The following is a 57,671-nucleotide window of genomic DNA, read 5'->3' on the forward strand; positions in this document are numbered from 1 at the left end:
TTTGAGGTTCAGCCGGAGCGGATGCGAGATTAGCCAAAACTGAAAGGTTCATCCGGGCAACTTTTTGTACGTAATTAAAATCGACATAATCCGGCAGATCTCCATAATTCACTCCATTTTCGGTGCGAATATTTTGATGTTGACGGGTGAAATCCTCGTTCATTTCCGTAAAGCGCACTGCGGTATATCCTTGTTGAAGAAAAGATATATGATCGCCTCCGCGCAGGTACCTGTCACGTCGATAGATCAGTTTTACGTCCAGTTGGTCAACATATCGCTCGGCAGTTTCTTTTATATAACGGGCAAGTTCTCGTGATGGACTATCATTTTCTCCACCTAATGAAATTAAGCCTGCTATTTGCTTTTCATTGCCTGCTGCGATAGTTGGAACACCTTCACTAAATACACGTACACTGCGGTTATCTTTCAAATCAGTTTCCATCCCATGCGTATTGCCTACGATGTCATTGTTCAGCATGGCATCAACATTCCAGTTTTCAGCCTTAGCGCGTTTTGCAACATGGGTAGATCCGTATAGCCCCTGCTCCTCGCCTACTACAGCCATAAAAATTATAGTTGCCGGGAACGAGCGTTTAGCCATAACCCTTGCCAGCTCCATGGACACGGCTGTACCTGAGGCATCATCGTTTGCACCCGGTTCATCTCCGTTGGGGTCCATTACATCACTCATTCGCGAGTCGTAATGCCCGGATACAATATAAACCCTGTTATCTTTAGGATCAGTGCCTTTTAAAATGGCCAATACATTCTTCAGTTTTACAGGTGTATTAACACGTTCACTTTTAGGCTGAGTGAAGGTATCAAACTGAACAGTCATCCTGCCATGCGAATCTGACGCATACCTTTCATATTCGGCCTTTATCCAGTTACGTGCAGCTCCAACGCCAGTGGTTTTACTGGTGGTATCGCCCAAAGTATGGCGCGATTTAAAACTCACCAGCTTGCGTATGGTTGCTTCAATGTTTTTAGATGAAACCTCATCTACCATTTGTTTAATTGCAGCATCCTGCTTTATGGTAGTTTGGGCTGATACCTGTAATATTAAAAATACGAATGTCGCTGATAAAAAATATTTCATAATTTATTTCTTGATCTGTTATTCTACTTCTTCTTCCTGCATCACATCACCCACCTGTTTAAAATTGCTTTTTACAAAATGGCACCAGTCGCATTCTTTTTTGCCGCATCCGGTGTTAAAATCATGGGCCAATATTTTCTGATATACGCTTTTTATCTGCCCGGTTACCTCAGTAATATCTTCAGGTGTTATCACAATTTTTTCTTTGTGATATTCACCTTCACTAACCGGCTCAACAAACTCAAATAAAGTGCTTATCACCTCCCAATCGATGGAACGGTCATTATCTATCAGTATCTTATAAAATACAGCTTGACGCCAGTAATCGCCACCATTAGGTTCGTCATTTGTGGGCCTCCGGAATTTATCTTTTGCATACTTTAACTTACCTGTTTTGTAATCAACTACAGTAACCTGTTTACCGTGGAACTCGATCTTATCCAGGTTACCCTTTATCGGTACGCCTTCTACTTCAACATTCTTGATGCTTCTTTCTGTCACCGCGATCTTGTTCCATACACCAACATTTTGATTATAATAAGCCGGAAGTATTTTTTCACCGTAATCTACCCGCAGTTTAAACTCCTCCTTGGTAAATGAATCACGGTTACGGTACATGTACCAGCGGAATTCCTTCATAAAGTCCTCAGCCGATGGAAACTCGTTGTCATTATCCTTCAGCATTTTAAAGATCCTGTTCAAGGCCCAGTGCACCGCCTGTCCAAAAGTAGCCGAAGGACTCTTACCCGAAGGCACCCTGATCAAACATTGAAAATAAAACCGCAACGGGCAATCCAGGTAGTTACTTAAATGAGTTACCGAGAGCGTATAATTTTGCAATAACAGGTTGATATAATTTTTATCCAGCAGCTCAATTTTGGGATGATCTGTTTCGCTGAATTGCGTAGCTATAAATTCGGTCATTACATCTTCATTGACATGCGGATGTTGCAAACGCAGATCGGTATCGGCCAAAATCTCCCCTACAAATTGTGATGCTTCCTGTTCCTTGCCATTATTGTCCTTGTTGGCAAAGGAGATAGATAAACACTGTTTTGCACGGGTAATAGCTACATAAAATAAACGCCGTGATTCTTCCTTTTGGGCGATCTCATCATCCGGGGCCTGGGTTAGAGTATCCGGATAGCTAAAACCATAATTACGCCCCTTGCCATCCCATATTTTTTTGCTTGCACCTATCAAGAAAACATGTTCATATTCTAGCCCCTTTGATCCATGTGCTGTCAGGAAGTTAATGCCATTATCAGAATAGATAACCTGGTTTAAAGGCAATCTTATTTTATATTCTTTCATCACCTTGATGATCTCTATCAGGTCTGGCAATTTAATTTCCGGTTTCTTGCGGCTTTCATTTTTCAAAAAATCGAAGAAGTTGGTGAGCACCTGCATATACCAGCCTTTATTAGGTTGCTGCATAATATATTTCAGGATGCCCATCTTAGCGATTACCTGCTGAAAAAGCTGCTGAAGTGTATTACTTGCCGAATACGATAACAGGTAATCAACATCACCGATCAAAAACTTCATTCCCTGCCCTGCAGGCTGACCGAACAAACCCTGTTGTGCCGGGATCTTTATTTCACTGATATAGCGACGTAGCGAAGTTTTGGGTTCATTGTTTCTGCTGGTTGCAAAGTTCTCTTTGGCAACAGCTACACTTGCTTTAGCGATCTCGATAGGAGGAATATCAAAAAAATCATAGTGCAATATTTCGAACAATACTTCATCCCCGCTATAGGGCGAATCCATTTCCATAGCGAGATAACGCAATATATTGATGATCTTTTCGCCAAAAGGCAAAGTAAAAATATCCAGTTTACGCTTGGTATTTACAGCGATATGCTGAGTATCCAGATACTGTATCAATTCCTCAACCTGGCTGTGGTTACGATAGATTACCGCAATCTCACCGGGTTCAGTACCTTTTGCCAGTAGCTTTTTGATCTGCATGGCAACATCAACCAATTCCTGCGACGGATTTTCGTATTCATTGATAATCGGCGAAACAATCAGGTCATTAAATCGCGGATGTGCTGCCTGCAGATTTTTATCTAATGCTAATTGCGTTGTTAACCTTTCCTGGTTATTGCTGATCAGTGCCTTGGAAATATCCAGTATATGTTGATTTGAACGATAGTTATGCTTTAAAACAACAGTTTTTAATGTGTTCACATAATCATTGGCAAAATCCAGGATGTTCTTCATGTTCGCTCCCTGGAATTTGAAGATCGATTGATCATCATCGCCCACTACAAACACGTTGGGTGTATCCCAATAATTCAATATGAATTTCAGCAACTCGTTTTGCGATCCGCTGGTATCCTGAAACTCATCCACCAAAATATATTGATAGCGTTCCTGGTACCTGCGTAACAGTTCTTCATTTTCTTTAAAAGCCTTCAGTACCCAGGTGATCATGTCATCATAATCATAGCGACTGCGATCCGTCATCTTTTTACTAAAATTCTGAAACTCACTAACTGCCGAAAGCAGCTTTTTCATTTGTTCATGAACTTTATCGATATCCTTTTGCTTAAGATCACCAACCTTTACACCGGTTTTTGCATTCGCTCTCTTATAAATGTATTTCTCCCTGTTGGGAAGATCATCCAAATATTCCTGCACTGCTTTTTGGATAGCTGTTTCATCCCAGTTTTCCTTTTTCATATCCGAAAAAAGACTTTTCAGATTGGGTGCTTCCAGGTATACCTCCCCGGTAAACCGTTTCAATAAATGATCATTCGGAAACTCATCTACCAGCTCACGAAAAAGTATAGCCGATTCCAGGTCGGATAAAGCCTCCAGGCTCAGTTTGCCAAAATACTCCAGGTTCTCTTGTATGATCTCATTGCAAAAAGCATGGAACGTATAAATGTTCACCCGGTAAGCATCCGGACCAATAAACTCAAACAAACGCTTGCGCATAGCCACTGCACCAGCGTCGGTATAAGTAAGGCACAAGATCTCATGCGCGCTGGCATCGGTTTCCAGTAATATCTTACCAATACGCGCTGCAAGTATCTGTGTTTTACCCGTTCCCGGACCAGCAATTACCAAAACCGGCCCATCCATCTGCTCCACGGCGGATAGCTGTTCGGGATTCAGTTTATTGAGCGCTTCCTGGAATTTTTCGTTATATTTATGGGAAGATGAATTTTGCATGTTTAACAAAACTACAAACAAATTCTCAGAGGATACACCCTGAATAATTACAAACAAGATTTCTGTTAAAAAGAAAAATTAAACGTAAATTTGATATATGAATGAAGTGTTTTTCTTGGTAGAAGAGGCGTTGGAGGGCGGCTATACCGCTAAAGCAATAGGTGAGTCTATCTTTACTGAAGCTGAAACTATAGATGAATTAAAAACAAATATCCGCGAGTCTGTACATTGTCATTTTGATGATGATAAGTTGCCTAAAATCATACGTCTGCATTTGGTTAAAGAAGAAATCATCTCTGTATAAATTACTACTAATCAACGCCGTTCCTCTTTGTCGTTTTCCTATTGAAGATAAAATATCACATTTAAAAGAAACAGGATGATGATTTTTATACTTACAAATATGAAGACACCAAGGAACCTATCAGGGAAGGAATTAATAAAAATATTAGGTAAATATGGATATGAATTACCAGACAAAAAGGGAGCCATATAAGATTAACCAAAACATCAGAAAAAAGCACTCACAATATTACTGTGCCCAATCATGATCCTATAAAATTGGGAACATTATCTTCTATAATATCTGATGTAGCCGATAATTTAGGCATCGATAAAGAAGATTTCTTTAAATAAGATTTAATAATCCATTGCTCCATTTGGAAAAATTAATCTAATTCTTCGCCGCCTCTACAATATCCTTCACCTCCAAAATCTGCTTCTCATAACCATATAAAGTTACATTGATCATGGCCTGCCCTACCTCTGCTAAAGTGCAAACTAAGGATGGGAACAATCTGCGAAAGAAAGGATACATCCAGGCAATATATTTATAATAAGGAAGGAGATTTTTAGCTCCTTTACTCGCGAGCATAAACCCTGGTCTGAAATTGAATTCTTGTTTAAATGGCAATTTCGCCAGGTCATTCTCGGTCTTACCTTTTACACGTGCCCACATTTGTTTACCCATTTCTGTACTATCTGTGCTGGCTCCTGATACATAGCAAAAAGTCATTCCAGAATTAAGCCTGCTTAAGGTTTGAGCAACATTCATGGTTAAAGTGTAGGTCAGCTTATAATACTCCGGTTCTTTCATGCCGACAGACGAAACACCCAGGCAAAAATAACAGGCATTATATCCTTTGAGCTGATCCTCGATAGCCGAAATATCAAAAAAATCCTGGTGGATAATTTCTTTCAATTTGGGATGCACAACACCGCTTGGCTTCCTGTTAATTATCAAAACAGCTTCAACATCCGGATGCTGCAAACATTCATGTAATACACCCTCGCCTACCATGCCGGTAGCACCGGTAACAATTGCTCTTATTTTCGTGCTCATGTCGTTTTAATTTAAAATCATTTCGTAATCACACCCGTTCCGTACTGAAAATACATATTTATATTTACAGGCAGTTTCCCTTTAGGATTAATAATCCGGGTGATAACTTTTACCGCCGATCGTTGCATTTCATCACTCATTTGATAACCAGCTATCAAGGCCTTGCTTTTTTCTATACCGGGTAAACCTGCGATCGTATACGGATTAGCAAAAACGCAAAGCACCGAATTTGGATGCGCCGCAATTTCTGATATAAATATCTTTACCCCATTGCTATAATCCAGTTTACTTGCCGGGCGTATACGTGTATCGTTGATACTGACAAATACCTGGTCATACTGGTTTAATTTATCCAAAAGAACAAGCAGATCATCTGCCGGGGTACCTTTACCAATAATAAAGGTATCACTGTTCAAATACCATAAAGATAATTCCTTTTGAAAAAGAGTTGGCTCCGTTACACCAATGCTCACAATAGCTGTTTTTGCTATGGGGCTTAATTGTACTGCCGATGCGTCGCCTTTAACCAGTGTAACTGCAGCATCAGTTAGCTGCTGCACCAATGATTTAGCATTTTCACGGTTCAAATCCCGAACCAGATTTTCGGGAGACGCTTCATGATAATGATTTAAACCAGCCCAATATTTGGCTGCCAATACTTTCTTAACCTTTGCTTCAAACTCAGGTTTGGTTATTTTTCCCTGCCTAACGGCTTTACGTATGGTTGTTATTGCCAGTTCAGAATTTTCTGATAATTCGATAATATCATTACCGGCTAAAAATGCACGCAGATCCGCTTCTCCATCAGGGAAATATTTTACTACTGCTTTCATTTCCATCGCGTCAGATACAACCAGCCCTTTAAAGCCAAGCGAATCTTTTAAGTTGTCGGTAATAATCGGTCGCGACAATGTAGAAGGCAGGTTTTTTGTTGAATCCAACGCCGGAATATCCATGTGAGCGATCATCACCCCGCTTATACCGGCTTTAATAGCTTGTCTGAATGGATATTCTTCCAAACTATCAAGGCGCTGTCTGCTAAATGGCAATAAAGGCAGATCAAAGTGCGAATCGGTATTGGTATCCCCATGCCCCGGGAAATGCTTGGCTGTGGTAAGCAAGCCCGCATCCTGCATACCTTTCATATAAGCTATCCCTTTTGCAGCAACATTATATTTATTATCGCCAAATGAGCGATAGTTGATCACAGGGTTATCCGGATTATTATTCACATCCATGTCCGGCGCAAAATTGATCTGCATGCCCAGGCGCTTAAAATCATAAGCCACAAACTGACCCATTTTATAGATCAGTGAATTATCCTGTATAGCGCCAAGCGTCATTTGATAAGGATAGGAGATAGTTGAATCCAGTCGCATACCAACACCCCATTCGCCATCCATCGCGACAAGCAATGGTACTTTAGAAAGCTTCTGATATTTATTGATCAGGTTTAACTGCCTCACCGGCCCACCCTGGAAAAATACCAGTCCACCAACTTGTTGTTCTTTTATAACATTGCCCACCGAGTCTTCATAAGCCTGCCCGCGATTAGTATGCGCTCTTACAAAAAACAATTGCGCTATCCGTTGTTTACGGTTCATCTTTTTGTAAACCGAATCTGCCCAATGATTTTGTTGCTTTAATGAATTTATATATCCTGGCCTTTGTTGCGCGAAGACATTGGTGCTGCCAATGATCAAAAGGAATATGATGATGCGCTTTAAATGTTTCTCAAATCCGGTCATAGGCTTCAAATTTAATTAATTACGGGTGGGTTACACGGTTTGCATAGTGTAAAAATGTGCACACACTGTTATTTCAGTTTATCACAATTCCAATATTTGCAATTGTTTCAATTCAAATTAATCCCCAATTAAAAAAATTTCAACCAACAACTAAACCTATTTGTTAAGTTTTACTCTAAAAAAGGAAAAACAACAAACTATAAAAAACTTATTCAAATGAAACACATTCTTATTTTAGCTATATGCCTGCTGGTTGCAGGGTCAGTAAGCGCTCAAACTTATTATTATGGCCCACGCCACGTTCGCCGTGGCCCTGTGCAGCGCCAAATGGATGATTTTTACCGTCCCCGTTTTGGTATCGAAGGGAGTGTAAGCATTGCAAATACTATTTCATCTTACAATGGATATTATGGAACAAGCAGTATTATTGGATTTACTGCAGGTATCACAGCCGAAATTCCTCTGGTATACCCTTTATCTTTTGAACCTGAAGTATTATTCTCACAAAAAGGCTACCAGGCAGCAACAACGGACGGTCAGCTTACCCAGCGGAATAACTATATCGATATTCCATTGCTGGCTAAATTCCGCATAGTACGCGGTTTCAATTTTTTGATAGGCCCGCAGATAAATATTCCTATTTCAAGTAGTACTACTTTTGATAATGGCTTTAACAGTTCTTCAGAAACTAATTATAATTACTATGATAATAGCAATAAAAGCTACATAGCCGGTGTATTCGGAGTTAGTATTGATCTGAATCAGTATGTAGATATACATGCCCGTTATGTGATCGATCTATCTTCAAATACCTATGATATAAATTCACCTATCCCTGATTATCGCAACCAGGTTTGGCAATTTGGCATCGGTGTTAAGTTCCAGTAAATTATATTGACCAAATAAAAACTCTCACATTTAAATAAATGTGAGGGTTTTTATTTTATAGGATAGCCGTTACACTTTACCAAATACGGTTTTTCTATCACTTATAAATTTCTCTTTTTCCTGGTAAAGCGCGACTTCTCAAAATTTTTGGTGTACCCTAAATTTTCGCTGTTGATGTGCAGTTTAATTCATTCGCATATTGTTTCAGTATATCAACGGTACCATACTTCGAACAATCATCTACAATAATGATCTCACAGTTTGGATGTGTCTGATCGATATAAGTGAATCCAGTTGCTCCTTAATATAGGCTTCACCATTATAGGTACATAACGTGATGGAGACTAACTCAGCTGCCATTTATTGGAAAGTTTGCATGTCTATCAGGCGCCTGTATAAACCATTTTTAGCGATCAATTCCTGGTGTTTTCCCTGTTCAACAATTTCACCGTTCTCTAGTACAATAATGATATCGGCATTCTGGATAGTACTTAAACGGTGGGCAATAATAAGCGAGGTACGGTTTTTCATGAGGTTGTTTAATGCTTCCTGTACTAATTTTTCCGATTCGGTATCCAGTGCTGAAGTTGCTTCATCCAGCAACATGATCGGTGGGTTGTTTAAAATAGCCCTGGCAATGCAAATACGTTGTCTTTGGCCACCTGAAAGTTTTGTTCCCCTATCGCCGATATTGGTTTGGTAACCTTTTTCGGTCTCTATAATAAAGTTATGGGCATTAGCAATTCGTGCAGCTTCTTCTACCTGCTCAATAGTAACGTTTGTTTTACCGAAGGCGATATTGTTGAATATCGAGTCATTAAACAATATGGTCTCCTGGTTAACAATACCCATCAAAGATCGCAGCGAATTCATAGTTACACTCTGAATATTCTTATCATCTACCATTATTTCACCAGATTGCGGTTCAATAAATCGGGGGATCATATCCATCAATGTCGACTTGCCACCACCTGATGGGCCAACCAGCGCCACTGTTTTACCCTTTGGTACTGTTAAACTAAGGTTCTTTAAAACCACCCGTTCCTGATACGCAAATGATACATTATTAAAATGTAGACCCTCGTTAAATTCTTTAACTTCTACTGCATTAGGCGCGTCCACTATTAATGGCTTTTCGTCGATAAGTGCCAGCACCCGTTCACCTGCCGCTATTCCTGAATGTATATTACTGAATGAATCGGATATGTTTTTCGCAGGACGCATTAATTGTGAAAAGATGGCGATATAGGCTATAAACTGACCGGGATTAAGGTCAGAACGATTATTTAATATAAGGTACCCGCCATACAAAACAATGCATGAGATCATGGTTACAGCCAGTGTTTCAGAAACTGGTGAAGCCGATTGCTGGCGTTTAGCCATGGAACGCAATATTTTTGAATACCTTTTATTCTCGTTGTTAAAACGATTTTTAATAAAATCCGTGGCATTAAATGCCTTTATGATCTTAACCCCTTGCAGTGATTCATCAAGATAACTGATCATGTTACCATAGCTTTGTTGTGCAGAAATAGCCTGGGCTTTCAGGCGCTTTACGATGCGTGAAATTACAAATGCCGATATAGGTACAACAAGTAATGAAAACAATGTAAGCTTTACTGAATATACAAAAAGCAACACCATGAACACGATCAATTGCATGGGTTCTTTAAAGATCACCTGTAAGGTTGCTGTAACTGAAAATTGCACAACCTGTACATCAGAAGCAATTTTGGAAATTATGTCACCCTTACGTTCATTATTAAAATAACCCAGATGCAAGTCCATTACGTTATTAAAGACGGTACTGCGTAGATTCAAAAGGGTATGTACACGCAGGTTTTCCATAATCCGTGCAGACAGATAACGGAACAGGTTGCCTAAAAATATAGTGACAATAATAGTAGCACATACAAATTGCAATGCCCCCCATGCACCATGAGTTTTTATAAAATATTGCATGTAATATTTAAACCAACCGGTCAGGTCTAAAAAAGAAGCTGGCTGTTTTATGTGAGTAATTACTGGTCCGGGACCACCTGTATTTGCAAAAAGCGTGTTCAAAAGCGGCGTCAGCAAGGCAAATACCGTTGAACTGAATACCACATACAGAAGGGTACAAATAATATAGGGTATAGCAAATTTTTCAATCGGCTTGGCAAAAGAAAGTAGTCTGAAGTAGGTTTTCATTATCCGTCAAAAATACTGGTTATTATTCATTTAGTGCACGCTACTTTGGGGAAGATAGTCCTGCGAATACTGTTTTACTTTTCGTACATATTTTAATACAAAATTCCGCCAGGCCCGTATGCTCAGTTCCATATCCTCACTGTAGAATGGTGAGAATATCTCATCAAATCCACCTATCTCCTTCAGTTTAGCAGCATCGATCAATGCATTAGCACCCGACAAATACATGGTGTATAGCCTATCATCCGCATTATCGCTGCAATAGAAATACCCGGTTTTTAGTTTTAACCCATTAAATTTCGGCATACGCGCGGCATCCTGTATTCCATCACCCTCCATATCAATGATACGTCCCATCACACCAAATGTATCAGGCAACGAAAAATATTTCCATTGATGCTCAAAATAACCAGGTGTAAGCTTAACATCAGAATTTAAAAGAATTGAACAGTTGTCCACAATAATTATTTCATAAATAGCTCCGGCATTTTCAATAACTTCTTTGGCAAATGGGAGATATTCTTTGATCAAATTTCTACCATTATAATTAGGAATAACTATTGAAATGCTTTTCTTTAAATCCATCGGGAAACTAAGTGCCTATTTTTTGAATGCCAAATATAAATATATCCTATACTCTTAACAGTTTATTATCAGCAATACGCCTGCCGATAAGGTGTTTTATTTAAATACATTATATTTTTGCTACCTTAACGAAATCTATAAATGTCAGGTTCGAAAGGCAATATTAAGTTTAGTTGTAATGATTTCAGATCAGTTGCCCGCGCTTTAACTATTGTTGAGAATGATCTTGAAGGGGCAGATCTTCTTTTAAAAAACCTTGATTTTACCAAAAATGTACCTATTATAGGTATAACCGGCCCACCGGGTGCTGGTAAAAGTACTTTAGTAAATAGCCTGATCAGTACCCTTGTAAACAAAGGCAACAAAATAGCCGTGCTGGCAATTGACCCAACATCTCCTTTTAATCTCGGCTCATTGCTTGGCGACAGGATCAGGATGGCAACACATTTTAATCACCCTGATGTATTTATCCGTTCACTGGCTACACGTGGCTCACTAGGCGGCCTATCAGCCAAAACTATTGAGATGTCAGACGTATTGCGGGCGGCGGGATTTGATTATGTATTGATTGAAACAGTCGGAGTAGGTCAATCGGAGATTGAAATAGCCGGTCTTGCTGATATTACATTCGTAGTATTGGTGCCAGAAGGAGGTGATGAAATACAAAGTATTAAATCGGGATTGATGGAAATTGCCGATGCCTTCATTGTAAACAAAGCCGACAGGGATGGTGCAGACGTGTTTGCCAATAATTTAAAAAAGATGGTTCAACAAAAAGGCGGACAAATACCTGTCTTTAAAACAATAGCTTCTGAAAACGGTGGAATTACTGAAATAACAGACTTTATTTTATCTGCAATCGGGAAAACAAATAAAAGAAAAGAGTACTTGCTGGCTGAAAAAGCTTATAAAATTATACAGCAAAAACGTATGGTCGATATTAATAAAGTAAAGTTACAGCAGGCCATTACTCAGGCTATGGCCGACCCGCTGTTTAACTTATACAGTTTTGTTGAAAATTACTTTTGATTTCGAACTTCGGAAGGTCAATTTCGAATTTAAATTCTCGTGGATTTCAATTCTGCGAAAACAAATTCGAAATCGAAAATTCGAAATCCGAAATATTAGTTATTCATTATCTCCTCAATATGTTCTGCTTCAAGAGGAATATCAGCCATCAGATCAATATTACCACCTTTAGTTATCAGTATATCATTCTCCAGCCTTATACCAAACCCTTCTTTTGGAATATAAATTCCGGGTTCGCAGGTTAAAATATTTCCTGTCTCAAATGGCTTGTATCTGTTGGCAAAATCATGCACATCTAAACCCAGATGATGTGACGTACCGTGCATAAAGTATTTTTTGTATGCGGGCATTTTTGGATCTTGCTTTTCAACGTCGTGCTTATCAAGTAATTTTAAACCGATCAGTTCACTGGTCATCATTTTACCCACCTCTTCGTGATAATCTGTTAATAAGGCTCCGGCTTGTATCAGTTGTGTTGCTCCCTTCATTACACGCAATACTGCATCATATACTTCGCGCTGACGTTTAGTAAAACGTCCATTCACCGGAATGGAACGAGTCATATCCGCATTGTAATTGGCATATTCGGCACCAAAATCAAAAAGTGCTATGTCGCCATCTTTGCAAACTTGGTTATTGTCTACATAATGCAACACATTTGCATTTGTACCTGAAGCAATAATTGGACTATAAGCATGACCTGTGGCACGTTGACGCAAAAATTCATGGGTTATTTCTGCTTCAATTTCATACTCGGTCACACCGGGCTTCACAAATTTTAGTACACGCACAAAAGCATCCCTTGTAATTGCACAGGCTTTTTGTGTTAATTCAACTTCGATTCCAGATTTTATCGTTCTCAGGTCACGTAAAATAACAGCCGAACGTTCATAATGATGCAGCGGATATTTGCTGCGCAATTGTTCAAACATTCTCAGATCACGATACGGAACTGAATGACTGTAGCGGTCATTTTCATTTGTATTAATATAAATATTATCTGCGTAATTTATAATAGTGTGCAAAATAATATCAAATTCATCCAACCACTGTACATTTTCAATACCCGAAGTTTTTCTGGCCTCCTCTTTTGTATACTTATGACCCTCCCAAACAGCTATGTATTCATTGGTTTGTCTTAAAAAAAGTACTTCTTTGTATAGGGGATTAGGACAATCGGGATATAAGATGAGTATGCTTTGCTCCTGGTCGATTCCTGTAAGATAAAAAAAATCAGCATTTTGCTTAAAGGAAAATGCTTGATCGCCATTTTTAGGGAATTCGTCATTTGAGTGAAAAACAACTACAGAATTGGTTTTTGTTCTTAAAACGAAACTTTTTCTATTATTTATAAACAATTCATTATTTATAGGGAGGTATTTCATTAATATCAGCTTTATTAATTTTTTGAAAACAATTTTTTTATTTTATTTGTATTAACTTAAGTATAAAAATTGGAACAATGTTTGGTAATGAATTCAAACATAATTACTAATTTTGAAAAAAAATCACAATTAAATTGTTTAATCTTAAAACTATGAACTATTCTACATTAAAAAAAACAGTCGCTTTATCATTTGCGTCTTTGATGGCTGTAGGGATGGCTAATGCTCAAACTGATACCAGTAAAGCAGCAAAGCCTACAGACACAGCAAAAATGTCATCTGCGGCAACTACTGCCAAGGTATTTGGTGGTAGAAAACAGTACAACACATTTAGTGTCGGTCTAAATGTAGGTTTAACCGCTCCTTCTGTAGCAACAGGCGGAGTTAACAACTTTAACCATAATCAACCTGAATTAGGATATGGTTTAAGTTTAAGGGATCAATTATCTCATGCTTTTGGTTTGCAGGTAGATGTACGCGGTGGTAATGTTAAAGGCAGCGATGAAGCTAAATTCCAAAATCCGGGTTACACTGTAGATTCTCAAAACGGTGACCATGTTGGAAGCTTTAAAACTTCATTCTGGCAAGCTACTTTAAGTGGTGTTGTCAATGTTGGATCTTTAAGCTTTTTACACCGTACCAATGGTGTTAATTTCTTCTTGCATGGTGGTGCAGGTTTAGCTTGGTACCAGCCTAAAACTTATTCTGACAACAATCAAACGAATCTTCTTATTGATTACAAAGGACAAACAGGTAAAAACCATGACGGCAGTTCCGTTAAAGAATTAGTTATCCCTGTTGGCGCTGGTGTAAAATTCAGATTAGCTGATGCATGGGCTCTGAATCTTGGTTACACTGAGAACTTCATCGATGGATTTAATTTCACAGGTGTACATGCCAACTACCCTGCTTCAAACAAATACTCTTATGGCTATGCTGGTTTAGAATACACTTTCGGTCCAAAAACAAAACCGAATCTGGATTGGGTAAACCCAGTTGCTATGATGTATGACGAACTGTATGATGCAGCTCTTCGTCAGGAAGTTGAAGCTTTAAAAGGCCGTGTAGGAAATGTTGAAAATGCAGTTAATGACCTGAAGAAAGATTCTGACGGTGACGGTGTTGCTGATCAATTCGACAAATGTCCAAATACTCCTGCTGGTACTGTTGTTGATGGCTCTGGTTGCCCAATTGTGTTCCCTAAAATCGATACTTCATTATTCGTTAGGAAACCAGTTGCCGGTGCAGCTACTGCTTACTCTAACATCCAGTTTGAATTTGATAGTTCAGTATTAAGAACTTCATCTTACCCAGTATTGGATGCTACTTCAGCTGATCTACGTTCAAATGCAGGCAAATCTATCGAATTAGATGGTTTCGCTTCATCTGAAGGTACTGCTGCTCACAACATGCGTTTATCTAAAGACCGCGCTAACTCAGTAAAAACTTACTTAGTTAACTCAGGTGTTGATTCAAAACGCGTAAAAGTTAAAGGCTTTGGTGAAACTCATCCAATTGCTGATAACTCAACTGAAGAAGGACGTGTAACAAACCGTCGCGTTGAGTTCAAACAAAAATAATTGATCATTAAATAATAATGATGCAGAAGGCTCTCCGGTTTCGGAGAGCCTTCTTTTTTTTATTAATTTTGTTCATGTATTTTTTCAGGAAGAAAGACCCGAACAGACCGACCAGCTTTAATCTAAAAGTGATGCACGTAATTAATGCCATTGCAATAATTATGTTCCTTGGAGGCATTATCTGGAAATTGATTGATTGGTTTATATTGAAAAAGCACTAAACTATCCCTAACAACATACCACACTAATGAAACAAGTAATCAATACAAACAATGCCCCCGCACCTATTGGACCATACAGCCAGGCTATAGCTGCTGGAAGCTTCGTATTCGTCTCTGGTCAAATACCTTCAAATCCATCTACAGGAGAAATAGTTTCTGGTGATATAAAAGCAGAAACCAAACAAGTAATGGAAAACATTAAAGCTGTATTATCAGAAGCAGGTGTTGGTTTCAGTAATATCGTTAAAACCACGATTTTTTTAACGGATATGCAAACCTTTGCCCAGGTTAACGAAGTGTACGGCACTTATTTTACTGACCAGTTTCCCGCACGTGAGACTGTGCAAGTGTCCGCTTTACCAAAAAGTGTAAATGTTGAGATCTCAGTTATTGCTATAAAATCCTGATCAACATCCATTGAACAAACAGATATTTCAAACTCCTATCGAATATTTAAGAGGTGTTGGCGTTACACGCGCTGATGTACTTAAAAAAGAACTTGAAATATTTACGTTTGAAGATCTGTTAAGGCATTTCCCCTACAAGCACATTGATAGAACTAAACTTTATAAGATCAGGGATATACAGCCTGACTTGCCTTATGTACAAGTTCTTGCCCGTTTAAAGCACAAAGAAATATTAGGCGAAAAACATACAAAACGCCTGGTAGCACAAGTACAGGATGATACTGGAACAATGGAACTGGTATGGTTCCAGGGCATCAGATGGGTTGAAAAGTACCTGGTTACTGATAAGGTATACATTCTATTTGGCAAACCCGGTTCATTCAATGGCAAACCGCAAATGGCCCATCCCGAAATGGAACTGTACTCGCCAGCTGCACTCAAGCAAAAAGGTAATCTGACATTGCAACCGGCTTATAGTTCTACCGAAAAGCTGAAGCAGTTCAGTCTTGACAGTAAAGGTCTCCAAAAACTTACTGCAGCACTTTTAGAGCAGCATAATAAAGAGATTCACGAAAACTTACCGATATATATCCTTCAACAGTTTAAACTGATGGGCCGTGCGGATGCCTATCGTAATATGCATTTCCCTGATGATGCTGTGATGCTGAACGAAGCTATTCATCGTTTAAAATTTGAGGAATTGTTTTTTATTCAGCTCAAACTACTCAAAAACAAGTTGCTGCGCATACAAAAATTCAAAGGCCATGTATTTGAAAGCGTAGGACATTACTTCAATGATTTTTATCACAATAAGCTTCCTTTTGAGCTAACTAATTCCCAAAAAAAAGTATTAAAAGAAATTCGTCAGGATACCCAGCGTGGGGTACAAATGAACCGTTTGCTGCAGGGCGATGTGGGCAGTGGCAAAACCGTAGTTGCTTTAATGAGCATGCTGATAGCTATTGATAATGGCTTTCAGACTTGCATTATGGCACCTACGGAGATACTAGCCAACCAGCATTATCAAACTATTAAAAGTTTGGTAGGCGATGGTTTTATTGAAGTGGCATTGCTAACCGGCTCAACAAAAAAGAAGGACAGGAATGTATTACATGAGAAGCTGGAAAATGGTCAACTAAAAATATTGATAGGCACTCATGCATTGATCGAAGATAAAGTACAATTTCAAAATCTGGGTTTTGTAGTGATTGATGAACAACACCGTTTTGGAGTTGAGCAGCGTGCAAAACTATGGCGAAAAAATACAATACCACCGCATATCCTGGTGATGACTGCAACACCTATCCCCCGCACTTTGGCAATGACGCTCTACGGCGATCTGGATATTTCTGTAATTAACGAATTACCGGCAGGACGTAAACCCATTCAAACACTTCATTTTTATGAAAATCAACGCCTACGAATGTTTGGTTTCATGAAACAGGAGATTGCCAAAGGTCGACAGATATATGTGGTATATCCACTGATACAGGAAAGCGAGAAGCTTGACCTTAAAAACCTACAGGATGGTACCGAGATAATGGCGCGCGAATTCCCATTGCCTGATTATCGCATCAGTATTGTACACGGCAAAATGGCGGCAAAGGATAAGGATTTTGAAATGCAGCGTTTTGTAAAGCACGAAACACAAATAATGGTAGCTACAACTGTTATTGAAGTGGGGGTTAATATACCCAATGCATCCGTAATGATCATTGAAAATGCAGAACGCTTTGGCCTTTCCCAATTACACCAGTTACGAGGGCGTGTGGGGCGCGGAGCCGAACAATCCTACTGCATACTAATGAGTAGTCATAAATTAAGTTATGATGGCAAAATCAGGCTGGATACGATGGTTAAAACCAATAATGGCTTCGAGATATCCGAGATCGATCTGCAACTGCGAGGCCCGGGCAATATTGAAGGCACACAGCAAAGCGGTGTGCTCGACCTGAAAGTCGCTGATCTTGCCACGGATCAGCAATTATTATTACAAGCCCGTAAATGCGTGGAAGAAATCTTTGCCAAAGACCCAGAGCTTGCGCATCCCGAAAATCAAATTTTACAATTGGCTTTCCAGGCAAAAAATGCTGGTTTAAGCTGGGATAAAATTTCCTGATGATTATTATTCCTCCAAAATATTACATTTGTTAAAAAGCTATCTTTTTCAATGAAACTAAAGATTACTCTCCTTTTCGCTCTTATCTTTTCAACCGTTTTACTCAAGGCACAAGATTCATTAATGCTTCGCAAAATATATGATGAAGAACTGGTAAACGGACAATGTTATAGCAACCTTCATTATTTATGCAAGAACATTGGACCGCGTTTAAGTGGATCAGCCAACGCACAGAAGGCGGTTGAATGGGGTAAAAAGCTGATGGAAAGTTATGGTTTTGACCATGTTTATCTACAGGAAGTAATGGTTCCGCATTGGGTAAGGGGTGCAAAGGAAGTAGGGATGATCATTGATGGGAAAAATAAAATATCAGTGCCTATAGCCGCTTTGGGGATGTCAGTCGCTACACCAAAAGAAGGTATTACAGCTAACATAATAGAAGTGCGTAGTTTAAAAGAACTGGATACTTTAGGCGAAAGTGTGATCAAAGGTAAGATCGTATTCTTCAATCGCCCATTTGACCCACGTTTTATCGAAACGCTTCGTTCTTATGGCACAGCCGGCGATCAACGCAATGCAGGCCCGGCCGCAGCAGCCAAATATGGTGCTGTTGGAGTGATCGTACGGTCATTAACTGAAAGCCTTGATAATTATCCGCACACCGGCGCAACCAGGTATGCTCAGGATGGCATAAAAATCCCGGCAGCGGCTATATCTACCAAAGCAGCTGATCAGCTTAGCATTATGTTGAGAAGAAGAAAGCTACCGCTTATAAAATTCTATTTTAAACAGAATTGCAAAATGCTTCCTGACACATTATCCTACAATGTGGTAGGCGAATTAAGAGGCTCTGAAAATCCGAATAAATTCATCACCGTTGGTGGTCACCTGGACTCCTGGGATCTGGCCGAAGGTGCTCATGATGACGGAACGGGTGTAATGGGATCAGTTGAGGCGGTACGTATTCTTAAAGCTTTAGGATATCGTCCTAAAAACACTATACGCGCTGTATTCTTTATGAATGAAGAAAATGGCGACAAAGGCGGTATAAAATATGCTGAGCTGGCTGCTCAAAACAAAGAAGAACATATTGCTGCTATTGAGTCGGACCTGGGAGGATTTACCCCACGTGGTTTTGGTTTTACCGGGCTTTCGGTTGGTCAATTTAAGAACGTTACAGCATGGAAACAACTTTTTGAACCGTACGGTTCCAGTCGTCTGGTTATAGGCGGTGGAGGTAGCGATATAGGCCCGCTTAAGGAAAAAACACCAGGTATTATTCTAATAGGATTTGACCCTGATTCTCAACGTTATTTTGATGTGCACCACTCTGCGAATGATGTATTTGAAAATGTAAATAAACGAGAGTTGGAATTAGGTACTGCCTCCATAGCCTCACTTATTTATCTGATAGATCAGCATGGATTTAACTGATAATCGTTTCATTCACTCGTATTTTTTTAGCGACAACAATATTGTTCATGCAGATATGCGTACAAATTGTAAATTGCGGCCATATTAATTAATACTAAACCCAATAGTGTCAGACGAAGATCATAGTCAGCCCAAAAACGATTCTTTCGCAGCATTGCGATACAAGGATTTCCGCTCCTATATCGGGATGCGGTTTTTCTTCACATTTGCATATCAAATGCAAGCAGTTGTTGTCGGTTTCTACATTTATCAACTAACAAAAAGTGCTTTCGCATTAGGTTTAGTCGGCCTTGCCGAAGCTATACCTGCCATTGGCATCGCCCTGTATGGTGGTTATATTGCTGATAAATCTGAAAAACGGAAGATGCTGCTTACCATATCTTCTCTTGTGTTTTTCGCCTCAATGGTTATGTTTATTGTGACGATGAAAAGTACTGAGCCATATCTCCATAAAGGATGGATAGTACCAATTATTTATTCCATGATATTTTTGAATGGTTTAGCAAGGGCATTTTATGGGCCTGCTACCTTTACCATCTATGCGCATAGTATCCCCAAAGAAGTTTATCCTAACGGCAGTACCTGGAGTAGTTCAAGCTGGCAGATCGCGTCCATATTAGGTCCTGCAGCAGGCGGACTGATCTATGGTTTTTATGGGATTACCGCAGCATTTAGTGTCATTATTGTATTCCTGGTGCTCTCCATTGTTTTGATATACCTGTTGAGACCCTATCCCCCCGTATTTGTCCCAAAAGAAAATATTTGGGATAGCCTTTCAGAAGGGATCAGTTTTGTATTTAAAAACAAGATGATGATCGGTGCGATGAGCCTTGATCTCTTTTCGGTATTTTTTGGTGGTGCTGTAGCATTACTGCCGGTTTTTGCTAACGAAATATTGAAGGTGGGCCCCCAGGGATTGGGTATTATGCGTGCAATGTCTTCACTTGGGGCAGTTTTAACTATGCTGGCCATGGCCAGATTTTCGCCTATGGGAAGGCCATGGCGTAACTTACTTATTGCAGTTACCGGTTTTGGTTGCTCTATTATCTGCTTTGCCTTATCCCGTAATTTTTATCTTTCCCTGATTTTTTTATTCACTGAAGGTGCCTTTGACAGTATCAGTGTAGTTATCCGCAGTACTATAATGCAGCTTTTAACTCCTGATCATATGCGCGGACGGGTTTCAGCAGTAAACTCCATGTTTATTGGTTCATCCAATGAGATCGGGGCTTTTGAATCCGGAACAGCCGCTAAATTATTGGGAATTGTTCCATCGGTTATTTTTGGTGGTACAATGACAATGCTTATCGTGAGCATAACCTATCTTAAAACAAAAAAATTGATCCCGCTTACTTTGCATGAGATCAATACGGCAGATGTAAACGCCGCTTAAAGCGTAGTTACGCTTCGCCAGAACAAATAGGTGAGCGAGCCTAAAAGGGGCACTACAATAATGATCACCACCCACAACATCTTGGCTCCGCCATTGATACTACCATTCCTTAATACATTAATGAGCGAGTAAATGCTTAGCATCGCCCATAATACCAGGAAGATTAAACCAAAGGTGCCGCCAATTGCAGATGTGATCAAATACATGTTTGTAGTTTTTTTTTAATTAATACGTATCGGCAGTGATCTTCTCTCCGATCTGCTGCCGCCACATCGCATAATACAGGCCCTTTTGTAATAAGAGTTCTAAATGTTTGCCAGACTCAACTATATTTCCTTTTTCAAGGACATAAATCGTATCGGCATGCATAATGGTAGATAAACGGTGCGCTATTAAAATTGTTATATGATCTTTTAACACCGAAACGTCTCTTATAGTTTCAGTTATCTCTTCTTCAGTTATCGAATCGAGAGATGAGGTAGCTTCGTCAAAAACCAACAAATCTGGCCGGCGCAGTAATGCCCGTGCAATAGACAAACGTTGTTTTTCGCCACCGGAAACTTTTACGCCACCCTCGCCTATCACAGTATCCAAACCATTTGAGGCCCTGGCAAGCAAAGTCTGGCAAGCAGCGCGTTGCAAAGCCTGCATGCATTCTTCATCTGTAGCATCCGGGCGAACGAATAGTAAATTCTCACGGATAGTTCCTGAAAACAATTGGGTATCCTGTGTTACAAAACCAACTTTCTCACGAAGCTGATCCAAATCTATCTCCTTACTCGGCACATCGTTATATAAAATATCACCCTCTAAAGGCTGATATAATCCAACCAGCAATTTAACCAAAGTAGTTTTACCCGAACCTGATGGCCCTACAAAAGCCACCGTTTCACCAGTACGTGTTTCAAAACTGATATTATTTAAAGCATTACGATTTGCTGTCAAATGTTTGAAACTCACATTGCTGAAAGTGAGCCTTTCTAAATTTTCAATGATGAATGGATTCTCTGGCTTAGGATCAATTGGGGTACTCAATATATTCTTAAAATTTGCAAGTGATACTTCGGCTTCCCGCCATGATTGTATTACAGTACCCAATTCCTGCAAAGGATTGAAAAGGAAAAATGAGTAGAATAAAAACATGAGGTAACTACCCGGAGTCAGTGTTCCCTTAAAAATTAGTACCAGCAGTATTACCACCATTATACTCCTTACAAGATTGACAACCGTACCCTGAACAAAGCTCATGCTACGCACGTATTTCACTTTTGTAAGCTCCAGGTCGAGTATTTTGTAGGTGGTTTTATTTAACCTTTCTATTTCTTGTTTTGCAAGTCCAAGACTTTTTACCAGTTCAATATTTCTTAAAGATTCCGTAGTTGAACCGGCAAGCGCTGTAGTTTGCCCTACGATCCTCTTTTGTATAGTTTTTATTTGCTTACTCAGCGCCATACTAACCAGCATAATAACCGGCATTGCTCCTAAATAAACTAACGTAACCTGGTAGTTTATTTTTATGGATAGAACCATTACAAACACCATACCCACCAGGCTCACAAATAATACGCTGATAAACGAAGTGATAAATTTCTCACAATCTAAACGCACTTTTTGTAATATACCAAGGGTTTCGCCGCTACGCTGGTCCTCGAAAACCTGGTAAGGCAACTCAAGAGAATGCTTTAATCCGTCGGCATACATTTTAGCCCCGGTCTTTTGAACAATGATATTGGTAAAATAATCCTGGAAATTTTTTGCAATACGCGATACCATTGCGGCACCTATTGCCAAACCAACTAATCCAAGTGCTCCATAAAACCTATGATCGAAACTGGATGTACTATGATCAGTAGGAACAACATATTTATCGAATATATTCCTGGTAATCAAAGGATCAACTAAAGAAAATCCAATGTTAAAGGCTGCAAGAACAAGGGCCAATACAACAACCCAACGATGGGCAGATAGATATGATAAGAGTACTTTCATGACTTTGGCAAAAATAAAAAAAGGGAACGGCTTAAGTAGCTCATTCCCTTTAATTTGACATTGCCTTAATATTTAGACAGTCATGATATCTTTTTCCTTAGCTTCTGATAGCTGATCTACCTTCACTATAAACGAATCAGTTAGCTTCTGTATCTCTCCTTCGCCTGTTTTCATTTCGTCTTCAGAAACGCCTTCTGATTTTAGTTTTCTAATCTTTTCATTAGCTTCCTTGCGGATATTGCGAATGGCGACCTTGCCGGTTTCTGCCTCTGCTTTTGCTTTTTTTACCAAATCACGACGACGTTCTTCTGTTAAAGGCGGAACATTGATACGAATGATCACCCCATCGTTTTGCGGATTAACACCCAGGTTGGCTTCCATAATGGCTTTTTCAATACCACTTAATAAGGATTTTTCCCATGGCTGTATCACAATGGTACGGGCATCAGGAGTATTTACGCTGCCTACCTGGTTAAGCGGGGTTGGGCTGCCATAGTAATCAACCATAATATCATCCAGCATGCTTGGGCTTGCCTTGCCGGCACGGATCTTTTGCAATTCGCCATCGCAATGGTCAATTGCTTTTTCCATTAAGCCCCTGGCGTCACTAACTTGTTTTTTAATGAGTTCGCTCATCGTTTCATTTTTTTGTGTACAAAAATAAAAATTTAGCTCAGAAACAGATACAAGAAACAAGAGTCAGGAGTCAAGAGTTATAAAAAATTTCAACTCTTAAAAAAATGATCTTAATTCTTGATTCTTATGTCTTGATTCCTTCTTATTATTTTACCAGGGTTCCTATTTTTTCGCCCTTAGCTATTTTCATAAAATTGCCGGGTTTGTTCATATCAAACACAATGATCGGCAATTTATTTTCCTGGCAAAGTGTAATGGCTGTCATATCCATTACATTTAAGCCCTTGTCATATACTTCCTGGAAACTGATCTCATCATAACGGGTCGCAGTTGGATCTTTCTCCGGATCGGCAGTATAGATACCATCAACTCGCGTACCTTTCAAAACAACGTCGGCCTTAATTTCAATGGCACGCAGTGACGCTGCGGTATCTGTAGTAAAATAAGGATTACCAGTACCGGCACCAAATATCACGATCTTTCCTACTTCCAGGTGGTGCATTGCACGACGACGGATATAAGGCTCACATATCTGTTCCATCTTAATTGCCGACTGCAGGCGGGTTTCAACGCCGATACTTTCCAGTGCATTTTGGAGGGCCATACAGTTGATCACAGTGGCCAGCATACCCATATAATCTGCCTGTGCACGTTCCATTCCTGATTTCTCAGCACTTAATCCTCTGAAAATATTACCGCCCCCCACAACCACAGCGATCTCAATACCCGCGTCATAAACGCCTTTGATATCATGTGCATATTGTAAAACCTGGTTATTATCGATGCCGTATTGCCTCTCGCCCATCAGCGACTCGCCGCTTAGTTTCAATAGAATCCTCTTGTATTTCATACGGTGTAGTTTGCCAAAAGTATTAATTTAAATCCAGTGTTAAAATAGTGTTAGTTTAACCCACCTGTTTTCCGGCCAAAAATGTTTTTTTAACGGTATAAGTATCATCAAACACGATCAGGTCCGCATCATAACCAGCTTCAATTTTTCCTTTATTTAATCTTGCTAATTGCGCAGGATACAAAGATGCCATATTAATTGCTTCGGGCAGGTCAACACCAATATGTTTCACACCGTTTTCTACTGCTTTCAGCATGGTAAGGCATGATCCCGATAAAGTACCATCAGGCATAACATATCTGTCAACCTTAAACTGATGCTGATACGGCCCATGATTAGTTTCAGTAACGGCATCAGTTATAAAAAAAAGTTTGTCACCAAGTTCCCGTTTAGCCAGCCTTGCCATTACAAAATCTACGTGGATGCCATCAGGAACAATACTGGTATAGGGCTTCTCTTCAAAAATAGCAGGAATGTAACCTGGTTCGCGATGATGCATTTGCGGCATAGCATTATATATATGGGTAACTGCTTTGATTGGGTTGTTTAAAAACGATTTACCCTGTTGGTAAGTAGCATTACTATGCCCTGACGACAGGATCACACCATGGTCATTTAGGTAATCGATCACTTCCTTGTCTTGTAACTCTGGCGCAATGGTCATCATCGTGATCACGCCATCTCCCATTTCAATCCACTTCTGTACAAGGTCCAACGATGCTTTTTTGATATATTCTCTGTGATGAGCACCATTACGTACCGGGTTTAAAAACGGGCCTTCCAGATGCAGACCTAAAAAGTTACCCCTGCGATTTTCACGGTAATCCTTTGCTACTTTAATGGTTTGCTCGATTACACTATCCGTGTTAGTCGAAATTGTAGCAAAAAAACCTGTGGTTCCTTGTTTAAGCAGGTCGCCCTCCATTTGTAACAACGTGGCTGATTCTGTATCAATACTGAGCAACTTACCTCCGCTGCCATAGATCTGCAGGTCGATCAAACCAGGTGCAACGAAAGCACCATTCAGATCGATCTTCTCGGCACCTTGTGGGATTGCATTATCTGCTACTATATTTAATATTTTCCCGTTTGAAACTAAAACGGCTTTACCTCTGGTGATCTGGCCATCAGAGATAATCTGGAGGTTGTGAAGTGCTGTTGTCATGGCTACAAATTAATGCATTTATCGTAGAGACGCAATACATTGCGTCTTAAAGATTATGCTTACCCAATATTTGTAGAGACACAATATTTTGTGTCTCTACAAATATTGGGTCTCTACGAAATGTATTCGCAAAAAAAATCCCCACCGATAATTCGGTGGGGATTTAATAATTAAGCTCCTAAAGCTACCCGCTTAAATGCGGTAACGGTTAATCCTTTATCAACCGTGCTCAAAAACTGAGCAACACTTTTTGATGGGTCCTTTACAAACTCCTGGTTCAACAGGGTTGAGTCCTTGTAGAATTTGTTGAGTTTACCAATAGATATCTTTTCAACCATTTCTTCTGGTTTGCCTTCAGCACGGATCTGCTCTTTAGCAATTTCCAACTCACGTTGAACTGTAGTAGCATCAACACCGTCCTTGTCAACAGCAACTGGGTTCATGGCAGCAATTTGCATAGCTACGTCTTTTCCTGCTTCTTCAACACCGGCAACATTAGCGGTCAAAGCAACTAATACGCCTAAACGATAGTTACCGTGAATGTAAGCAACTACTTTTTCGCCTTCAATAACTTCATATTTTGATACGCCGATCTTCTCACCGATCTTACCTGTTTTATCGATAGTAGCTTCACCAATAGTAACGCGGCTATTCTCAACATCAATAGATAATTTATTCAGAGCTTCGATATCAGCAGGATTCTGCTCAACAGCTTCGTTAGCGATCGCGTTAGCAAAAGCAATAAACTCAGCATTCTTAGCTACGAAATCAGTTTCGCAGTTAAGCTCGATAATTACACCACGTTTGCCATCAGCAGATGTACGTGCAATTACAACACCTTCGTTAGACTCACGGTCCTGACGGCTTGCAGCTACCTTAGCGCCTTTTTTTCTTAAAAAATCAATTGCAGCTTCGAAATCACCGTTTGTTTCGGTCAAAGCTTTTTTGCAATCCATCATACCTGCACCTGTTTGCTGGCGCAGTTTATTTACATCAGATGCCGTTATTTGTAATGTAGACATTTTAATATGTTTTAAATGTTGTAGAAGTTGCAAAGGTTGCAGGGGTTATAAAACTTTTACAACCTCTGCAACCCTTACAACCAAAATATTACTCTTCTGTTTTTTCAGCAGCAGGTGCAGCCGGAGCTTCAGTTTCTGCTTCAGCAGTTACTCTTTTTCTTTTGCCACCTTCGGCAGGTGCAGCAGCGGCAGCAGCTTCTGGCTTAGCTGTATCAGCTTTTGCTTTTGCAGCAGCAGCTTCTTTTTCAGCTTCGTCTTCTTTCTCGCGTTTGCGCTCATCCAAGCCTTCTTCTATCGCTTTGATGATGATACCGGTGATCAATGAAATTGATTTGGTAGCGTCATCATTCGCAGGGATAGGGAAATCAATATTTGACGGATCAGAGTTGGTATCTACCATTGCAAAAGTTGGGATATTCAACTTTAATGCTTCTGAAACCGCAATGTGTTCTTTCTTCACGTCGATCAGGAACAATGCAGCCGGTAAACGGTTAAGATCCGCGATACCACCTAACAATGTTTCTAATTTGATACGCTCACGTTGTATCATCAGTCTTTCTTTTTTAGAAAGGTTGCTGTAAGTACCGTCTTTAGTCAATTTATCGATGTTTGACATCTTTTTGATCGACTTACGTACAGTAGCGAAGTTAGTTAACATACCACCTAACCAACGTTCGGTTACGAAAGGCATGTTTACTCCTTTTGCATATTCAGCTACGATATCTTTCGCTTGTTTCTTTGTAGCTACGAATAATACCTTACGGCCTGATTTTACAATTTGTTTTATAGCTGAAGCAGCTTCTTCAACCTTAGTTAAGGTTTTGTTTAGATCGATAATGTGGATACCGTTGCGCTCCATAAAAATGTACTGTGACATTTTTGGGTCCCATTTGCGGGTAAGGTGACCAAAGTGTACACCTGCATCCAGTAAATCCTGATATGTTGTTCTTGCCATTGTTGTTGTCCTCCTTGATGATTAACGTTTACTGAATTGGAATCTCTTGCGTGCTTTCTTGCGTCCTGGTTTTTTACGCTCAACCATACGGTCATCGCGGGTCATTAAACCTTTGGCGCGCAGTGCAGGTTTCTTTTCAGCATCCAGTTCAACAATAGCTTTAGCAATCGCTAAACGAACGGCTTCTGCCTGTCCTTTTACACCACCACCTGCAACATTTACTTTAACATCAAATTTACCTGTTGAGCCAGAAACCTCTGTCGACTGGGTAACGATGTATTGTAATGGTAAGGTAGGGAAGTACTCTTTGTAATCTTTACCGTTTACGGTAATGGCACCATTGCCGTCGCTCAAATAGATGCGGGCAACAGCGGTTTTTCTTCTGCCTGAAGTGTTAGTTGTTGGCATTTCTTTTCTCTTTTTAAATTAACAGTTAAATGGCTTTAGGGTTTTGTGCTGCATGAGGATGCTCGGCGCCTGCATAAACATGCAGGTTACCAAATAAGGCGCGGCCCAAACGATTTTTAGGTAACATACCACGAACGGCTTTTTCAACCACTCTTGTAGGATGCTTTGCCATTAACTCCTTAGGAGAAATGAAACGCTGACCACCTGGATAACCAGTGTAAGAAACATACTGCTTGTCGCTGAATTTGTTTCCGGTCAGTTTTACCTTGTCTGCATTAATAACTATTACATTATCGCCGCAGTCTACGTGTGGGGTGAACCCTGGCTTGTGTTTTCCTCTAATGATCATTGCGATCTTAGAAGACAAGCGCCCCAAAATCTCGCCTTGAGCGTCAACAACAACCCATTCCTTGTTAACGGTCTTTTTATTGGCTGAGACAGTTTTGTAACTTAACGTATTCACTTGCTTTTATTTAAATTTATTAAACGTTTATTATACCCCGCATTTTCGGGACTGCAAAGATACGGTAATTTGTTTAATTGTCAAGGGATTTGTGAGGTTAGTTGATTAAGTTGGATTGGTTGATTAGGCGGTAGGCTTATATGACCACTCAAAGCAAAAGCGTTTCACTTGTTTCATTGTTTCAAACCTGCAACGACTGAAATAGATGAAACATACTTTGTTTATGCTAAATTGTAATAGCAAAAGGGGGAAATTCAGATTTTTATGTAATTTAAGGACATGCATTCGACACCCCAAAATATCCTATCATCTTTCGTAATATTGCTTATTGCTGTATCCCTTTTATCTTTCATTCAGTACGCTAATGTCCATACCGATGGCGTTTATCAATCAAAGCCTCATCAAACTGGCAACGAACATTCTCCTTATGTCTATCATTACTTGCGTTTTTTCCCTAATGGGAAAGTTATTTCAATTGCCAGTCCTGGTAAGCCAGAAGACATAAAAAAATGGTTTGCTGATACCAACAAATATGTCAGCAAGGGCATTTATAAAATTAATGGGAACCAGATAAATTTTCAGTGTATATCTCAGCAAGGAAAGGTAAATTACAGAGGTGAAATTTTGGTGGGCAGCCTGATACTTCACGTACATAGCTATTTTAATACAAATCATAGTACAGACGAGTTTCAGTTTGTACATGATTGATTCTCTTACTGCCTGATGTTATCATTAACAAATAACTATTGCACATCCACACCAATCTGAGTAAATTTGTCTATGGCATTTAGGCCGGCAGATTGAATAATCCCCAAAAATAAAGTTATAGCTTGTTGAACACATGCCTGATACATTTTCCGTTGACGACCTGGTAGATCGGGTTTTGATTTTGGAGAAAATCGAAAAGGCGCAAAAGGAAATTGAAAACGGCGAGGGAATGGATTGGGAAGATTTCAAAAAAGAGATGGACAAGTGGTGATTTTTTATCCTATACTTATATTCTGAAAATTCTGATTCAAACGGTTGAACGCTTCGCCCGCTGTTTCTTTAATTCTTCAAAATATTTTTCTACTTCGTCAATAGTATACCCTTTATCAATTCCTGCTTCATATCTTCTGACACGCCCATCCAATTCAGCGACAAATTCCCTATCCTCTGACCAATCATATGGCTCATTGACAATCTGATCTTCAAGTATTGTATAGATAGCTTTGATCTGCTTATCATCAGCTGCACTGATATAATCGTGTAATCTTTCTCTGATTGCTGCGACAGTCATAATTAAATGCTCAGATCAAATTTAGCCATAAAATTCTTATCATCGTTGATTGATTTTATAATCCCCTTCAGTTTATTAATTTTACCCCATTACTAATGTTCCTCATCACTCAAGCACAATAACCGATATATGATCATCATTAAAAACTACGTCGAATTTGAATCTCATCTAGGTCAAGAACTTGGCGTATCCGACTGGCATACCATCACTCAGCAACAGATAGATAAATTTGCTGATGCAACCATCGATCATCAATGGATACACACCGATACCGAAAAGGCTAAAAATGAAGGCCCTTTTGGGGGAACTATTGCGCATGGCTACTTAACGGTATCGTTGTTGCCGTACTTTTGGCACCAGATAGCTGATGTACAAAACCTGAAGATGCAGATCAATTATGCTATTGACAGCATTAAATTCGGGCAACCCGTACTGGTAGATACTCGGGTAAGATTAAAAGCAAGGCTTGCAGCTATCGTAAACTTAAGAGGGATTACAAAAGCCACTATAGGTGTTGAAATGGAAATTGAAGGACAGAAAAAACCTGCTTATACCGGTGAGGTAGTTTTTCTATATCATTTTAATGGGTAATTCTTGATATTTTGAATCCCTTCCGTCTTCTACGCAACAGAGTTTATTTACATTGCTAATGGCTATTGTGTCTAATATTTTTTAAAAAAAATTCGCCTCCAAAATGTCTAGTTCGAAGTAACTAAAGTTGGATCAAAAACAATTCCTTTTCCGTTTTTATAGGTTTGCTTAACGCGAATTCCCCCATTAGAAAGTTTTATTAAATCGATTAATGTCGTATAGCTTCTAACATGTCTTGCTGTCCAAGTTACTTCAAATGCAAATTCAATAGTATCCCTATTTTCAGGAAAAGGGAACTTGTAAATTTCTTTTGAATAATCAGCAGCAAGCAAATGTTTGTTATGACTCCCTATTGCCGAGATGCTTCGTTCCGTATTTGTAAAATCAATAGGGTTCCAAAAGGTGTAGTGAATGTTGTAAATAGGAACATCACCCCTATTAGAAATATAGAATTGTGAAATAACTAACTTAAATAGTTTACGATTTAAGTCTGAAAATTCCTCAAAATTCGCTTCCGCTGTCAGCAGCGGAATGTTATCTCCACCAGTGATATACTTATTAACGCTATCTTGATATTTACTGTTTTTGTTATAGATAAAGCTAAAATTATATAATGTCGTAAGCATCTTATGATTTTCCGAAGAAATATTCCTAACGCTATCCCTTAGTGACTGGTTTTGTCTAAAGAGGTTGGCAGATATCTTGCGAGATTCCAGGAGCTCTCTTTGGTGTTGAGTGGTCTCCAAACCCGCTTTTTTATTGGTTTCCAAACCCGAATATACTTGTAGATATAATCCAAGAAAAGCTGAAAAGCACACCATTAAAACGACTCCCTTTTCCCATTTGCTTCTTTTTTCATGTGGGTTAATTTTAAACCAAGAAAAGACTGCTGAACCAGTATATAATAGGAAGGAAAGAATTATAAAAGTCCAAGACATAAGGGATAGTTTCAATAAATATAATACTTTTTCGTAGTCTGATGATGCTCAATTTTCGAACTCCCAAGTAAGCTTAAAATGCAGTATAATAAAAAATACCTGTGCGTTTATCAAAATTCCTCCCCAAATCTTTACAATCGCTCAACAACCCCTTCTGTACTTTTGTGTTTTATATTGATCTATGGACACAAAGAATATCCGCCTCAGCGTATTGGACCAATCCCCGGTACGTAAGGGCGTTACTGCTGAACAGGCTGTTAAAGAAACAGCCGAATTAGCTAAATATACTGACCAGCTTGGTTACACCCGTTTCTGGATATCAGAACATCATAATACAGGTTCATTGGCAGGGTCTACGCCCGAAGTACTTTTAGCCTACCTGGGCAGTCAAACCAAAAACATACGCATAGGCTCTGGCGGGGTGATGATGCCTAATCATAGCGCCCTAAAAGTAGCTGAAAACTTCAGGATGCTGGAAGCACTATTCCCTGGCCGGGTTGACCTGGGTATGGGTCGGGCGCCAGGTACAGATAGGCTGACCGCAGCCATGCTTAACCCCTCTAACCAATTCAGGGAGCAGGATTTTATTGAACAACTGTACGACCTGATCAACTATTTTCACGATCGTGGTGATCCGGGCACCCCCTTATCTAAAATTAGGGCTATACCACAGGTACAAACTGTTCCGGATATGTGGTTATTAAGTTCAAGTGGCGAAAGCGGTTTGTTTGCCGCGCATTTTGGAATGGGTTTATCATTTGCACACTTTATCAACCCCATCGGCGGACCAGCGGCAGTTGCCATGTATAGGGAACGTTTCAAACCATCAGAAGACCAGGCTGAACCTGCTGCCAGCGTAGCTATTTTTGTTTATTGTTCTGAAGATGAAGAAAGCATACGTCGCCACCAGGCTTTAATGGATTTCCGCTTTAACCAGTTTGAGCAGGGTAAGGGATTATCGCCTGTAGGCTATGAAGATATCAAAAATGTTACATACACTGTAAATGAGCAGGAACGCATTATGCATAATCGTAAACGGGTAATTACCGGCAATCCGCAGGAAATGAAAGAGAAGCTAACCCGTTTAGCTTACGAATATGCTGTTGATGAGATCATTGCGGTAACTATTACTGAGAGTTTTGAGGACAGGTTGAATTCTTACAAACTACTGGCAGAGCAGTTTGGGTTAGTGATCAGCGATCAGAGATCAGTGATTAGTTAATATACAGGGTTATTTCTTATATTGGTGTATTAAAAAACTGGTCAAGTCTTTAGTCATAAGTCAATTTTATGCTTTTCTGACTCAAGACTCTGGACTAAACGTCAGTTCTTAATTGACACGACACTAGTCTCTATCATCTCTTTTATCAGCTTGATTAATAATAGCCCTTACAAGGTACTTCATTTTTCCTTTTTGCCACGACGCTATTCTGAATCATCACATCAAGCCAAAAGTGACAATCAGGCTATTAAATCTTCAAATTAAAATCTGCACATTTGCACTTCAAAAATTTGCACATTAATACCATGACTATTTCCGTATTGGCCCAGAATTTAAGGGGTTCTGAAATTATAAGAATCGCAGGCGAGATCAATGAACTAAAAAGACAGGGGCAAAACATCGACAACCTGACCATCGGCGATTTTGATGCGAACATCTATCCTATTCCCCAACCTTTAAAAGAAGGTATTGTTGATGCTTATAATGCCAATCAAACCAACTACCCTCCTGCCGACGGTATGCTCAACCTGCGCGAAAGCGTTTCGGACTTTATTAAAGAGCGGTATAATTTAGATTATAATACTAACCAGATATTGATCTCCGGTGGTTCAAGACCGTTGATCTACTCTATCTATCTTGCTGTGGTAAACCCGGGCGAAAAGGTTGTTTTCCCGGCACCATCATGGAACAATAACCACTACTGTGATTTGCTGAGTGCCGAAGCCGTGATCGTGCAAACCAGGCCTGAGCATAATTTTATGCCTACGGCTGATGATATTCGTCCGCATTTAAAAGGTGCTGCTTTGCTTGCGCTTTGTTCGCCATTAAACCCTACGGGAACCATGTTCACCAAAAAGGATTTGGAAGAAATATGCGACCTTGTTATTGCCGAAAATAAAACCCGTGCAGCAGGCGAGAAACCATTGTACATACTTTACGATCAGATATACTCACAATTAACCTTTGGTGAGCATGAGCATGTTAACCCGGTTTCTTTACGTCCCGAACTTAAAGACTTCGTGATATTTGTTGATGGGGCGTCTAAATGCTTTGCTTCAACAGGTGTGCGCGTGGGCTGGGGATTCGGGCCGACAGACATTGTCAATAACATGAAAGCCATTGTAGGCCATATGGGCGCATGGGCGCCAAAGGCCGAGCAGGTGGCTATGGCCAAATTCATGAAAGAAGAAGATAAGGTAAACAGCTATCTTAACTGGTTAAAAACGAACATTCAAAATAGCCTCAATACTTTGCACGAAGGTTTCCAGCAGTTAAAGGCAGAAGGCTTTAATGTGGATTCTATTGAGCCGATGGGCGCGATATACCTCACTTTAAAAGTGGACTATACCGGCAAAACCACACCGGATGGCACACTGCTAAAAACATCCGCAGATATCAACTTCTATTTAATTAAAGAAGCAAAAGTAGCTTTTGTACCATTCTCGGCATTCGGCACCGGGGATGATGTTAACTGGTTCAGGGCATCGGTAGGTGCAAGCACTTTGCAGGACATTCAAAATCTGATACCAAGGATTAAGGAAGCGCTGGCTAAGTTGAAATAGGTTTTGTTTAGTGAAACAAGTAAACGACTTGTATGTTGGGGGTAGTGTGTTAGTTTTAATTTATTTTCATGCTTGACACTTAGTTATTGACCAAATTATTTATGTGTTATTGTATGCCCACCAAATGGTACGAGAATTGTTGTCATAATAAACGGGGACAATAGAAATAAGGCTACAATAGAAATACAAATAATCGCACCTGTATCGTCGTTAATGTTAAACTTCTTAGGTATTTCTGTTGCAATTCTTTCGTACCTATTTCTTTTAATATAAATATAATCATAAAGTTGCATTACCGCCAATGCACAGATTAAATAGACAAACCATGGAATGTGAAATTGCAGTGACTTGTTTTTTCCTAATTCAAAGCATTCATTAATGGAATATACTAAACCCATAGTCATTAATCCAATTGCATATGAAGAACGTTGAATAGGTGTACTCCAACTAAGTTTATCCTTGCTCTTATCGAACCAAAAAGTTAAATAGTAAAACAAAAAATCCAAAACTATCATAAAACACGTGTATAATTTTATATGCCTAAAAACGCCCTTTGTGGGTCGGCATGAAATTATGAATAAGTTTTTAGATTAATCCATCTAAGCTGACTATTCAATTCTTGCGCTCGTAGGTGACGCCCCTACCCATCGCCCAAAAGCACTTAGATTTGCTCGTTTATTTTAAAACTGTAAATTCGCAGCTTTGAATAGAACTGGCAAATTATGAGATCATTAATAATCACTTGCTCCATCATATTGGCTTCCGCAGCCGCTAATGCACAAACTTCGCCGGCTGTTAGTCAGCCCGCAAAGAGCGACGTTCCTTCTGTAGTATTTGTTAATTCGGATACATTGGTTAACAATTACGAGTATTTTAAAGCGGTAAAAATAAAGCTGCAGAGCCTTTCACAACAGGCACAGTCTGAGTTAGCTGCCAAAGGTACGGCCTTCCAAAAAGAAGTTGCCGCTTATCAAAAAAGCGCGTCATCTCTTACGCCAATGCAAAAGGCAGCTACCGAAAAGAAACTGGCAAAAAAACAGCAAGACTTGCAAGTGCTTGGCGAGAGCACCCAAAAGCAATTACAGGATGAAAGCGCAGATGAGAACACTAAACTCTACGACCGTATAGCCGCATATCTAAAAATCTACACCCAGCAAAAAGGTTATAAAATTGTTCTTACGTATTCAAAAGCCAATCCATCCATGCTTTATGGTGACGCAAGTCTTGATGTAACCAAAGAGGTGGTTGTGGGGTTGAATGAGGAATATAAGAAGGAAGCTAAATAGGTTGTACGTATTACGTTTGACGTTATACGTCGAATTGTTCCATAAACACAAAAACGTAAAACGTACTACGTCAAACGTATAACGTCTTCAGGCTGCGCTTGAAATATACTTCACCAAACTTCTTTTAGCTACAGGGAGCAAGGTTTGTTCTAATGGAAAGTTGATATCACTTGCCACATAATACACTGCCGGGTTAGGTAAATGCTTATGCTTTCTGATCAGGTCGAGCTTAATAGCTTCGGGAGTATTGGTGATACTTTGCTCGTAAGTATCTATAAAGTTAATGTTGATCCCCCTGAATTTATCGTCCTTATTCTCAAAAATGGTAATATTATATTCATATACCCAATTGGTATGCTCCTTGCCATTTCTCAGCGAAAAATAACCACTATACGGCATTAATGGCACTAAACCTACCGGGTCGATATTCAAGTGGCTCTCAACAAAATCATATATTTCTTTGCCTGTCTGTATAGCAGGGTTCATTTTGTGCAAAGCATAAGAGATAATGCTTTCTATCTCTTCCATCGAGCTGTCATCCTGTATAATTTTCTGGTAAGTAAGTTTTATAGCCTCAATATCAGCTTTAGTCATTCGCTGCGGAAAGGATTGTTGCAGAGTAGTTTTATTGTATTTAAAATCGAGTAAATTATTGTAATGGAATATGAGGTCAGTCAGATTTGGATATAGTTTACTGCGGTCAAAATGGCGGTTGATCTCCTGCAGATAATCGAGCAAAATATATTTTTTGTGCTCAAAATCTATCGATCCTTCTATAAACCAATTGATGCCTAATGATTTCATTTACAAACCCCAATTAAGATGTATTAAATTACAACAAAAAAGCCAACTTTGCAATATGCCTGCCGGAACCCTTTATTTAATACCCGTGCCGCTTGCCGAACAGGCCGCTGCCAAATCGTTTACCCCATACCTGGTTGATACCATTAACCAGGTGAAAGAATATATTGTAGAGAACGAAAAAACCGCCCGCCGCTTTTTAAAAGAGGCCGGACTAAAAACCCCACAAAGCGAACTTATCGTTCACGATTATGGCAAACACAGTCGCGATACCCATATAAACGAGTTTTTTAAAGGATTAGTTGCAGGCAACGATGTAGGCCTGATGAGCGAGGCAGGTTGTCCTGGTGTTGCCGACCCCGGTTCCGAAATAGTTGCCGAGGCACATAAAAGAGGCATTAAAGTAGTGCCTTTGGTTGGACCAAGTTCTATTTTGTTAGCCGTAATGGCTTCGGGCTTTAACGGGCAAAGCTTTACTTTTCATGGTTATTTACCTATAGATAAAGTTGAACGCAGCAAACGCATTAAGGAGTTGGAAGCCCTTGCACAGCGCAATAATCAAACCCAGTTGTTTATCGAAACACCATTTCGCAACAATCCTATGCTGGAGGAAATACTAAAGTCATGCGCACCCAAAACAAAACTTTGCATTGCTTGTGATATTACTGCCGCAGACGAATTTATACAAACCAAAACCATTGCCGATTGGAAACAAAAAGTACCCGATCTGCATAAGCGGCCAACCATTTTCCTGTTATTTCATGCCTGATTTTAAATGCCGATAACTGAAAAACATACCAAAGTATTAATAGTAGGGGCCGGGCCATCCGGCTTAATGATGGCAGCTCAATTGTTGCGCTATGGTATCCAGCCGATTATCATTGATAATAAGCAGGGGCCTACCACACATTCAAATGCGCTGGCCGTACAAGCCCGTTCGCTCGAGATATACCGGCAAATGGGGGTGGTGGATAAAATTATTCCAAATGGTAAGCAAACAAAAGGACTAACCTTTAACCAGGATGGAAAACAAGAAGCTTTATTATCCTTGAATAATATTGGAGCAGGACAAACGCTTTTTCCTTATGTCCTGTTGTATCAGCAAAGCAAAAACGAACGAACATTACTTGATTATCTGACACTAAACTGCTGCCCGGTTTACTGGAGTACCTCATTAACCTCATTACAGCAAAATGCAGATAATGCCGACGTACAATTAAAAAATAACGAGGGTGAATATATCCTAAAATGCGATTGGGTGATCGGTGCCGATGGTGCCCACAGCACGGTACGTAAACAATTGCAGGTACCTTTTAAAGGAGATACCTATCCAAGTTTTTTTTACCTGGCTGATCTGAAGCTTGATGGTGACTTTTTAATCGGTGATTATATTCAATTATATCTTGGCAAGAATGACCTTGCAGGCTTTTTTCCCATGCCCGAAGATGACTGCTACCGTATAATCGGCAATCTGCCTGCAGAATTTGGCGAAAGAGAAGATATCGTAGTGGAAGATGTACTGCCATATATGGCCAGGCTCACCCAATCAACCATAAAAATAGTTGAGAATAATTGGTTTACCACCTACAAACTGCATCATCGTATGGCCGAAAAATTTCGTGTACAGCGATGTTTTCTGATAGGTGATGCAGCACATATCCACTCCCCGGTTGGTGGGCAGGGCATGAATACTGGTTTACAGGACGCTTACAATCTCGCGTGGAAACTGGCCGGTGTGATCAACGGGCAAATCAAAAACGATGTTTTGAATAGCTATGCAGCTGAGCGCATGCCCGTGGCAAAAGACCTGTTAAACAGTACAGACAAAGCATTTAACGTTATTATGTCAGCCAATTGGTTCGTAAGATTGTTTAAAAAATGGATATGGTTTAAAGCTTTAAATACAATATGGAAAAATAAAAAATTAAAAGCTTTCTTTTTCAGAACCATTTCGCAAACCGGCATCTCTTATCGCGATAGCAGCATTAATCTGCATTTAAGTAAGGGCACCCTAATTAAGGCGGGCGACAGGCTCCCCTACCTCAAAGTTTATGATGAAAAAAAAGAAATTGAAACCGACTTGCACGAATGGTGTAACAAACCCGGTTTTACCCTCATCGTTTTAGGCAAATTTGACGAAATGTACCTGTTTACTCTTGCTAAATGGATCACCAATAAATATCCGGGTATACTCAATTTCTTTTATCTGCCGCCTTCAGGCAAAAATGTGGATGTATTTGATACTTTCGAAGCTGACCCGCACAAGCAACGGGCAATTATTGTAAGGCCCGATATGTATATCGGCTACATGAACGATGTAGTTGATATGGGCATGATGGATAATTACCTGCAAAATGTAGCCGGCATCATTCCGCAATAAAAAAGCGCCTGCACATTTCTATGCTGACGCCTCATTAGAACACTGTTATGAAAAAAGGGGGCAATTATTTATGATGCACTTAGCATAATTTGTGGATGCTCTGCTTCCTGGTAACTTATTATCGACAGATCAGGCTGCATCCGCAGCACAAATGTTTCGAAACGTCCGTCTTCGGGTAAATTTTCCGGCCCCAATAACATATATTCACCCATCAACTCGATCAGCGTAAAAAAGTTTGTTTCATAATTCAAAGCAACTTTATGCAGGGATATATCTTCAATATGCGACTCGATCAGCTCAAACCTTGCAGTATCAAAAGAAAGTTTATTGCCCATATTATCCTTTATCTGTGGTATTTTATTATTCAGCTGTGCTATGAAATGCACTACTGAAAACCCCAGCTTATAATGTAATGAGTTTGCCCTGCCATCATTTGCTTTCAACTTTGTGAAAGTTTTAAACTTACCTTCCAAATTATAGGTCTGCGATTTCAGTAAAAACTCCTGATATGATGCATAAAATATGGCCTTTTCAAAACCACTTTCCGATGTTTCGTCTATCACTTGCCTGTAAACAAGCTTGATTTTTGCTTTGTACATAACATCAATTTTTAAGGTGATTATAATACACATCCAAGAATTCTTCCGTTCCATATTACATCGATATGCTATTAATGAAATTCTTAGTGATGTAAAATTATCATTACCGCGCAGTCGTTGTGAGGCTGTATCGGTAAAGGGTGATTATGAACCGATTAAATGCCTTTTTTCATTTAAATTTCATCCATTTACGAACAAAATCCATATAACTTTCACTTACAGGCAGTTCGGCATCTGCCAATTGCACTTTGCGGTTATGGATGGAATTTATCTTATCTACAGCTACTATAAAGCTTCTATGTATGCGTTGGAACTTATTTGCAGGCAGCTTTTCCAATACTTTTTTTAACGGCATAAGGGTCAGTATCGTTTTTGCATTGCGCACGTGTATCTTAATATAATCCTGCATGCTTTCAATATATTCAATGTCATCCAGGTTGATCTTTACCATGCGGTATTCCGAATACACATACAGGCTATTAGCATGCTTCCCTTCCGGGCTGACATTTTTGTACTTGTAATAATCAATGGCTTTTTCAACGGCCTTGGCAAAGCGCCTGGCATCAATGGGCTTTAACAGGTAATCAAGCGCCTCTAGCTCAAACCCTTCAAAAGCGAAATTTTTATAAGCGGTAATGAAAATAATGATCGGCTTTTTCTCCAATGATCTCACCAGCTCGATACCGGTAATATCGGGCATATTAATATCGATAAAAAGCAGGTCGGTTGTGCCTTGTTTTAGGTATTCTGCACCCGATAAGGCATCCTCAAAAGTTTGAACAAGCTGTAACTCCGGAAACTGATGCACATATCTCGCTATCAGTTTTAAAGCAAGCGGCTCATCATCAATTGCAATACATTTAAGTTTTGTCATAAAGTTTGCAGCATGAGTTTAACTGTATAAAGCTGGGCTTCGGTATCGATATCCAATTTGTACTTACCAGGATACAGATGAGCCAGGCGCTGTTTTGTGTTCTTTAAGCCGATACCTGTCCGCTGCTTTTCATCCTTTTCAGGAAATATCCTGTTCTGGCAAAAAAATGAAATACCCGTTTCATTGCCCATTATTTTTATAACTATGGCCGACCTGGTATGTTTACTGATTCCATATTTAAATACATTTTCAATAAAAGTCATCAGTATCAGCGGAGCAATTTGTTTATTCTCAATATCACCGGATATATACAGGTCGATAGAGGTTTTTTCGCCTATCCTCAGGCGTTGTAATTCAATATAATCGTTGATACAATTGATCTCATCCTGCAAGGGCACAAAATTCGCGGTCGCATCATCGGTTACGTAACGCATAATGTTAGATAACTTCATGATGCTATCAGGCGCATGCTCATCCTTCATTACCGCTAGTGTATAAATATTATTTAATGTATTAAATAAAAAGTGTGGGTTGATCTGTGCTTTAAGAAATGATAACTCAGCACTTGCCTTGTCGGCCTCCGCCTGTGAGGCCCTCTGTTCGGTCATTTGCCATTGCTGAATGATCTTGATAGCTGTACTTAAAGCCATGATCATCAGAAAAAGAAAAAAACTTACACTATCAAAAGGGCGAAATGGAAATTGACGAGCCATTGGCGGACCAAATGGACCGTGCATACTATTGGGGGGACCGAAACGATACGACGTGTCTCCGGGATGAAGCCCCGGTTCACCTTGCAGAGGTGGTGGCATATTATACCCTGAAAGTCTATCCTGCATTGGCGACCGATGGTGCAGCATATATATGAAATATCTATTCCGTTGTGTACTCAGCAGCAAATCGTAAGGTTTCAGTAAATAAATACCGACAAGCAGCAATATCGTGACGACAATATACCATGCATATTTCCTCCTTAAAAACAGCCTGGGGATCAACAAATAAGCATTAAAATAAAAAAGAAAAATGTACGTGAAGCAGAACAGCCAATAATATGGCACGCTTAATAGTACACCTAAACTGCTTTGGCCACCATATAAAAACAAAAGCGGGAGGGCCATAAATAACAGCCAGCCAGCAATATGTATAATTATTTGATAAGCCCTTAACTTAAGCATATGCAAATCAACATATTCCGAAGGACTATTTGAAGAAGTATCGGTATTTAACCTGTTTGTATGGACGAATTAACCGTGTATAGTTTCGCTTTTACCGTAGTTTTGTATTACCCGGGCTTCGTATTCCAGGAACTCCTTCCAGCGCGTATCCACGTCTATTCCGTCCGCATATTTTTTTGCCAGGCGGATAAACATGCTGTAATGAGTGGCTTCGCTAACCATCAGTTCATGATAAAATTCGGATAGTTGTTTATCATCAATATGCTCAGACATCACTTTAAAGCGTTCGCAGCTGCGGGCTTCAATCATTGCTGAGAAAAGCAAACGATCAATTAGTTGCTCTGACCTGCCGCCGCCTACAATAATAAATTTTCTAAGTTCGTTCACATAATTATCCTTGCGTTCACGACCCAAAATGTAACCACGTTCTAAAATAATATCATGTACCCGTTTAAAGTGATCTATCTCTTCCTGCACCAAGGCGGTCATTTCCTGCACCAGGTCAGACAGGTTTGGATTTTGAACAATTAAAGTAATGGCATTGCTTGCGGCTTTTTGCTCACAGAAGGCGTGGTCAGTCAATATTTCTTCAATATTGCTTTCCACAACATTTTTTACCCACAGCGGGTCGGTAGGCAATTGCAGTTTAAGAATGGTTCTTTCGCTCACAGAGCAAAAATACCTTTATTTGGTTAAAGGATAAAGGCGAAAGGTAAAGGCAATTAATTTTTAGAATTTAGTCTTTAGAAATTAGAATTTATAACCCTACCCCCAAAGATCAATTTCCTTCTCAATCTCTCCGGTATGATGGTAATAATTTGCATTTTCCTGCAGGGTTGAATGTTCGATCTTTGCCATTAATAGCAGTTTATCAAAAAGCTCCAAAACATCGATCTTTTCGGGCATATTGTTAACGAAATGTTGTAAGTTATCTTTTGAGAGCTGCATAGTGATAGTAATTTTTACAAACAGGTAGAAAAGGACTTTAACGGCCAAATCCCATTAAAAGTTATCCTGCTTGGTAATAATTACCCGTGTCTGTACAAATTTTTACTTTCAATAAACTCAAGTACCGAATCCGGGACAAAATACTGCACGTTCTTTTTTTCAGATAATGATTTTCGTATAAATGTGGCAGATAATTCCATTAACGGGGTCATGGTAATGGTTACCGACGGGTGTGACGCAAACTCTGCATTTTCATATCCAGGCCTTGGATAAACATAAATGCGGTAATCGCGCAATATCATCTTATAGTTTTTCCATTTATGTAATGTGCCCAGGTTATCAGAACCCATAATAATGGCAAATTCGTGTTCGGGATATTTCTCTTTTAAATGAGTGAGGGTATCGATAGTGTATGAAGGCTGTGGTAATTTTAATTCCACATCACTTACAGCAATATTTCTTGAATTGTCAGTTGCCAGCTTAGCCATTTCAAGACGATCATAGGTATTGATCAGATCACCATATTTCTTTAGCGGGTTTTGGGGTGATACCACCAGCCACACCTTATCAAGCTTAGTATGATTAGCCATGTAGTTAGCTATGATTAAGTGACCGATATGTATAGGGTTGAATGACCCGAAGAGTAAACCTACCTTCATCAGTTTGCAGTTTTTAGTTGGCAGTTGGCAGATAACAGTTCGCAATGTGCAGCAGGCAGTTTGCAATCTTTATCCAGCGCCGAACTTACCAGGATTATCAATCATGTATTGAACAATTCTTCCGACTTCGTCGGATTGCTCCTTTAATTTATCATAGATCTCTCTTGAGAGATAGTCGCATGCTAAGGAAAATTCGAGCCATCCTTGAGTTTCGCTATTTTCCATATCAACATCGGTGAGCTTACTCACAAAGTAACTAGGATATTTACGCTTGCGGTAAGCCTCAATTAAACAAATATTTGCTGAACGGGATGATCTTCGAATCTGATCTGTAAGCGAATACATCTCTTTCTTTGGGGAATTTCTTTGTAACTGTATGAATTTCCATTGCCAAAGCAAAAGTTTTTTTATACAATAACAGATCCTTATATGTACCCATTAAATAATTCTTGTAGATAAGGTTGCGCACTGCAAACTAAAAACTGCAAACTAACTCTACGCAATAAAATTCCCCACCAACTGTTCCGCCTCAACACATGCCGTTTGAAGATCGTGATTTTTTAGTATAATATCAAATCGCGGAGCATAATTCAATTCTTTTTCAGCTTTTGCAAATCTTTCCTGCAATTTTTCTTCGCTATCGGTTCCGCGGCCTGTCAATCTTTCTTTTAATACCTCTAATGACGGTGGTTGAACGAAGATGGCTAATGCCGATTTACCATATTTTCTCTTCAGGTGAAGGCCACCTTCTACATCAATATCAAATATTACTGTTTTTCCAAGCTCCCAAATACGTTCAATTTCGGTACGCAGGGTGCCATAAAACGTACCTGAGTATACTTCTTCAAACTCCACAAAATGCTTTTTGGCTATCAGGTGCAAAAACTCTTCCTTCGTTATAAAATAATAATCTTTGCCATCCTTTTCATCTCCCCTTGCCTTTCGGGTGGTTGCCGAAATAGAAAACTCCAGTTCAGGTATTTTAGTGAGCAGATGCTGTACAATAGTTGTTTTGCCCGCCCCTGACGGCGCCGAAAATATGATGAGTTTTCCCTCTTTGGTCATTAGATATTAGTCATTGGTCATTAGTCATTAGTCACAAACTCACTTGAATACTTTCTCAAATGACTAATGACCAATGACAAGTGACTATAAAACATTCAGTAATTGTTCTTTTATTTTTTCAAGCTCTTCTTTCATGCCTACTACCAGTTTCTGGATATTGGCATCGTTAGCTTTTGAGCCGAGTGTATTTATTTCGCGACCAATTTCCTGCGAAATGAACCCTAATTTTTTACCATTGGCATCTGCATTTTTCAGTGTCTCAACAAAATAGTCGCAATGGCTTTTTAAACGCACTTTTTCTTCCGTAATGTCCAGCTTATCAATGTAGTAGATCAACTCTTGCTCAAATCTATTCTGATCGATACTTTCACGACCTATAGCTTCTGTTAAAAACTGGTTAAGTCGTTCCCTGATCAATGGAATGCGTTTAGGCTCCTCTACTTCTACTAGTTCCAGGTTTTTCAATATGACACCGATACGGTATTTAACATCCTGCTCCAGCACATTACCCTCATCAGTCCTGAATTGCTGAAACGCTGCTAAAGCCTGGTGAAATGTTTTCTCAACGATCTTCCATTCTTCTTCTGATACCGTATCTTCATCATACTTCACTACTTCTGGCAGACCAAGTGCTAATTGCAATAAATTACCTCCTGGCTCGCCCAACTCAGTACTAACAGCTTTTAGCTGATTATAGTAGTTTTTGAGTAATGCCGTATCGATTCCGGCAGCTTTCACAATTGAATCAGCCTGCTCAACATTGATAGATAAGCTAACCTTACCGCGTTCTATTTGCTTGTTGCATTCATTACGCAATTGGAATTCTTTTTCTGAAAATGATCTTGGGATACGAAGCGCCAGTTCGAGAAATTTGCTATTCAGGGATTTGATCTCTACAGTATATTTTGTACTGCCCGAGTCAAAACTGGCAATGCCATACCCAGTCATTGATTTTATCATGTGCAAAGATAGATTTTTAGTCGGAAAGTCCGCAAAAGTCGGAAAGTCCGAAAGATTTAACTTGCGGACTTCGGACTTACCGACTTTCGGACACCTTTAACATCTTTTTACACTTTTTGCGTTATACATTGTCTAATTTTGCAGAAATGTGCTTTACTAAAAGATTATTAGGTGCTGTTTTTTTGCTTTTTTGCCTGCAAGGCTTTGCCTTTGCACAGCAAGTTTTAAATATCAAGGGTATTGTATTTAAGAAAAGCTCGTCCGAAAGAATATCCCAGGCCCTGGTAACTGATTTGAAAAGCCAAACTTTGATGATGAGTGATGAACTGGGTGGCTTTAATATTAAAGCCTCTGTAGGCGATACCTTGCTGATCACCAGAAACAATTACACCCCGCAAAAAATAGTAGTCCTTAACAATAATGACCTCATTATTTATATGCAACCGGTGGTAGAACTTAACCAGGTAACCATCAGGGAGAAATCACAGAAGCAGGAATTAAATGACATGATGAAAGAATACCATAGTGAAGGAATTTATAATGATGGCAAATCGCTTCCCTTTTGGGAATTTGTAAATTCCCCTTTAACCGGACTTTATAATCTTTTTGGCAAAACCCCCGGGCAAGCAAGACACTTTGCTGAATTTGCAAAGGGCGAACAGGAAGCTAACGTGGTTGATAAAAAATACACTAAGGAACTGGTAAAAAGCATTACCAAGCTGCAAGATGATGAACTCGATAAATTTATGGTAACCTACAGACCATCCTATGAGGATATGAAGGAATGGAACGATTACCAGTTAATACAATACATCAAAAAAGAATTTGCCTACTACGAGAAAAATAAAAACAGGCCGGAAGCGAAATTGCAGAAGTTATATTGACACGATTTCAGGATTTGTTTGATTAGTAAAGATTTGAAAAAATAAATCCGAAATCGAACATCCGAAACGGCGAAGCCCTTGAGCACCATTAAAAAAAATCAACAAAAGCAAAAAATCTGAAATTAAATAGATAGTGCCTCGCAAGCCTTTTCAGCGGCCAATTTTTCGGCGTTCTTTTTATTGAATTCTTTGCCCTGGCCCATGATTTCGCCATCAATGCTGGCCTGTACGGTAAAAAGTTTGTTGCTCTCGCCGTCTTTGTTCTCAATCAATTCAAAGGTAATATCCTTACCGTGGCGTTGGCACCATTCTATCAGCTTGCTCTTGAAATTGGTTTCTGTTTGCTCAAGCCGGTGGATATCAATGTGCGATTTGATGATATGGTTTACAAGGAAATTCTTGGTAAAATCGTAGCCCTTATCCAAATAAATAGCCCCAACTAAAGCCTCAAACGCATCCCCTAGCAATGAGCCCTGGCGTGTAGTATTCACCATGCGGTTATCATATTGGATCAACTGGTCGAAGCCAAGTTTACGTGCTAATTGGTTAAGATTTACCCGGTTTACAATTTTCGACCTAAGCTCAGTCAAAAACCCCTCATCCTCATAGGGATAAAGTTTAAAAAGCACTTCAGCCACCACACTACCCAATACGGCATCCCCTAAAAATTCAAGGCGCTCATTACTATTTTTAACCCCTTTTTTTACGTTTTGAGCGACAGATTTATGGCGAAAAGCCAGCCTGTATAAAGACAAATTGCCCGGTACAAAACCGAGCAAATTCTTTAATGATTTTACGTATTTTCTATTGGGCGATAAGTAAAGCTTATAAAACCGTCTAATTGGCATTCAATATACTTAATCTTCGTACTTTTTAAATATTACCGAAGCGTTATGTCCTCCAAAACCAAATCCATTGCTTTGTGCTACCTTCACTACTCTTTTCTGAGCGGTGTTAAACGTAAAGTTTATTTTAGGGTCAAAAGCCGGATCATCAGTAAAGTGATTGATGGTTGGTGGTATAATATCGTATTTGGTAGCTAATATAGCGGCAATAGCCTCAACAGCGCCTGCGGCACCCAGCAAGTGGCCCGTCATTGACTTGGTCGAACTGATATTAATGCGATAAATATCATCGCCAAAAGTATCCATTATCGCTTTAACTTCCTGAGGGTCACCAATGGGTGTGGATGTTCCGTGAACATTCACATAATCTATATCAGAAGGCTTTAAACCTGCGTCTTCCAGTGCTGCTTTCATTACTAATGCTGCGCCAAGCCCGTCAGGATGAGGGGCTGTCATATGATAAGCATCAGCACTCATGCCTCCGCCAACCATTTCAGCATAAATTTTTGCACCACGTGCCTTTGCATGTTCTAATTCTTCCAAAATGATCGTCCCGGCACCTTCACCGGCTACAAAACCGTCACGGTCGAGATCGAACGGACGCGATGCTGTAGCAGGATCATCATTGCGGGTTGATAAAGCATGCATGGCATTAAAACCACCGATACCTGCTTCATTAATGATCGCTTCAGAGCCCCCGCTTATAAACATATTAGCTTTACCCAACCGGATATAGTTAAATGAATCAATAAGCGAATTGTTTGACGATGCACATGCGGATACCGTAGTGAAGTTTGGCCCGCGTAAACCGTATTTGATAGAGATATGGCCAGGAGCTATATCTGCTATCATCTTCGGAATAAAGAATGGGTTAAAACGTGGTGTTCCATCGCCTTTGGCAAAGTTAACCACCTCGTCTAAAAAGGTTTTTAAACCGCCGATACCTGATCCCCATATCACACCGATACGGTTGGTATCCAGCTTTTCAAAATCTAAACCTGCATCTTTTACAGCTTCCTCTGTTGAGAATAAGGCATACTGTACAAACGGATCAAGTTTGCGGGCGTCTTTACGGCCCAAAAAAGCATCTGCATCAAAGTTTTTTACTTCGCATGCAAACTTGGTTTTGAAATTAGTGGTATCAAAACTTTTGATCAAGGCTGCGCCACTCACCCCATTTATCAACGAGTTCCAATATTCAGGAACGCTGTTGCCAATTGGAGTAAGTGCTCCAAGCCCGGTTATTACAACTCTTTTAAACTCCATTTAGAAAAATTAGGGAGTTCTATTTAACGTTTTTCTCAAGGTAAGCGATAGCCTGACCTACTGTACCTATAGTTTCAGCCTGATCGTCAGGAATAGCCACGTTAAATTCTTTTTCAAACTCCATGATTAATTCCACGGTGTCTAACGAGTCAGCACCAAGATCATTGGTGAAGCTAGCTTCAGGTGTTACTTCACTTTCGTCAACACCTAATTTTTCTACGATAATAGCTTTTACTCTTGAAGCGATATCAGACATACTCTTTATAGTTTAATGATTAATAAAAATTCAGTGCAAAGAAAAATAAAATCTATCAAATATCAAATCTAAAAACTTTTGTATTATACAAGTAACAATATTTTATTGCTAGGGTTTCAATTTGTATTTTTGGCGGTGTAAAAGTAGTGATTTTGAACAGGAAAACTTTAAAGTTTGAGATCGATCTTGATTTTGTGTTAATTGCTATCACAACTTCGCTAAAAGATTATCGTATTTGCTGCCTGATTAATAAATATTTAAACTTCAATTTTTCGAAAAGCGCTGATCTTGAGGTGGATATTCTGCAGGGATCAGAGCCGGTATTCTTCTCGCTATACCAATATCATTGGGAAGCCAGCGAAACAGATTTTTATTTTATAGCTAATAAAGGATCAGATGGCTACCTTGTGCCCGAAATGCGAAGGGCAGATTATTTTTTAATGATAAAGAATTATATCGACGATGACGACCTGGAAAAGCTTGTAACAGCGCTTAATAGGATACCCGAAATTGTTGCAGCCGTAAAGATTGATCCAAAAAAAATTAAATCACGCGAAAATCTTTTATTTTAGCGCCAAATTTTAGAAGTGTATCAATTACACTATTTTTTCACAAATAGAAAAACAGACCCCGTTTAAACCTGATAAATATGAAATTATCCTACAACCGTACTAAAATTGTCGCCACAATGGGTCCTGCATCAACTAATAAAGATACTTTATTAGCTATGATAAAGGCTGGTGTAAATGTATGCCGCCTCAATTTTTCGCACGGAAAAGCCGAAGACCACCAAAAAACCATTGATACTATTCGTGAAATAAACGAACAATATAAAATAAACGTAGGTATCCTTGCCGACTTGCAGGGCCCGAAAATTCGTATAGGATTGGTAAAAGATGGCGGTATTCACTTGATTAACGGTACGCAGATAAATATTACTACGCACGAGTGCATTGGTGATGACAACCGTATATATATCACGTATGATACTTTCCCACAGGACGTAAAACCCAATGAGATCATTTTATTGGATGACGGGAAAATACAGATGCGCGTAATAGAGACCAACAGAAAAGACAGCGTGCTTTGTGAAGTAGTACATGGTGGTATATTAACATCGCGTAAAGGTGTTAACCTGCCTAATACCAAAGTATCTATCCCAAGTTTGACCGAAGAAGACCTGGTAAACCTGGAGTTTGCATTACAAAATGATGTGGAATGGATAGGCCTTTCATTTGTTCGTACGGCTGAAGATATTGTTGAGTTGAAACGCATTATTGCACGCAGCGGTAAAGCAGCACGAGTAATTGCTAAAGTTGAAAAGCCAGAAGCTATTGATAATATTGATGGCATTATTGCTGCAACAGACGGCGTAATGGTGGCCCGTGGTGACCTGGGTGTTGAAATGCCGCTTGAAGAAGTGCCTTTATTGCAAAAGATGATCGCACGTAAATGCCGTGCGGCTTCAAAACCGGTAATTGTTGCTACTCAGATGCTTGAGTCAATGATCACTACTCCCCGCCCAACGCGCGCTGAAGTAAATGACGTGGCCAACTCTGTATTGGATGGCGCAGATGCAGTAATGCTAAGCGGTGAGACTTCAGTTGGCGAATTCCCGGTCATTGTTATTGAAACAATGGCGAAAATTGTAAGGAATGTTGAAGAATTAGGATATCCCTATAATACTACTATTGAACCAGAGACACCACCAGTACCAGCTAATTATTTAAGCGATGCTTTATGCGGCTCGGCAGTTTACCTGGCCGAACACACTAATGCTTGCGGGATCGTTTCTATGACGGTATCCGGCTATACAGCTTTCCAGATATCAAGCCACAGGCCAAAAGCAAGCACTTACATTTTTACATCCAACAAAAACTTATTGAATGCGCTAAGCCTTGTTTGGGGTGTAAAAGCGTTTTATTATGATAAACTTGAAAGTACCGATCAAACTATCAGTGATGTGAATGAAATACTTAAATCAGAAAATCTGATCGAAGCAGGTGATGTAATCATTAATACCGCTTCGGTGCCAATCACCAAACAAGGCAAAACCAATATGCTTAAAGTGAGTGTTGTTGAGTAACAGTTGACAGTTTTCAGTACGCAGTTAGCAGTACAAGACTTCTTAAATATAGCGAGTACGGTATGCAGTAAATTTTAAAAGCTGCATACTGCCCACTCCAAACTGCAAACTCCTTAATAGACTTCCGCCTGGCATACTTTTATAAACAACTTATCAAGGTTTACAAAGTAGTATTCCCAGTAAATTTCTATCATCTTCCTCATTTCCGTAACCTTTGATGTCTTGTTTTAAAGAGAAAAAAACGTTATTTTAGTTTAATTATTATTTAATTTTTTCGATAAATAATGTCTTTTCAGCGCCTGCTCCGACATTCTTTAACTGACATTATATTTTAATTAAAAGGTATTGGTTTTTTAATCGAATAACATAACAAAATTAAGCGAAAAAGTTTGATATTTTTTGCATTTTTTAGTTTTCAACAAACGCAACCAACTGTTAAACAAATGCTTACAACGTGTTATTTATAATAATAAGCTTTGACTTCACACGTTGTGGAAAACTCTGAATTGAATAGCGTTAATGAGAATAATAAATTTGATTAAAAACCCCTAAGGATTTTTTAACAATATAATAACTTATAATACACATAGATATGGGCAAACACATTTCAAAAAAAGCAACCGCTCCGGGCGGAAAAGGGCTAAAGGTTGACAGATACTTTAGCAAAGAAGGAAAGAACGTATATGATCTATTCAAATACGAGAAGCGCTCTTCGGTAATACGCAACCCATCAGGTGACGCTGTATTTGAAATGAATGACGTTGAAGTACCGGCTTCATGGTCGCAGGTAGCAACCGATATCCTGGCGCAAAAATATTTCCGCAAGGCAATGGTTCCGCAGCCTGATGGTACAACCGGTTCTGAAAAAAGCATTAAGCAGGTTGCCCACCGTATGGCTAATTGCTGGAAAGACTGGGGAATGCGTTATGGCTATTTCGCATCAAAAAAAGATGCCGAAATATTTTATGACGAAATCGTGTACACTATTGTTGGTCAGCTGGCTGCACCAAACTCTCCGCAGTGGTTCAATACCGGCTTACATACCTCATACGGCATCACTGGCAAGCCGCAGGGGCATTATTATGTTGATCCTATTACCGAAGTATTAAGTAAATCTACTTCAGCTTACGAACGCCCTCAGCCACATGCATGCTTCATCCTGTCAGTTGAAGATGATTTGGTTAATGAAGGCGGTATCATGGACCTTTGGGTTCGTGAAGCACGTATTTTCAAATACGGTTCAGGCGTAGGTACTAACTTCTCCAAGATCCGTGGTGAAAATGAAAAATTATCAGGCGGAGGCTATTCTTCAGGCTTAATGTCATTCCTTAAAATAGGTGACCGCGCCGCAGGCGCTATCAAATCGGGTGGAACTACCCGCAGGGCCGCCAAAATGGTTTGTCTTGATCTGGACCACCCTGAAATTGAAGGATTCGTAAACTGGAAAGTTGAAGAAGAAAAGAAAGTTGCTGCTTTAATAGCGGCTGGCTATTCTTCAGACTATGAAGGCGAAGCTTATCGTACCGTATCTGGTCAAAACTCAAATAACTCTGTTCGTGTACCTAACAACTTCTTCCATGCATTGCGTGAAGGAAAAGATTGGGAACTGAAAGGCCGTATGAATGGCAAAGTTGTAAAAAGCATCTCATCCCAAAAATTGTGGGACGATATCGCTTTTGCAGCATGGGCCTGTGCCGATCCGGGTATACAGTATGACAGCACCATCAACGAGTGGCATACTTGCCCTGAAGGTGGCCGTATCAATGCTTCTAATCCATGCTCCGAGTACATGTTTTTGGATAATACTGCATGTAACCTGGCGTCAATTAACCTGGCTCATTATTTTAATGAACATACCCGCGTTTTTGATGTAAAAGGCTTTGAGCATTCATGCCGTATCTGGACCATCGTACTGGAAATATCAGTATTGATGGCGCAGTTCCCTTCAAAAGAGGTGGCACAACTTTCATATGATTACCGCACACTTGGTTTGGGTTATGCCAACTTAGGTTCGGCCTTAATGGTAAACGGTATTCCTTATGACAGCGATAAAGCACGTGCTATTGGTGGTGCAATTACCGCTATCATGACCGGTACTGCATATGCCACTTCAGCAGAGATGGCTCGTGAGTTAGGTCCGTTTAGCCGTTACGAAGAAAATAAAAAACACATGCTGCGTGTAATGCGTAACCATCGTTATGCGGCATATAATTCAACCGAGAACTACGAAAACCTGGAAATCCATCCTCCGGGCATCGACCAAAAATATTGCCCGGATTACCTGCTTTCAGCAGCATGCAATGCATGGGACAAGGCTGTTGAAATGGGTGAGCAATATGGTTACCGCAACGCACAAACTACTGTTATTGCACCAACAGGCACTATCGGCTTAGTAATGGATTGCGATACTACAGGTATTGAGCCTGATTTTGCTTTGGTTAAATTCAAAAAATTATCAGGTGGTGGTTATTTCAAGATCATCAACCAGGCTGTACCTGAGGCTTTGAAAAACCTGGGTTACCAGGAGCATGAAGTTACTGCCATAGTAAATTATGCAAAAGGTTCTGCAAGTTTAATAGGTGCACCACATATTAATGTGGACACGCTGAAAGCAAAAGGCTTTACCAGTGATGAATTGGAAAAACTGGATAAAGGTTTGGTATCTGCATTTGAGATCAGCTTTGCATTCAACATCTGGTCCTTAGGCGAAGAATGTTTGAAACGTTTGGGATTAACCTCCGATCAATATAATGCATCTGATTTTAATGTATTGCGTTCATTAGGGTTCACCAAAAAACAAATTGCTGAAGCCAACGAATACATCTGTGGTACCATGACCCTTGAGGGTGCTCCATATTTAAAAACCGAGCATTACCCGATATTTGACTGCGCTAACAAATGCGGAGCCAAGGGCGAGCGTTATATCCATGCTCATGGCCACATCAAAATGATGGCAGCGGCGCAGCCTTTCTTATCCGGCGCTATTTCAAAAACCATCAACCTGCCAAATGAGGCTAAGGTGGAAGAAATAAAAGATTGCTACGAACTTTCATGGACATTAGGGTTAAAAGCTAATGCACTTTATCGCGATGGCTGCAAACTTTCTCAGCCATTATCAACCAAATCAGATAAGAAAGAAGATGCGGAAGATAAATTGGATTCTGTTGAAGAAGTTTTGGGCGAGGCAGCTAATGTTAAGCTAAGTGACCTTACCTCTGAGCAAGTGATCGAAGCTGCAATAGCGATCATGGAAAAATCAAAGGACACGAACTTTATGCGCCAGTTGTCAAGAGTGGTACAAAAGAAGAGCCTGCCTTACAAACGCCGTGGCTATACTCAAAAAGCCAGCATCGACGGGCAAACTGTATTTGTACGCACAGGTGAATATGAAGATGGTACACTGGGCGAGATCTTCGTGGATATGCACAAAGAAGGTGCAACTTTCCGTTCATTGATGAACTGCTTTGCTATCGCTGTGTCAGTTGGTTTGCAATACGGCGTACCACTTGAAGAATACGTAGAGAAATTTACTTTCACCCGTTTTGAACCTGCAGGTATGGTGATAGGACATGCTAACATCAAGAGCTCGACTTCTATTATCGATTATATTTTCAGGATGCTGGGTTATGAATATCTTGACCGCACCGACCTTGTACATGTTATAACTGAACAAAAAGGTGTAATAGGCAACCCGCAAATGGAAGATGAGGACATCAATCCTGATACCAGCAATGTTTACCAGCCTGCTCCTGAAAAAGTAACAGCAAATACCGGTAGCAAGAAACAAGGTCTGAGCCTTGACCTGAGCATGGGTGTGCAAAGCGATGCACCATCATGCAACGTATGCGGTCATACAACTATACGTTCTGGCACTTGCTATAAATGTTTAAACTGCGGCAACTCTATGGGTTGCTCTTAATAGCTGAAAAGAAAGACTGCCCGTAGCAGTGTGAAAACGTAAAGAAGCAAGCTATTAGTAAAATTGGCTATTATGCTCAGTTTTATAATGGTTAATGTGTGTGAGCCCTGCTGAAAAGCGGGGCTTTTTTGTAAAGACGTGTACCATTATAATTTTCTTCAAATTATGTATATTTGTATATGAACAACTGGAGAGAACGCATCACTACTGATCCTGCACAATGCGGAGGAAGGCCTTGCATAAGAGGTATGCGAATTCGCGTTGTTGATATACTTGATCTTCTTGCTTCGGGTCTGACACAAGAACAAATACTACAAGAACTTCCAGATCTTGAGCCTGGCGATATTGAAGCCGCTTTAAAATATGCAGGAAGTAAACTTGACCACGCCATTATAGCTGCATGACCATTTGGGTAGATGCGCAGTTATCCCCTTTTATAGCTGCATGGATAAATACTAATTTTCCTGAACTGTCTGCAAGATCTCTACGTTCCTTAGGTTTAAGAGATGCCAAAGATTATGAGATATTTCTACAAGCGCGGGAAGCCGATGTTGTACTTATGAGTAAAGATCAGGATTTTGTCAAACTAATTGAACTACATGGAGTACCGCCAAAATTAATATGGATAACGTGCGGTAATACTTCAAATGCAATTATGTGTGAAATCCTTCGAACTACATTGCCGCAGGCTATCGCTTTGTTGAGCAAACAAGAAAATATCGTAGAAATTAGTAATAAACAGTTATAGATAAACCGTATTCCTTGCCTATTATAACTCAACATTACCTTTCCAAATCCACGCTGTCTTATTCGGTAAAATATTCTCTAACTTAGATATATAAATCAAACCTAAAATATTAAAATCATGAAAAAACTAACCCTACTATTTACCTTACTGGTAACAGTTTTTACTTGCGTTACGGTACGCGCCCAGGGAAGTAAAGACCAGATGATTGCCGACTGGCAACGGGCAAAAGAATACACCAAAAAATATTTAGATGCAATGCCAGAGGATGGCTATGCCTTTAAACCAACCCCTGAAATGAGGACATTCGCCGCCCAAATGCTGCACCTTACTGATGGCAATTATGGATTAGTTGGCGCTGCAACAGGCAAACCAAATCCGCTTGGTAAGGTATCTGCAGAGAAAACTATTGCACAAACAAAAGACGCGACTACAAAAGCAGTAATGGATAGCTATGATTACGTGATCAGCGCGTTGCAAGGTATGTCCGTGGAGCAACTGCAGCAAACTGTAAAAGGCGGCGGAAAAGAATTACCCAAATATGTTTTAATCAATAAAGCATTTGAGCATCAAACACATCACCGCGGGCAGGCAGTGGTTTATCTGCGTCTGAAAGGTGTAACCCCTCCGCCGGAAATGCTGTTTTAAAGGAGAATATTTTAACCAAAAAGGGAGTTGCTTTAAAACCGACTCCCTTTTTTATTTAGTGCAATTTTTACAGGCACTAAAAAAATATATTCCTGTTAATCTTCTTTCAACCGCAATTTAAAGCTTACCTTACCAGAAATCGACTTTATAGTCTGCAAAGGCCCGCTTTATACTGCTACGGTAATCCTTTCCTACTTTCTAAATTGACCACATAAATACTTTGATTTTCAAGCTGTTGAGCTGTGAAAAAATAGATCTTAAATAGTATAACCATGAGCAAAGACCGAAAAATGATTAAAGACAAGAAGAAACCCGCTAATCCGCTTGGCAAAAAAGCGCCTTCTGATTATCAGACAGGGAAATCTTCTTCATCAAGAATGGACTTACCAGAAAAGAAAAAATAGAAAACATGACGATTAAAACATTAGAGTTCCAGGCAAAAGAATATGTGTATGATCTAAAAAATTGTGCAAGTGAATTTGGTTTTAATAACCAGGAAGGCTGGCAATTCAGTTTGGTTACCGACCAGGAAAAGACAAAAATCGAAAAGGACTATTATCCTACTATCTCTGCGCATCCGGCACAGGAAGTATTATTTGAGTTTCTGAGAATGGTAAAAGATAAATTGACGCTTCCTCTAAATAAAGAGGAATATGGCTTCGACCCAAATTCAGCTATTCACAAAAATATAAGGCACCTTATTGCTTTTAATCCTAAAATGCATCGTTAACAGATGCGATAGGTGACCAGGTAACTATAAAACAAAAAAGCAGATATTCTTCATATCTGCTTTTTTTATGTCGTTTCGATAATTGCTTATTAGTGTGCCATTGGCTCGTCTACATCGCTTGTGCTAGTCGTTAAGCCATCGCCAAACACATGTTCAGGTGCATCTGTAAAAGGAGACTGCTTAGTAAATATTCCAAGGAAAAATACCAGGCCTCCTAACAATAATTGTGGCAAAAATACATGTGATGAATAACCATAAACAAAAGGTGAAGCCATCAGGAAAGAGCCGCCAACTACATCAATAAAGCAATGCATAGACACCGGGAACACATTCATGAAACCGAATTTATGTTTGCTGAAAATAGCCATGATCAATTGCAGCCAGCCAAATATCAGCGGCAGAAACAATGACGCACCGCCCACATGTGAAAAGCCAAACAGCCATGGTGACGCCATTAATGTTATAGCGACAACGTAGTTTAAAAATCCGTAAGTTGATGTTGATATAAAGGGTTTCATCTTTTTAATATGTTGATAGCGCAAAATTAATGTTTATTCTAAAGTTTACAACTCAAACTTAAAGCTTTTACAATAAAAGAGCTGTTAACCTATCCATAGATAGCCCCGGCTCATCAAATCAGCCCCAATATTTATTGAATTGCGACCTTTTTCTTCATAATTAATGAAGCAATAAACGCAAAAAGACCGATTATAATACCCGATATTATCCCGATAAAAGGGGCAATAATCAGCATATCTATTTTCGGATGCGTAGGGAAAATTGGGTACTGCTGAGACATTTTTAACACACTTGTATGATGAGTAATATAGGTGTTATAAAAAACAAAATGAGCGGCGGTGATCCAAACACAATTAAACAAGCCCAGAAAATAGCCATGCCAAAAGTATTTTTTGCTAGCTCTTTTCGCAATGATGTAGGCACAAAAGATAAAAATCATCACCCAAAAAACAGGTTCAATCTTTTCCGGAATTAGAGATATAGTGCCAAAAGCCATTATCAATCCAAAGACCGATAATTGAAATATGAGTTTCCAGTTCATGTGATGAGGGTTTATTTTGTATAAATATAAAACTTTTAGAAATGACTAAATTAATGGAATACATAACCTGCTGATGAATCAGAAATTACTTTTGGGCTGAAATTTTTGTGCTAATAACCACAACTCCATTCAATGCCTTTTTACCATATAAATCAACGTAGCCATCAATCTCAGGACTGCTTTTTACTAACCTAAGTGATTCAATAGTATTGGGATCTAAGTTATTTAGATTAGCTATTTCTTTTCCGTCCAAAACAAATAAAGGATTCATTTGGGTATCCAACCCTATAATCGTAGTGCCGGTGGTTCTAACTGTGTCTTTTGGGGCGGCAGTATAAACAGGCTTGTAATCAGATGACTCCTTATTACTTACAATTGCTGATGCAGTATCCTTCAAAGTTCCGTTTACAATTGTAAAATTTATCGGGAGCGTATATCTTACCCTAACCTTTTGCCCATTTTGATAACCCGGCTCCCATTTGGGGGACAATTTCAGTACACGTATAGCCGCTGCCGCTGCACCACCGCCAATATCTTTTACTGCTTTTATATCCGTGAGTGAGCCGTCTTTCTCAACCGTTAACGAAATAAATACTTTACCCTGGATATTTTTTTGAAGCATGGCATCAGTATATTGTAAGTTTTTGCTCAAAAAATTATAGAATTCAGATATTCCGCCTTTAAATTCAGGCATCACTTCTACCGTCATTAAGGTATGATCTTCCTCTGTTTTGTTTGGCTCTTTGTCTTCGGCAAGCGTAAATGTGCTTTCTACGGAATCCTTAATAATGTTAGCAGCAGG

The 57,671-nt window shown here is 39.6% G+C and carries 63 protein-coding genes (2 of these 63 only partly in view); 27 read left to right on the forward strand and 36 right to left on the reverse strand.

Annotated features, from left to right (window positions below):
* Nucleotides 1–1,099: the 5' portion of a M28 family metallopeptidase gene (locus tag ACPPVU_RS23945; protein WP_426669262.1), read on the reverse strand. It extends 254 nt beyond the left edge of the window; 1,099 of the gene's 1,353 nt are visible here — the first part of the coding sequence; the start codon lies at nt 1,097–1,099; the stop codon falls past the left edge of the window.
* 18 nt (nt 1,100–1,117) lie between these two features.
* Nucleotides 1,118–4,282 (reverse strand): ATP-dependent DNA helicase, encoded by a 3,165-nt coding sequence (locus tag ACPPVU_RS23950; RefSeq protein WP_426669263.1) that lies wholly within the window; start codon nt 4,280–4,282, stop codon nt 1,118–1,120.
* Nucleotides 4,283–4,379: 97 nt separating this feature from the next.
* On the opposite strand from ACPPVU_RS23950, the gene ACPPVU_RS23955 reads away from it, so the two are divergent.
* Together ACPPVU_RS23955 and ACPPVU_RS23960 are read left to right on the forward strand one after the other, a co-directional pair.
* Nucleotides 4,380–4,586: a 2-oxoisovalerate dehydrogenase gene (locus tag ACPPVU_RS23955; protein WP_426669264.1), complete on the forward strand. Its 207-nt coding sequence runs from the start codon at nt 4,380–4,382 to the stop codon at nt 4,584–4,586.
* A gap of 164 nt (nt 4,587–4,750) precedes the next feature.
* Nucleotides 4,751–4,918 (forward strand): type II toxin-antitoxin system HicA family toxin, encoded by a 168-nt coding sequence (locus ACPPVU_RS23960; protein ID WP_426672225.1) that lies wholly within the window; start codon nt 4,751–4,753, stop codon nt 4,916–4,918.
* A 37-nt stretch (nt 4,919–4,955) separates the two neighbouring features.
* On the opposite strand, the gene ACPPVU_RS23965 is transcribed toward ACPPVU_RS23960, so the two are convergent.
* A complete protein-coding gene (locus tag ACPPVU_RS23965) occupies nt 4,956–5,624 on the reverse strand; it encodes an NAD-dependent epimerase/dehydratase family protein (protein ID WP_426669265.1) in 669 nt (222 codons plus the stop codon).
* 17 nt (nt 5,625–5,641) lie between these two features.
* A complete protein-coding gene (locus ACPPVU_RS23970) occupies nt 5,642–7,372 on the reverse strand; it encodes a glycoside hydrolase family 3 protein (protein WP_426669266.1) in 1,731 nt (576 codons plus the stop codon).
* Nucleotides 7,373–7,588: 216 nt separating this feature from the next.
* On the opposite strand from ACPPVU_RS23970, the gene ACPPVU_RS23975 reads away from it, so the two are divergent.
* Nucleotides 7,589–8,260, forward strand: a complete 672-nt coding sequence (locus ACPPVU_RS23975; RefSeq protein WP_426669267.1) for a porin family protein — start codon at nt 7,589–7,591, stop codon at nt 8,258–8,260.
* Between the two features lie 157 nt (nt 8,261–8,417).
* Here ACPPVU_RS23975 and ACPPVU_RS23980 read toward each other — a convergent pair whose 3' ends face one another.
* The 3 genes from ACPPVU_RS23980 to ACPPVU_RS23990 all read right to left on the reverse strand — a co-directional run bounded on the left by ACPPVU_RS23980 (nt 8,418) and on the right by ACPPVU_RS23990 (nt 11,035).
* Nucleotides 8,418–8,540, reverse strand: coding sequence for a glycosyltransferase (locus ACPPVU_RS23980; RefSeq protein ID WP_426672226.1), 123 nt, complete (start codon nt 8,538–8,540; stop codon nt 8,418–8,420).
* Nucleotides 8,541–8,620: 80 nt separating this feature from the next.
* Nucleotides 8,621–10,450: an ABC transporter ATP-binding protein gene (locus ACPPVU_RS23985; RefSeq protein WP_426669268.1), complete on the reverse strand. Its 1,830-nt coding sequence runs from the start codon at nt 10,448–10,450 to the stop codon at nt 8,621–8,623.
* 30 nt (nt 10,451–10,480) lie between these two features.
* A complete protein-coding gene (locus ACPPVU_RS23990) occupies nt 10,481–11,035 on the reverse strand; it encodes a glycosyltransferase family 2 protein (protein WP_426669269.1) in 555 nt (184 codons plus the stop codon).
* 141 nt (nt 11,036–11,176) lie between these two features.
* Between ACPPVU_RS23990 and meaB the strand changes: the two genes are divergently transcribed.
* A complete protein-coding gene (meaB, locus tag ACPPVU_RS23995) occupies nt 11,177–12,064 on the forward strand; it encodes a methylmalonyl Co-A mutase-associated GTPase MeaB (RefSeq protein ID WP_426669270.1) in 888 nt (295 codons plus the stop codon).
* Nucleotides 12,065–12,159: 95 nt separating this feature from the next.
* Here the strand turns inward: meaB and ACPPVU_RS24000 are convergent, their stop codons facing one another.
* Nucleotides 12,160–13,449, reverse strand: coding sequence for an aminopeptidase P family protein (locus tag ACPPVU_RS24000; RefSeq protein WP_426669271.1), 1,290 nt, complete (start codon nt 13,447–13,449; stop codon nt 12,160–12,162).
* 152 nt (nt 13,450–13,601) lie between these two features.
* Between ACPPVU_RS24000 and ACPPVU_RS24005 the strand changes: the two genes are divergently transcribed.
* From ACPPVU_RS24005 to ACPPVU_RS24030, 6 genes are all read left to right on the forward strand, one after another.
* The gene (locus ACPPVU_RS24005) at nt 13,602–15,029 is read left to right on the forward strand and encodes an OmpA family protein (protein WP_426669272.1); all 1,428 of its coding nucleotides are present in this window, start codon (nt 13,602–13,604) and stop codon (nt 15,027–15,029) included.
* 20 nt (nt 15,030–15,049) lie between these two features.
* The gene (locus tag ACPPVU_RS24010; RefSeq protein WP_426672227.1) at nt 15,050–15,250 is read left to right on the forward strand and encodes a DUF6728 family protein; all 201 of its coding nucleotides are present in this window, start codon (nt 15,050–15,052) and stop codon (nt 15,248–15,250) included.
* A gap of 26 nt (nt 15,251–15,276) precedes the next feature.
* The gene (locus ACPPVU_RS24015; RefSeq protein ID WP_426669273.1) at nt 15,277–15,657 is read left to right on the forward strand and encodes a RidA family protein; all 381 of its coding nucleotides are present in this window, start codon (nt 15,277–15,279) and stop codon (nt 15,655–15,657) included.
* 10 nt (nt 15,658–15,667) lie between these two features.
* Nucleotides 15,668–17,776 (forward strand): ATP-dependent DNA helicase RecG, encoded by a 2,109-nt coding sequence (gene recG / locus ACPPVU_RS24020; RefSeq protein ID WP_426669274.1) that lies wholly within the window; start codon nt 15,668–15,670, stop codon nt 17,774–17,776.
* A gap of 51 nt (nt 17,777–17,827) precedes the next feature.
* The gene (locus tag ACPPVU_RS24025) at nt 17,828–19,210 is read left to right on the forward strand and encodes a M20/M25/M40 family metallo-hydrolase (protein WP_426669275.1); all 1,383 of its coding nucleotides are present in this window, start codon (nt 17,828–17,830) and stop codon (nt 19,208–19,210) included.
* 106 nt (nt 19,211–19,316) lie between these two features.
* Nucleotides 19,317–20,603: an MFS transporter gene (locus ACPPVU_RS24030; protein WP_426669276.1), complete on the forward strand. Its 1,287-nt coding sequence runs from the start codon at nt 19,317–19,319 to the stop codon at nt 20,601–20,603.
* Here ACPPVU_RS24030 and ACPPVU_RS24035 read toward each other — a convergent pair.
* The 9 genes from ACPPVU_RS24035 to rplM all read right to left on the reverse strand — a co-directional run bounded on the left by ACPPVU_RS24035 (nt 20,600) and on the right by rplM (nt 28,091).
* On the reverse strand, nt 20,600–20,809 hold the full coding sequence (locus ACPPVU_RS24035) for a PLDc N-terminal domain-containing protein (protein ID WP_426669277.1): 210 nt from the start codon (nt 20,807–20,809) through the stop codon (nt 20,600–20,602). The genes ACPPVU_RS24030 and ACPPVU_RS24035 overlap by 4 nt on opposite strands.
* 19 nt (nt 20,810–20,828) lie before the next feature.
* Nucleotides 20,829–22,592, reverse strand: coding sequence for an ABC transporter ATP-binding protein (locus ACPPVU_RS24040; RefSeq protein WP_426669278.1), 1,764 nt, complete (start codon nt 22,590–22,592; stop codon nt 20,829–20,831).
* 72 nt (nt 22,593–22,664) lie between these two features.
* Entirely contained in the window at nt 22,665–23,228 is a 564-nt protein-coding gene (frr, locus tag ACPPVU_RS24045) for a ribosome recycling factor (protein ID WP_426669279.1), read from the reverse strand.
* A gap of 145 nt (nt 23,229–23,373) precedes the next feature.
* Complete coding sequence (gene pyrH / locus ACPPVU_RS24050) at nt 23,374–24,078, reverse strand: UMP kinase (protein WP_426669280.1); 705 nt, start codon at nt 24,076–24,078, stop codon at nt 23,374–23,376.
* Between the two features lie 55 nt (nt 24,079–24,133).
* Nucleotides 24,134–25,243 (reverse strand): N-acetylglucosamine-6-phosphate deacetylase, encoded by a 1,110-nt coding sequence (gene nagA, locus ACPPVU_RS24055; protein WP_426669281.1) that lies wholly within the window; start codon nt 25,241–25,243, stop codon nt 24,134–24,136.
* A gap of 170 nt (nt 25,244–25,413) precedes the next feature.
* Nucleotides 25,414–26,265, reverse strand: coding sequence for a translation elongation factor Ts (gene tsf, locus ACPPVU_RS24060; RefSeq protein ID WP_426669282.1), 852 nt, complete (start codon nt 26,263–26,265; stop codon nt 25,414–25,416).
* Between the two features lie 88 nt (nt 26,266–26,353).
* On the reverse strand, nt 26,354–27,220 hold the full coding sequence (gene rpsB, locus ACPPVU_RS24065; protein ID WP_426669283.1) for a 30S ribosomal protein S2: 867 nt from the start codon (nt 27,218–27,220) through the stop codon (nt 26,354–26,356).
* Between the two features lie 21 nt (nt 27,221–27,241).
* Entirely contained in the window at nt 27,242–27,628 is a 387-nt protein-coding gene (gene rpsI / locus ACPPVU_RS24070; RefSeq protein WP_426669284.1) for a 30S ribosomal protein S9, read from the reverse strand.
* Between the two features lie 25 nt (nt 27,629–27,653).
* Entirely contained in the window at nt 27,654–28,091 is a 438-nt protein-coding gene (gene rplM / locus ACPPVU_RS24075; RefSeq protein WP_426669285.1) for a 50S ribosomal protein L13, read from the reverse strand.
* 279 nt (nt 28,092–28,370) lie between these two features.
* Here rplM and ACPPVU_RS24080 point away from each other — a divergent pair, with 279 nt between their 5' ends.
* Nucleotides 28,371–28,799 (forward strand): hypothetical protein, encoded by a 429-nt coding sequence (locus tag ACPPVU_RS24080; protein ID WP_426669286.1) that lies wholly within the window; start codon nt 28,371–28,373, stop codon nt 28,797–28,799.
* Nucleotides 28,800–28,932: 133 nt separating this feature from the next.
* Nucleotides 28,933–29,070: a hypothetical protein gene (locus ACPPVU_RS24085; protein WP_426669287.1), complete on the forward strand. Its 138-nt coding sequence runs from the start codon at nt 28,933–28,935 to the stop codon at nt 29,068–29,070.
* A gap of 36 nt (nt 29,071–29,106) precedes the next feature.
* On the opposite strand, the gene ACPPVU_RS24090 is transcribed toward ACPPVU_RS24085, so the two are convergent.
* Nucleotides 29,107–29,370, reverse strand: a complete 264-nt coding sequence (locus ACPPVU_RS24090; RefSeq protein WP_426669288.1) for a hypothetical protein — start codon at nt 29,368–29,370, stop codon at nt 29,107–29,109.
* Nucleotides 29,371–29,499: 129 nt separating this feature from the next.
* Between ACPPVU_RS24090 and ACPPVU_RS24095 the strand changes: the two genes are divergently transcribed.
* Nucleotides 29,500–29,961, forward strand: coding sequence for a MaoC family dehydratase (locus ACPPVU_RS24095; RefSeq protein ID WP_426669289.1), 462 nt, complete (start codon nt 29,500–29,502; stop codon nt 29,959–29,961).
* A gap of 107 nt (nt 29,962–30,068) precedes the next feature.
* Here the strand turns inward: ACPPVU_RS24095 and ACPPVU_RS24100 are convergent, their stop codons facing one another.
* A complete protein-coding gene (locus tag ACPPVU_RS24100) occupies nt 30,069–30,899 on the reverse strand; it encodes a hypothetical protein (RefSeq protein ID WP_426669290.1) in 831 nt (276 codons plus the stop codon).
* Between the two features lie 181 nt (nt 30,900–31,080).
* Here ACPPVU_RS24100 and ACPPVU_RS24105 point away from each other — a divergent pair, with 181 nt between their 5' ends.
* The 3 genes from ACPPVU_RS24105 to ACPPVU_RS24115 all read left to right on the forward strand — a co-directional run bounded on the left by ACPPVU_RS24105 (nt 31,081) and on the right by ACPPVU_RS24115 (nt 34,969).
* The gene (locus tag ACPPVU_RS24105) at nt 31,081–32,121 is read left to right on the forward strand and encodes an LLM class flavin-dependent oxidoreductase (RefSeq protein WP_426669291.1); all 1,041 of its coding nucleotides are present in this window, start codon (nt 31,081–31,083) and stop codon (nt 32,119–32,121) included.
* A gap of 305 nt (nt 32,122–32,426) precedes the next feature.
* Entirely contained in the window at nt 32,427–33,683 is a 1,257-nt protein-coding gene (locus ACPPVU_RS24110) for a pyridoxal phosphate-dependent aminotransferase (RefSeq protein WP_426669292.1), read from the forward strand.
* 722 nt (nt 33,684–34,405) lie between these two features.
* Entirely contained in the window at nt 34,406–34,969 is a 564-nt protein-coding gene (locus tag ACPPVU_RS24115; protein ID WP_426669293.1) for an OmpH family outer membrane protein, read from the forward strand.
* Nucleotides 34,970–35,056: 87 nt separating this feature from the next.
* On the opposite strand, the gene ACPPVU_RS24120 is transcribed toward ACPPVU_RS24115, so the two are convergent.
* Nucleotides 35,057–35,773, reverse strand: a complete 717-nt coding sequence (locus ACPPVU_RS24120) for a hypothetical protein (RefSeq protein WP_426669294.1) — start codon at nt 35,771–35,773, stop codon at nt 35,057–35,059.
* 55 nt (nt 35,774–35,828) lie between these two features.
* On the opposite strand from ACPPVU_RS24120, the gene ACPPVU_RS24125 reads away from it, so the two are divergent.
* Both ACPPVU_RS24125 and ACPPVU_RS24130 read left to right on the forward strand, forming a co-directional pair.
* Nucleotides 35,829–36,539, forward strand: coding sequence for an SAM-dependent methyltransferase (locus tag ACPPVU_RS24125; RefSeq protein WP_426669295.1), 711 nt, complete (start codon nt 35,829–35,831; stop codon nt 36,537–36,539).
* Nucleotides 36,540–36,545: 6 nt separating this feature from the next.
* Nucleotides 36,546–38,150: an FAD-dependent monooxygenase gene (locus ACPPVU_RS24130; protein WP_426669296.1), complete on the forward strand. Its 1,605-nt coding sequence runs from the start codon at nt 36,546–36,548 to the stop codon at nt 38,148–38,150.
* A gap of 68 nt (nt 38,151–38,218) precedes the next feature.
* Here the strand turns inward: ACPPVU_RS24130 and ACPPVU_RS24135 are convergent, their stop codons facing one another.
* From ACPPVU_RS24135 to ACPPVU_RS24180, 10 genes are all read right to left on the reverse strand, one after another.
* A complete protein-coding gene (locus ACPPVU_RS24135; protein WP_426669297.1) occupies nt 38,219–38,749 on the reverse strand; it encodes a hypothetical protein in 531 nt (176 codons plus the stop codon).
* Between the two features lie 169 nt (nt 38,750–38,918).
* Complete coding sequence (locus ACPPVU_RS24140) at nt 38,919–39,623, reverse strand: LytR/AlgR family response regulator transcription factor (protein ID WP_426669298.1); 705 nt, start codon at nt 39,621–39,623, stop codon at nt 38,919–38,921.
* The gene (locus ACPPVU_RS24145) at nt 39,620–40,798 is read right to left on the reverse strand and encodes a sensor histidine kinase (RefSeq protein WP_426669299.1); all 1,179 of its coding nucleotides are present in this window, start codon (nt 40,796–40,798) and stop codon (nt 39,620–39,622) included. Before ACPPVU_RS24145 ends, ACPPVU_RS24140 begins: the two co-directional genes overlap by 4 nt.
* 69 nt (nt 40,799–40,867) lie before the next feature.
* On the reverse strand, nt 40,868–41,467 hold the full coding sequence (locus ACPPVU_RS24150; protein ID WP_426669300.1) for a tRNA-(ms[2]io[6]A)-hydroxylase: 600 nt from the start codon (nt 41,465–41,467) through the stop codon (nt 40,868–40,870).
* A gap of 96 nt (nt 41,468–41,563) precedes the next feature.
* Nucleotides 41,564–41,746: a hypothetical protein gene (locus ACPPVU_RS24155; protein WP_426669301.1), complete on the reverse strand. Its 183-nt coding sequence runs from the start codon at nt 41,744–41,746 to the stop codon at nt 41,564–41,566.
* 80 nt (nt 41,747–41,826) lie between these two features.
* A complete protein-coding gene (gene nadD / locus ACPPVU_RS24160; RefSeq protein ID WP_426669302.1) occupies nt 41,827–42,405 on the reverse strand; it encodes a nicotinate (nicotinamide) nucleotide adenylyltransferase in 579 nt (192 codons plus the stop codon).
* A 69-nt stretch (nt 42,406–42,474) separates the two neighbouring features.
* Entirely contained in the window at nt 42,475–42,750 is a 276-nt protein-coding gene (locus ACPPVU_RS24165) for a four helix bundle protein (protein ID WP_426669303.1), read from the reverse strand.
* Nucleotides 42,689–42,844 carry a four helix bundle protein gene (locus tag ACPPVU_RS24170; RefSeq protein WP_426672244.1) on the reverse strand — a complete coding sequence of 52 codons (156 nt, stop codon included), beginning with the start codon at nt 42,842–42,844 and terminating at the stop codon, nt 42,689–42,691. Before ACPPVU_RS24170 ends, ACPPVU_RS24165 begins: the two co-directional genes overlap by 62 nt.
* Nucleotides 42,845–42,900: 56 nt before the next feature.
* A complete protein-coding gene (gene gmk / locus ACPPVU_RS24175; protein WP_426669304.1) occupies nt 42,901–43,470 on the reverse strand; it encodes a guanylate kinase in 570 nt (189 codons plus the stop codon).
* A gap of 84 nt (nt 43,471–43,554) precedes the next feature.
* Nucleotides 43,555–44,430, reverse strand: a complete 876-nt coding sequence (locus tag ACPPVU_RS24180; RefSeq protein ID WP_426669305.1) for a YicC/YloC family endoribonuclease — start codon at nt 44,428–44,430, stop codon at nt 43,555–43,557.
* 146 nt (nt 44,431–44,576) lie between these two features.
* Between ACPPVU_RS24180 and ACPPVU_RS24185 the strand changes: the two genes are divergently transcribed.
* Complete coding sequence (locus ACPPVU_RS24185; protein ID WP_426669306.1) at nt 44,577–45,314, forward strand: hypothetical protein; 738 nt, start codon at nt 44,577–44,579, stop codon at nt 45,312–45,314.
* 122 nt (nt 45,315–45,436) lie between these two features.
* On the opposite strand, the gene rnc is transcribed toward ACPPVU_RS24185, so the two are convergent.
* Genes rnc through ACPPVU_RS24200 form a run of 3 tightly spaced genes read right to left on the reverse strand, consistent with a single transcriptional unit; the run spans nt 45,437 to nt 47,681 of the window.
* Nucleotides 45,437–46,162: a ribonuclease III gene (gene rnc, locus ACPPVU_RS24190; protein WP_426669307.1), complete on the reverse strand. Its 726-nt coding sequence runs from the start codon at nt 46,160–46,162 to the stop codon at nt 45,437–45,439.
* Nucleotides 46,163–46,171: 9 nt separating this feature from the next.
* Entirely contained in the window at nt 46,172–47,425 is a 1,254-nt protein-coding gene (gene fabF, locus ACPPVU_RS24195; RefSeq protein WP_426669308.1) for a beta-ketoacyl-ACP synthase II, read from the reverse strand.
* A 19-nt stretch (nt 47,426–47,444) separates the two neighbouring features.
* Entirely contained in the window at nt 47,445–47,681 is a 237-nt protein-coding gene (locus ACPPVU_RS24200; RefSeq protein WP_008508386.1) for an acyl carrier protein, read from the reverse strand.
* 146 nt (nt 47,682–47,827) lie between these two features.
* Here ACPPVU_RS24200 and ACPPVU_RS24205 point away from each other — a divergent pair, with 146 nt between their 5' ends.
* The 8 genes from ACPPVU_RS24205 (at nt 47,828) to ACPPVU_RS24240 (ending at nt 55,809) form a co-directional block, all read left to right on the forward strand.
* A complete protein-coding gene (locus tag ACPPVU_RS24205; RefSeq protein WP_426669309.1) occupies nt 47,828–48,253 on the forward strand; it encodes an IPExxxVDY family protein in 426 nt (141 codons plus the stop codon).
* Nucleotides 48,254–48,330: 77 nt separating this feature from the next.
* Nucleotides 48,331–49,767 (forward strand): pyruvate kinase, encoded by a 1,437-nt coding sequence (gene pyk, locus ACPPVU_RS24210; RefSeq protein ID WP_426669310.1) that lies wholly within the window; start codon nt 48,331–48,333, stop codon nt 49,765–49,767.
* Nucleotides 49,768–50,359: 592 nt separating this feature from the next.
* Nucleotides 50,360–53,686: a vitamin B12-dependent ribonucleotide reductase gene (locus ACPPVU_RS24215; protein WP_426669311.1), complete on the forward strand. Its 3,327-nt coding sequence runs from the start codon at nt 50,360–50,362 to the stop codon at nt 53,684–53,686.
* A 179-nt stretch (nt 53,687–53,865) separates the two neighbouring features.
* The gene (locus tag ACPPVU_RS24220; RefSeq protein WP_426669312.1) at nt 53,866–54,090 is read left to right on the forward strand and encodes a DUF433 domain-containing protein; all 225 of its coding nucleotides are present in this window, start codon (nt 53,866–53,868) and stop codon (nt 54,088–54,090) included.
* A complete protein-coding gene (locus ACPPVU_RS24225; protein WP_426669313.1) occupies nt 54,087–54,434 on the forward strand; it encodes a DUF5615 family PIN-like protein in 348 nt (115 codons plus the stop codon). The genes ACPPVU_RS24220 and ACPPVU_RS24225 overlap by 4 nt, the downstream gene beginning before the upstream one ends.
* 117 nt (nt 54,435–54,551) lie before the next feature.
* On the forward strand, nt 54,552–55,079 hold the full coding sequence (locus ACPPVU_RS24230) for a DinB family protein (protein WP_426669314.1): 528 nt from the start codon (nt 54,552–54,554) through the stop codon (nt 55,077–55,079).
* Between the two features lie 272 nt (nt 55,080–55,351).
* Nucleotides 55,352–55,483 carry a hypothetical protein gene (locus ACPPVU_RS24235; RefSeq protein ID WP_426669315.1) on the forward strand — a complete coding sequence of 44 codons (132 nt, stop codon included), beginning with the start codon at nt 55,352–55,354 and terminating at the stop codon, nt 55,481–55,483.
* Nucleotides 55,484–55,488: 5 nt separating this feature from the next.
* Entirely contained in the window at nt 55,489–55,809 is a 321-nt protein-coding gene (locus ACPPVU_RS24240; protein ID WP_426669316.1) for a hypothetical protein, read from the forward strand.
* An 89-nt stretch (nt 55,810–55,898) separates the two neighbouring features.
* Here the strand turns inward: ACPPVU_RS24240 and ACPPVU_RS24245 are convergent, their stop codons facing one another.
* The 3 genes from ACPPVU_RS24245 to ACPPVU_RS24255 all read right to left on the reverse strand — a co-directional run.
* Entirely contained in the window at nt 55,899–56,327 is a 429-nt protein-coding gene (locus tag ACPPVU_RS24245) for an SPW repeat domain-containing protein (RefSeq protein ID WP_426669317.1), read from the reverse strand.
* A gap of 131 nt (nt 56,328–56,458) precedes the next feature.
* Nucleotides 56,459–56,824 carry a hypothetical protein gene (locus tag ACPPVU_RS24250; RefSeq protein WP_426669318.1) on the reverse strand — a complete coding sequence of 122 codons (366 nt, stop codon included), beginning with the start codon at nt 56,822–56,824 and terminating at the stop codon, nt 56,459–56,461.
* A gap of 130 nt (nt 56,825–56,954) precedes the next feature.
* Nucleotides 56,955–57,671: the end of an energy transducer TonB gene (locus ACPPVU_RS24255; RefSeq protein WP_426669319.1), read on the reverse strand. The gene runs 927 nt beyond the window's last position; only the last 717 of its 1,644 coding nucleotides appear in the window; its start codon lies off the right edge, out of view — the gene reads right to left on this strand; it ends in the stop codon at nt 56,955–56,957.

The sequence above is a fragment of the Mucilaginibacter sp. McL0603 genome, assembly GCF_049992945.1.
Classification (GTDB): Bacteria; Bacteroidota; Bacteroidia; order Sphingobacteriales; family Sphingobacteriaceae; genus Mucilaginibacter.

Coding starts and splice junctions, on each gene's coding strand:
- nadD (WP_426669302.1), bottom strand. CDS start 42,405: ATGAAGGTAGGTTTACTCTTCGGGTCATTCAACCCTATACATATCGGT.
- tsf (WP_426669282.1), bottom strand. CDS start 26,265: ATGTCTACATTACAAATAACGGCATCTGATGTAAATAAACTGCGCCAG.
- ACPPVU_RS24130 (WP_426669296.1), top strand. CDS start 36,546: ATGCCGATAACTGAAAAACATACCAAAGTATTAATAGTAGGGGCCGGG.
- pyk (WP_426669310.1), top strand. CDS start 48,331: ATGAAATTATCCTACAACCGTACTAAAATTGTCGCCACAATGGGTCCT.
- ACPPVU_RS23970 (WP_426669266.1), bottom strand. CDS start 7,372: ATGACCGGATTTGAGAAACATTTAAAGCGCATCATCATATTCCTTTTG.
- nagA (WP_426669281.1), bottom strand. CDS start 25,243: ATGACAACAGCACTTCACAACCTCCAGATTATCTCTGATGGCCAGATC.
- fabF (WP_426669308.1), bottom strand. CDS start 47,425: ATGGAGTTTAAAAGAGTTGTAATAACCGGGCTTGGAGCACTTACTCCA.
- ACPPVU_RS24025 (WP_426669275.1), top strand. CDS start 17,828: ATGAAACTAAAGATTACTCTCCTTTTCGCTCTTATCTTTTCAACCGTT.
- ACPPVU_RS24115 (WP_426669293.1), top strand. CDS start 34,406: ATGAGATCATTAATAATCACTTGCTCCATCATATTGGCTTCCGCAGCC.
- ACPPVU_RS24220 (WP_426669312.1), top strand. CDS start 53,866: ATGAACAACTGGAGAGAACGCATCACTACTGATCCTGCACAATGCGGA.
- ACPPVU_RS23975 (WP_426669267.1), top strand. CDS start 7,589: ATGAAACACATTCTTATTTTAGCTATATGCCTGCTGGTTGCAGGGTCA.
- ACPPVU_RS24100 (WP_426669290.1), bottom strand. CDS start 30,899: ATGTCTTGGACTTTTATAATTCTTTCCTTCCTATTATATACTGGTTCA.
- ACPPVU_RS24110 (WP_426669292.1), top strand. CDS start 32,427: ATGACTATTTCCGTATTGGCCCAGAATTTAAGGGGTTCTGAAATTATA.
- ACPPVU_RS24080 (WP_426669286.1), top strand. CDS start 28,371: ATGCATTCGACACCCCAAAATATCCTATCATCTTTCGTAATATTGCTT.
- ACPPVU_RS24180 (WP_426669305.1), bottom strand. CDS start 44,430: ATGATAAAATCAATGACTGGGTATGGCATTGCCAGTTTTGACTCGGGC.
- ACPPVU_RS24165 (WP_426669303.1), bottom strand. CDS start 42,750: ATGTATTCGCTTACAGATCAGATTCGAAGATCATCCCGTTCAGCAAAT.
- ACPPVU_RS24200 (WP_008508386.1), bottom strand. CDS start 47,681: ATGTCTGATATCGCTTCAAGAGTAAAAGCTATTATCGTAGAAAAATTA.
- ACPPVU_RS24230 (WP_426669314.1), top strand. CDS start 54,552: ATGAAAAAACTAACCCTACTATTTACCTTACTGGTAACAGTTTTTACT.
- frr (WP_426669279.1), bottom strand. CDS start 23,228: ATGAGCGAACTCATTAAAAAACAAGTTAGTGACGCCAGGGGCTTAATG.
- ACPPVU_RS24245 (WP_426669317.1), bottom strand. CDS start 56,327: ATGAAACCCTTTATATCAACATCAACTTACGGATTTTTAAACTACGTT.
- ACPPVU_RS24010 (WP_426672227.1), top strand. CDS start 15,050: ATGCAGAAGGCTCTCCGGTTTCGGAGAGCCTTCTTTTTTTTATTAATT.
- ACPPVU_RS23965 (WP_426669265.1), bottom strand. CDS start 5,624: ATGAGCACGAAAATAAGAGCAATTGTTACCGGTGCTACCGGCATGGTA.
- ACPPVU_RS24000 (WP_426669271.1), bottom strand. CDS start 13,449: ATGAAATACCTCCCTATAAATAATGAATTGTTTATAAATAATAGAAAA.
- ACPPVU_RS24105 (WP_426669291.1), top strand. CDS start 31,081: ATGGACACAAAGAATATCCGCCTCAGCGTATTGGACCAATCCCCGGTA.
- ACPPVU_RS24120 (WP_426669294.1), bottom strand. CDS start 35,773: ATGAAATCATTAGGCATCAATTGGTTTATAGAAGGATCGATAGATTTT.
- ACPPVU_RS24250 (WP_426669318.1), bottom strand. CDS start 56,824: ATGGCTTTTGGCACTATATCTCTAATTCCGGAAAAGATTGAACCTGTT.
- ACPPVU_RS24040 (WP_426669278.1), bottom strand. CDS start 22,592: ATGAAAGTACTCTTATCATATCTATCTGCCCATCGTTGGGTTGTTGTA.
- ACPPVU_RS24095 (WP_426669289.1), top strand. CDS start 29,500: ATGATCATCATTAAAAACTACGTCGAATTTGAATCTCATCTAGGTCAA.
- ACPPVU_RS24125 (WP_426669295.1), top strand. CDS start 35,829: ATGCCTGCCGGAACCCTTTATTTAATACCCGTGCCGCTTGCCGAACAG.
- ACPPVU_RS24085 (WP_426669287.1), top strand. CDS start 28,933: ATGCCTGATACATTTTCCGTTGACGACCTGGTAGATCGGGTTTTGATT.
- rpsB (WP_426669283.1), bottom strand. CDS start 27,220: ATGGCAAGAACAACATATCAGGATTTACTGGATGCAGGTGTACACTTT.
- ACPPVU_RS24235 (WP_426669315.1), top strand. CDS start 55,352: ATGAGCAAAGACCGAAAAATGATTAAAGACAAGAAGAAACCCGCTAAT.
- ACPPVU_RS23990 (WP_426669269.1), bottom strand. CDS start 11,035: ATGGATTTAAAGAAAAGCATTTCAATAGTTATTCCTAATTATAATGGT.
- rnc (WP_426669307.1), bottom strand. CDS start 46,162: ATGCCAATTAGACGGTTTTATAAGCTTTACTTATCGCCCAATAGAAAA.
- ACPPVU_RS24145 (WP_426669299.1), bottom strand. CDS start 40,798: ATGCTTAAGTTAAGGGCTTATCAAATAATTATACATATTGCTGGCTGG.
- ACPPVU_RS24155 (WP_426669301.1), bottom strand. CDS start 41,746: ATGCAGCTCTCAAAAGATAACTTACAACATTTCGTTAACAATATGCCC.
- ACPPVU_RS23985 (WP_426669268.1), bottom strand. CDS start 10,450: ATGAAAACCTACTTCAGACTACTTTCTTTTGCCAAGCCGATTGAAAAA.
- meaB (WP_426669270.1), top strand. CDS start 11,177: ATGTCAGGTTCGAAAGGCAATATTAAGTTTAGTTGTAATGATTTCAGA.
- ACPPVU_RS24185 (WP_426669306.1), top strand. CDS start 44,577: ATGTGCTTTACTAAAAGATTATTAGGTGCTGTTTTTTTGCTTTTTTGC.
- ACPPVU_RS24215 (WP_426669311.1), top strand. CDS start 50,360: ATGGGCAAACACATTTCAAAAAAAGCAACCGCTCCGGGCGGAAAAGGG.
- ACPPVU_RS24170 (WP_426672244.1), bottom strand. CDS start 42,844: ATGGGTACATATAAGGATCTGTTATTGTATAAAAAAACTTTTGCTTTG.
- rpsI (WP_426669284.1), bottom strand. CDS start 27,628: ATGCCAACAACTAACACTTCAGGCAGAAGAAAAACCGCTGTTGCCCGC.
- ACPPVU_RS23950 (WP_426669263.1), bottom strand. CDS start 4,282: ATGCAAAATTCATCTTCCCATAAATATAACGAAAAATTCCAGGAAGCG.
- pyrH (WP_426669280.1), bottom strand. CDS start 24,078: ATGAAATACAAGAGGATTCTATTGAAACTAAGCGGCGAGTCGCTGATG.
- ACPPVU_RS23955 (WP_426669264.1), top strand. CDS start 4,380: ATGAATGAAGTGTTTTTCTTGGTAGAAGAGGCGTTGGAGGGCGGCTAT.
- ACPPVU_RS24005 (WP_426669272.1), top strand. CDS start 13,602: ATGAACTATTCTACATTAAAAAAAACAGTCGCTTTATCATTTGCGTCT.
- ACPPVU_RS24140 (WP_426669298.1), bottom strand. CDS start 39,623: ATGACAAAACTTAAATGTATTGCAATTGATGATGAGCCGCTTGCTTTA.
- ACPPVU_RS24090 (WP_426669288.1), bottom strand. CDS start 29,370: ATGACTGTCGCAGCAATCAGAGAAAGATTACACGATTATATCAGTGCA.
- ACPPVU_RS24135 (WP_426669297.1), bottom strand. CDS start 38,749: ATGTACAAAGCAAAAATCAAGCTTGTTTACAGGCAAGTGATAGACGAA.
- ACPPVU_RS24240 (WP_426669316.1), top strand. CDS start 55,489: ATGACGATTAAAACATTAGAGTTCCAGGCAAAAGAATATGTGTATGAT.
- ACPPVU_RS24015 (WP_426669273.1), top strand. CDS start 15,277: ATGAAACAAGTAATCAATACAAACAATGCCCCCGCACCTATTGGACCA.
- gmk (WP_426669304.1), bottom strand. CDS start 43,470: ATGACCAAAGAGGGAAAACTCATCATATTTTCGGCGCCGTCAGGGGCG.
- ACPPVU_RS24225 (WP_426669313.1), top strand. CDS start 54,087: ATGACCATTTGGGTAGATGCGCAGTTATCCCCTTTTATAGCTGCATGG.
- ACPPVU_RS24035 (WP_426669277.1), bottom strand. CDS start 20,809: ATGTATTTGATCACATCTGCAATTGGCGGCACCTTTGGTTTAATCTTC.